Below are 57127 nucleotides of genomic sequence, written 5' to 3'. Positions count from 1 at the left end.
CCGTTGGATAAATGAACATCGACGTTCGTTAAGCCATTTTTTAGGCAGTTTCGCCGAGCATAATCGACCGCCACAAAGTCTTTATCAATCAAAGTATGCTTGCCGTTTGGGCACTCGCGCGCTGCCGTCATCCCAAGAACGCCATAGCCGCAGCCCAAGTCTATCGAGTCGTCATCGCTTTGAAAGTCCACATAATCGAGCAGCATGAGGCTGCCATCATCAAGCTTTTCAGGGGAAAAAATGCCCCAAGTGGTGGTAAAGTCAAACGGCGTGCCAAGAACGTCTTGGCGAAATTGGATGTCATCGCGCCAAAACTGCGCTTTTTTTAGCAAATCGGCGGGCGGGATATGGTTCATGGGGTTCTCGCTTGGAAATGGGGATTAACTGGCGGTTATTGTAGCGAGAAAAGGGGCGGATTGCAGCTAGGAATTGATTTAAGAATGATAACTACAACTAAAGTGAATCAAATTTGATAAACTTAAGTTTATTTAAGTGGGTTTTATAATTTTTATGGCAAATCTCGTATTTACTTCTAAAATTGATTTTTGGATTGCTGCGATACTTTTTGGGGCTATCCTATTAACAATTGCTGCTCCCTTTTGGCAATGGAAAAGGAATGGTGATGGCTCATTAGCGCAAAGCATTTTCTTAGCGTTTATGTTGCTTCCTTTTATAGCGTTGACGCTGTTACCACTCTTTAGAACAAAATATACGTTAACAGAAAGTCAGCTGCTTATAAATAATGGCTTTTTTACTCAGCGGATTGAGATTGCAAAAATTACTAAGATTACCCCAACAAGAAATATGAAATCCTCTCCCGCATTATCCTTAGATAGAATTAAAATAAGTTATCAAGGTAATTCAGTATTGATATCACCTAAAGATAAGCCGCTTTTTCTTCAAGAAATACAAGCTCGAAATCCTAATATTGCTGTAGAATATTAGATGAGCGCAAGCCTCAAAAGGCTACCCCCTCGGATGATTTTCCTGATGCAGCTTTTGCAGCCTCGCCGTTGCCACATGGGTATAAATTTGCGTCGTTGACAAATCGCTATGACCAAGCAAAAGCTGAACGCTGCGCAGATCCGCGCCATGATTGATAAGATGAGTAGCAAAGGCGTGACGCAAGGTATGCGGGGATAAGTCTTTATCGATTCCGGCGGCGCTGGCGTGTTTTTTGATAAGATACCAAAAGTTTTGCCGCGTCATATAGCCGCCTTGGGTGGTCAAAAACACCGCTTGGCAGTTGCCAGCTTTTAGATGGGCAATCAAGTGACCGCGACCAAAGGTCAGATAATTGCTCAGCGCCTCGCTTGCCAATTCCCCAAGCGGCACAAGGCGCATTTTGTTGCCTTTACCAACGATTTGCAGCCAGCCAGCGTTCAGGTTGACTTGGTCAAGGGATAAATTGACCAGCTCGCTTACTCGAAGCCCGCAAGCGTAAAGCACCTCGAGCATGGCTTTATCACGAAGTCCGATGGCGGAGCTGACATCTGGCGCGGACAATAGCCGCTCAACGTCGTCCTCGCTTAAATCTTTGGGCAGCGCGCGCCCTAGTTTTGGCGCTTTGATTTGCGAGCAGGGGTCATCCTCGCGGTAACATGAATCAATCAGCCAAGCAAAAAACTGCTTAAGGCTTGACAGCAATCTTGCTTGCGATCGCGCCGACTTTCCTGAGCGCTCAAAATCCGCAAGGCAAGCCAAAACGTCTTGCGCCGACCACTTGGGCAACGGCTTATCAATGACCGCCAAGCTTTGGGTCAAATCACGAAGATACGCGTTTCTTGACTGCGTTGCCAACCCACGAGCGAGCAGCGCTTGCCGAAACTCGGTTAAATATTCCGGTTCGTCTTTTTTTACCAAGGCTTTAGGCGCTCGCGGCAGTAGCGCGCGGTCAAGACTCATAAGGGTTCTACTATTAGCTTAAGCGCTTTTTTTCTTGACCAAATAGCGGTAAGTTGGCGCGTCATTTTCGCTTTGATTTAACGTTTCATGGCTTAACAGTTCATGCCCCAAATGACGGCAAAAATTAGGAATATCGCGGGTGGTCGCAGGGTCGGTTGCCAAAATCTCAATCACCTCGCCGCCTGAAGCATTGCGAATGGCACGGTGCAATAGCATCACAGGTTCAGGGCAAATCAGGCCTTGAGTGTCAAGCTGAAGGTCAAAAGTCGGGGTTGGGTTTTCAGTGGTCATAAGCTTAAAGTATCAAATTGGAGTGTTAACAGATTGGAAGGTTAATCGCTATATAAATAAATCGCTAAATTAATTGGTCGCCGCTAAATATTTAAAAAAGCGCTTAAAGTTGGCTTGAAATAAAAACGCCACCCCAAGCCAGCACGACAGCCCAAGCCAAATACTGTCTGAAAATAGCAAATTACCAAGCGTGACCACTATTGAAACGCCAATAGCCAGAAATACCATTGACGGCTGACTTAAGCGGTAGCGATAAATGATAAAGGCATCATAAAGGGTCACCGGAATGGTAAGAGCAATCAGCGCATACGGTAAATTAAAAAATAAGCGGTATAACAGTTGATTGTTATGAAAGGCAGTCAAGCTTGCCAGCGTTCCAAATATCAAAAACGCAGCAATGGCAGCATAAATGAGATAAATGGCGATTTTGTTGGCGCGGGCAGCCCCTTTAATCACGTGGATAACTTGCGGCGCAATGGGGCTTTTGGGGCTTGGGGTCGCAGCAGAATCTTGGCTCATAAGGGGCTCGGTGAACAATCTGAAAAACTAGAATTAAAAGTTAAAAATCAAAGTACTTTTAAAATCAATCGGCTTTAATCGCATCAATTGCCATCACGCTACTCGGGTCAGAAAAATAGCTGGATAATAAAATACACGCCGAAATGTCATCAATTTCCGCGCGAGCATCATCAATCCAGCCATTTTCCCAAGCCATTTCGCGAGCATCGACCGAGCTTAAGCGCTCATCGCAAAGGCTCACGCCAACTTTAATTCGCTGCTCCATCAATCGGTGCGCTAAGCGGCGGGCAAATTTATGAGCACGCTTGGACAGCATTGAGCTTGAGCCGTCCATGTTTAAAGGCAAGCCGACCACCACGTGATGGATGCCCCAAGTTTGGATAATGCCTAGCAAATTGTCCCAATCGGGCTGACCGTTATTCATCGCCAAAATATCAAAGCTTCGCGCCGTTTGGGTAATGGTATTGCCAAGCGCCATTCCCATTTTTTTGACGCCATAATCAAGCCCTAAAATCAGCTTATCCGTGGTAGTTTGTGTCATAAAAGCTGTTGCCCGTTTGCCCAATTACTTGTTGTGAGTTTATGCTAAAACGCTTTACGCGTGACCGATATCATCGCTTAGATAATCAAAATTCACCCCGATTTTATCTGCAGCTACTTGCCAACGCTTATCAAAGGGCGTATCAAAAAGCAAAGTCAAGTCGGCAGGGCAAACTAGCCAATCGCCAGTGTCAAGCTCACGCTCAAGCTGCTTTTTGCCCCAACTGGCGTGACCTAAACACAAGTAATAATGACCAACGCTTTGGCTTGTGGCAATGCGTTTAAGCACGTCTTGGCTTGTGGTAATGCAGACGTTTTCAGAGATGGCAAATGACGATGCCCACTCCGGCTGACCAGTATGCAGCACAAAGCCAATCTCAGGATACATAGGACCGCCGACAAGCGGAACGTCATTCATGACCTCAGGGCTATTGACTTCAATATTTAAGTCCTCAAGCAGTTTGCCAACGCGAGCGTTATCAATCGGGCGATTGACCATCAGCCCAAGCGCGCCGTGCTCATCATGGCGGCAAATATAAATGAGCGCCTTTTCAAACCTTGGATCACTAAGGCTTGGGGCGGCAATTAAAAAGTGGTGCGTCAAATTGGCTTTGGTCATAAGGTTTTGTTTTCAACGTAATGGATCAACGTAAAGTTACCAACATAGTATTTGGCAAAAGATAGTAATTGGCAAAAGGCATTTAAACAATATGGCGATCATGACACGAAAATCAACCAAACGCCAATTTACGTCAGTAAGCGTTGACCATTAAAAAATCCGCCATTATGACCCAATGGCATCAAGCAAGCTTTGAGCGTGGCGTCGGGTAACCTCAGTAATCACCACGCCGCCTGACATCCTTGCCAACTCATCAACTTTGGCGTCATCGGTTAAGACAATCAGTTCGCTTTTTGATTGCTCATCATGATGCTTTTTTACCAAAATGTGCTGATGGGCTTGCGCGGCAACTTGAGCTTGGTGAGTGATGGCAAGCAGCTGCTGAGTATTACCGAGCGATCGCAAAAGCTCACCGACCACCTGAGCGGTCGCCCCACTAATACCAACGTCAACCTCATCAAAAACCAGCATCGGTTTTGCTGCATGATAATCGGCATGAGTGACCTCAAGCACCTGCATGACCAGCGCCATTCGTGACAACTCGCCGCCTGAGGCAACTTTGTGCAAAGGCTGCATGGGCATTCCCACGTTGGCGCTAAACAGCAGCTCAATGTCATGCGTTCCTTGAGCGTTAAAAAGGCTATCGCTGGCTTTTTTGGCAAACACAAACTCGCAGCGCGCATTAGGCAGAGCAAGCGGTTTTAGTTTTTCGACCAGTTTTTTGGCAATTGCTGGTGCTGCCTTTTGCCGTTTTTCGGTTAAATCTTTGGCAGCAGTTAAATAGTCTTGCCAAGCTTCCTTAATTTGCGCGGCTAAGTCTTCCGACGTTGGCTCATTTTCAAGGGCTTCCAATTGCGCTTGCCAAACTTTCGCCTCGGCAATCAGCTCATTGGCAGGCAAGTGGTGCTTTCGCGATAATCTGTGACCCAAGGCAATCAGCTCATTTAAAGATTGCAAGCGCTCAGGGTCAGGCAATTGCTGATCAGCATAATCCGACAGCGCGTTGGTGACGTCCATCAGCTGCTGCTGCGCCAAATAAAGCTGCTCGGATGCTTGGCTAAAGGTGGCGCTGACCCCGACTTGTTGGTCGCAAATTTTGATCGCTTGACCAATGAGCGTCATCACATCAGGCGCGTCAGTGTCATTATCGAGTAAATGCAGAGCATGACTTGCCTCTTGCATGAGCGCTTCGATATTGGACAATTCCTCATGCTCAGCTTCAATCTCGCCATAATCAACGCTAAGCAAGGGCGCGACATCGCTCAGTTGATTTTGCAACAGTTGGATACGGTCAGCGCGTTGGGCTTCGCGCTCGGCAAGGCTTACAGCGGTACGCTTTAATGCTTGATAATGGGAAAACTTTTCGGCGACGGCTTTAGCAAGTGGGGTAAGCTTTGCCATGTCATCAAGCCACTCGACCACAAATTGCGGCTTTAACAGTGCTTGCTGAGCGTGCTGACTGTGAATGTTGATAAGCAGTGCGCCAAGCTCTTTGAGTTCGGCAATGCTGACAGGAGCGCCATTTACCCAAGCTTTAGAGCGACCGTTTTGGCTTAACTGGCGGCGGATTAACACCTCATCGTCCTCAAGATTGCGATCATGAGCGGCAAACCAATCTTTGACCAAGCGATTGTCCGTGACCTCAAACAGCGCAAAGATATCGGCAGATGCCGCGCCATGACGCACCATCGAGCTTGCCGCGCGCTCCCCTGAACAAAGCGAAAGGGCGTCCAGCAGCAAGGATTTTCCTGCGCCAGTTTCGCCAGTGATGACATTAAACCCAGAAGCAAGACTCAGCTCGTGCTCATCAACAAGCGCAAATTGGTGTAAGGTTAACGATATCAGCATCAACGCCTCTCATGGCTATTTAGTGACAGATAAAATGGGGATGACCACGCGCATTACAATAAATTAAGCGCGCTCATCAGCGGTGCTTCGGCGTAAAAATTGTGGTAAATTAGCCTTAATTTATTGCTTGAGTCGTCATAAGTTTTGTACCGCTAACCTCACCTAGAACCTAACGGCAAATTATCCCACCAAGATTGCCAACGATGGTAACAAACTTTGTAGAAATAATGTGGTAGCATAATCTCACCAAATCAAAACGAATGGCGACATCCTACTTATCTCTGTGCGATTTTAGCATAAAGAGGCGCACAATTAAGTCACGAATTAAACCAAAATTCAGTTGTTTAATCAGTCACTTATTTATCCTCTAAATCGTTATTTAATAAGGAAATCCTTATGTCAGTGACCCAATATAACAATGTGACCATCAATGTTGAGGCAAGCATCTCTTATGATGGTCGCTGCTCAAGTCATACGATTTTGTTTGAAGATGGTCGCCACAAAACCATTGGCGTCATTTTGCCTTGTGACAACACCGTTGAGAGCTACAAATTTATCACCAACACCTCTGAAAAAATCGAAATTATCAGCGGTGACTGTGAAGTTAAGGTCGAAGGCGAAGAAGACTTTACTTATTATGGCACCAACCACTCGTTTTTTGTTCAAGGCAACAGCAGCTTTCAAATCAAAACAGAAACCATCGTTCAGTATATTTGCCATTTAGAAGGTTAAGATCACAAGATCAATCGTTAAAACGTTGAATATCTAACATTGATCAACATCCAAAAGTGAAATCTTATTAAAGGCTAAAGCGTTGATAAAAACAGTTAGCCTATTTTTTTGTAAAATTAAGAGTTAGGATAAATATGGCAAAGCCTTGTTATTTTTATGGCAGTCACGCCATTGAGGCGCTGTTAAAAGCGCGACCGCTGGATGCGCTCAGCTTGTTTGTTCAGCCCAATCGCGAAAGTGATGCTCAAGTTGCCGCGATTATGGCAGCGGCAAAAGCGGGCGGCGTGAGCATCCAATCCGCGCAAAAGGACAAATTGACTCAGCTTTGCGGTAGCCCGCAGCACCAAGGCGTGGTACTTGCTGCGCGAGCGCTTAATTTTGCCAATGAAAGCGTTCTAGATGACCTCATTCAAAATCCGAGCTGTTTATTGCTCGTTCTTGATCAAATCACCGACGCTCACAATTTAGGCGCATGTTTGCGATCAGCAGTGGCAATGGGCGTTGATGCGGTGATTTGCCCAAAACACCACGCGGCAAGCCTAACCCCAACCGTTGCCAAAGTTGCGGTTGGCGCGGCAGAACTGATACCAGTTGTCAGCGTGACCAATTTGGCAAGAACGCTTTCGCAAATTAAGCAAGCCGGCGTGTTTGTCTTTGGGACGGCGCTTGATGACACCGCAAAGCCGATTTTTGAGGCGGACTTTAGCGGTAAAGTGGCGCTGGTCATGGGATCGGAGGGCGAGGGGATGCGCCAATTGACCATCAAAAGCTGTGATGAGCTGGTTTATATTCCAATGAGTGGCAATCAATTTGGCAATTTGCAAAGCCTAAACGTCAGCGTTGCCACCGGAATGGCGCTTTATGAAATTCATCGTCAGCGCTTACAGGATTAAGCTTGCCTTGATTAAGCTAACCTTGCTTTGATTGCTTCAAGTAAAGCTTGTGCAGCGGCGCAAGTTTTTCATAAAAGGCGTCTAAATTACCATCGTTAATGACCACATCGTCAGCGTGGCGGCAGCGCTCCTCACGGCTTAATTGATTTGCCATGATGGCTTTGATGCGGCTGATGCTTTGGGCATCGCGGCGGCTGGCGCGCTCAAGCTGAATGGCTTCACTGGCGTCAATGACTAAAATGCGCTGGCAAAGGTTGGCAAGTCCGGCTTCCGCGCCTTCAATCAACAGCGGCGCGGACAAGATCACATAATCTGAGGTACTTGCCGCAAGTTTGGTTTTTGCCGCTTCACGAATCGCCGGATGGGTGATGGCTTCAAGATCCATCAGCGCGTCCGGTGAGCTAAACACCAAATTGCGAACGGCAGCGCGATCCATCTCACCATTGTCTTGAATGACCCAATCGCCAAACTTTCGCTGCAATTTTTTAAGCGTTTTACTGCCTTTTGCCATCACTTCATGGGCGATCACGTCAGCATCAATAATATCAATGCCTTGCTTAGCAAACCACTGCGTTGCCGCTGATTTTCCGCTGCCGATCCCGCCCGTTAGTCCCACCACAAAGCGCTTTGGGGTCGACAGTTCAGGACTTGATTGAAAAAGTGAGGGCGTTGCAGCAAAATTGGACATAGCAATAACTTCATTAAATGAATAAATGACGGTTTTAAAACGTCGGATTGGGTATTACGCATACATTCCTAGATACCAAGACATAATGTCAGTGCCATATAATAAGGCAATGATACCAGCAATAGCAATATAAGGTCCAAAGGCAAACGGTCGGCTCGACCCTTCTTTTTTAAGCAGGATCACGCCAACGATCGCCCCTAAAAACGACGACAGCAAAATAATCAGCGGCAGCATTAAAGGTCCAAGCCAAGCGCCCAAAACGGCAAGCAGCTTAAAGTCGCCTTGACCCATGCCTTGTTTTTTGGTGATGAGGTAAAACACCTTGACCACCACCCAAAGCCATAAAAAGCCAAATAATAAGCCCCAAATGGCATCGGTTGGCGATACAAAAAGGTGCTTGGCGTTGACCAAAAGCCCAAGACCACCAAGCGGAAAAGTGATTTTATCAGGAAGCAGTTGGGTATCAAAATCAATGCCAGTCAGCGCAATCAGTCCCCAAACCAACACTAAGGCAGAAGCGCCCGACCAAGTCACGCCAAAATGATAAATGACCAAGACCGATAACAGCGCGGTGATGATCTCAACGATGGGGTAGCGAATGCTAATGGGCGCTTTACACGCCGAGCAGCGACCGCGAAGCATAAGCCAGCTTATCAGCGGAATATTTTCATAAAAACGGATGCCGTGATTGCAATTTGGGCAGCGAGAGGCAGGCGTGCTTAATGTCATCAGCGAATCGGTAGCAATAATTGCTGCAATCGCTTCTGAGTGCGCTTTTGGAAGGTCTGCCTCGTGGGTTAAAAACGTGCTGCATTCCGCCCGCCATTCACGAATCATCATGAGCGGTAAGCGGTGAATCACCACATTTAAAAAACTGCCCACACAAAGTCCTAAAATGCCAACTACTATCAAGGCGAGCGCCAAATTGTCTTGCAGTAACGCGATAACTTGCATCAATACTGTCCTGTTTTATTTTTAAAGCGCTTTAGCCGACCACCGATCCCATTTGGAAAATCGGCAAATACATGGCAATCACCAAGCCGCCCACAAGGACGCCCAAAATCGCCATAATCATCGGCTCCATGAGGCTGGTTAAGCCATCGACCGCGTTATCGACTTCATTTTCGTAATAGACCGCCACTTTATTGAGCATTTCTTCCAAGCTTCCGGCTTCCTCGCCGATGCCGACCATCTGAATCGCCATACTTGGAAATAAGTTGGTGGATCGCATCGAAAATTGCAGCTGCTGACCGGTGGCAATGTCATTTTTGATTTGCTGAGTGGCGTTATAAAACACCACGTTGTTGGTCGCCCCTGCCGTGGAGTCAAGCGCATCAATCAAAGGCACACCGGCGGCAAACGTCGTTGAAAGCGTCCGAGCAAAGCGCGCAATGACCGCTTGATAAGCAATATTGCCAAAAATTGGCGCTTTTAAGGTGGCGCGGTCTAAAAAATCGCGGAATTTTTTGCTGCGTTTTTTACCTTCAGAAAAGCCAATGACCGCGCCGCCAATGGCAATAATCAGCACAAACCACCACGACTGCATCCACTCGGACATGCCAACCACCATTTGGGTAAAGGCGGGCAATTCTGCGCCAAAGGACTCAAACAAATCGGCAAATACTGGAACAACTTTAACGAGCAAAATGATGGTCACGATAATCGCAACGACGATAACGGCAATCGGATATTTCAGCGCTTTTTTGATTTTGGCTTTTAATAGCTCACTTTTTTCTTTATAGGTCGCCACGCGCTCAAGCATCGTTTCAAGCGCTCCCGATTGCTCCCCTGAGTCCACCAGCGAGCAAAACAGGTCATCAAAATAGCGCGGATGCTTTCGAAGGGCTGCGGCAAACGTGCCGCCCGCTTCGATATCGGCTTTGATTTGTAGCACTAAATCTTTCATTGATGGATTGTCAAGGGAGTCGGCAACGATCTCAAACGACTGCGTTAACGGAACGCCAGCTTTCATCATCGTGGCAAGTTGCCGCGAAAAAATGGCAATATCAACGGGCTTAATGCCTTTTTTAAAGGTAAAAATCGCTTTGGGCTTTTTCTTAATGGTTTTAACCGTGATGCCTTGCTTTCGCAAAGTCGCTTTAGCAAGCTCCAAGCTGCGACCGGTGGTCTCGCCTTTGACCTTTTGACCGCGCTTATTGACCCCGTCATAGACAAAATCAAGAAGCATGTCCGTTTTTGCTTTTGCCATGTCCAACCCTTATCATCAATGACGATTAATTTATTAAAATAAAATCAAAGCTTAATCAGCAAAAAAGTTTAAGCTTTACATAACTGCTATAGTAGCGCAATATTTTATTAAAAAAAGGAAAATTTTGCCTATTAATTGGGCAATTTATTCCGAAGTCACGCGCATCATCTCTTGAATGCTGGTGACGCCCTCGAGCACCTTTAAAATCCCTGATCGGCGCAGATCACGAAAGCCGTTTTTAAGGGCAGCATCTTTAATATCAATGGCATTGCCATCTTCCATAATGATCCGTGAAATGTCTGGCGTTACCTTCATCACCTCATAAATGCCCACGCGACCTTTATAGCCTTCGCGGCACTCGCTACAGCCGACCGGCTCGTAAATGATGTTTTCCGGATTGTCCAAATCGCTATCGGTAAAGCCAAGCTCAAGCAAGCTTTTGCGCGGGATATTAACCGGTTTTTTACAAGCTTTGCAAAGTCTTCGGGCAAGGCGCTGAGCGATCACCAAGTTGACCGAGGTGGCAATGTTAAAAGAGGCAACCCCCATGTTGCGAAGACGGGTTAAAGTTTCAGGCGCTGAGTTGGTGTGCAAAGTCGATAACACCATATGCCCCGTTTGCGCCGCTTTAATGGCAATCTCAGCCGTTTCTAAATCGCGAATCTCACCGACCATGACAATATCAGGGTCTTGACGTAAAAAGGACTTCAGCGCATTAGCAAAGGTCAAGCCAACTTTAGGGTTCACGTTGACCTGATTGATGCCTTCAAGGTTAATTTCAACCGGATCTTCAGCCGTTGAAATGTTGGTCGCGCCAGTATTTAAAATATTAATTCCGGTATAAAGGGAGACCGTTTTACCAGAGCCGGTCGGACCGGTAATCAGCAGCATTCCTTGCGGTTTTTGCAGCGCTTCCATAAACATCTCTTTTTGATCCGGCTCATAGCCAAGCGCGTCAATCCCAAGCATGGCAGACGACGGATCAAGAATACGCAGCACGATTTTTTCACCAAACAGCGTCGGCAGTGAGTTTACCCGAAAATCAATCGCTTTATTTTTAGAAATTTTTAGCTTAATGCGACCATCTTGGGGAACTCGGCGCTCAGAGATGTCCATTTGCGACATCACCTTTAGCCGCGCGGCAATTTTACTGGCAAGCTGAACCGGCGGGCTTGCCATTTGCTGCATGACGCCATCAACGCGAAAGCGAACCCGAAACGTTTTTTCATAAGGCTCAAAGTGTAAATCCGATGCGCCCATGCGAATAGCATCGAGAAGCATTTTATTGACAAATTTAACCACCGGCGCTTCATCAACCCCATCGTTGAGGGTGGTTTCGCCGGTGTCAGCATTGTCATCAGTAAGCCCGACGTCCAAATCACTATCAGCAAAACTGCTAAAATTTTGCATCGTATCAGCAAAAGTGGTGTCGATTTTAGCGCGAAGCTTGTCCTCTTCAACGACCACAGTTTCAACGGACATTCTGGAGTTAAAAGCAATCGCATCAATGGCATCAATTCGAGTGGGATCACTTAATGCCAAAAACAGCCGCTGACCGCGCTTAAAAATGGGCAAGGCATTAAACTTGCGGACGATTTTTTCATCGACCAGCTCTTTTGGAATCACCTCAGTATTAATGGCGTTTAAATCAAATAACGGATCGCCAAAGGCTTTTGATAGCATGGTGGCAATCTCAAAAGCATTTGCCATTTTATTTTCTACCAAATACGGCACCAACCCCAATTGCTGCTGAACAGCTTCTCTTTGCGCCACCAGCATATTGCTTTCGGTCACAATGCCTTCATTGACCAGCTGTAATGCAAGTCCTCCAAGGGGGATTTTGGGGGTTGCCATGCTTATCTCCTTAAATTGGTGTCGTGACTGAAATGAATATATTGGCGCGCGATGATCGTTATCAATGGATCAATCGTTAGTTGCCGACAGCTTATTTTTTTAATAGTAAGGTTACGCGGATCGCTGTGATCAAGATTGAATTGCTTTAGTTGATCTCAATTGCGCTGCAAGAATCATGACAAATTGCTGATTTAATCCGCCGTCATGAGAAGTTAAGCCTATAAAAGTTAAGTGTATGAAACTAGAGTGAAAAAATAAAGCCCTTTTCCTGATCAGGAAATCTTTTATGGGACTATAGCGCCGCCCAAATCTTTGCTATACTGGCGCGCAAAATGACAATAAAGGTAATCACCATGCAGGCTGTAATTGGCAACTGGAAACAAAATCCGGCAACCGCAAATGATGTGACGTTGCTGCTTGAGGCATTGCTTGAGACGATAAATCGTGATGCCAGCCTTGATCCTAAAAACTCCGATTGCCAAATTATGGTGGCTCCAAGTTGCATCCATCTATACCAAGTTGCTGATAAGCTCAAACACAGCCCTATTTTATGTTCCGCTCAAGACATCAGCGCCCACAGCTCAACGACGGGCGCGTTTACAGGGGACTGCTCAGCAACTCAAATTAAAGATTCAGGCGCAAGCTTTTGTATTTTAGGTCACTCTGAGCGCCGACAATATCATCAAGAATCAAACGCCATGCTGCTGAATAAAATGCAGCACGCGATGAATAAAGCGTTGGGCGTCATTTTATGTATTGGTGAAAAAGAAGAGGATCACCAAGCTGGCAAAACGTTAGCGGTGCTAGATGAGCAGCTGAGCATTGTAAATGACTTTATTCAAAACAATCCAGAATTGACGGATGAGTTGTTAGATAAGCTTATCATTGCTTACGAGCCTGTTTGGGCGATTGGTACTGGAAAAGTGCCAACGGTGGATGACGTGACCCAAATTCATCGCCACATCAAACAAACGCTGGCAAGCTTTGATTCGCGACTTGCAAGCATTAGCGTGCTTTATGGCGGCAGTGTCAACGCTGACAACGCCGCTGATTTTGCCAAAAGCGAGATGATTGATGGCGCTTTGGTGGGCGGCGCCTCATTAAACGCTGACAGCTTTTTAGCGATTGCTCGCGCCTTTGGTCGCCACAACTAAGCCGTTAAAGCAAAAGTTACTTTTTTATAAGAGGCTTTAATTTTGTCATTGCAATCAGGTACAATGCGCCTAACTATTTTTATTGCTTAGCGGTACCGCTTTTTCGTAATCAAGCGCCAAGCTCGCAACGAGGTTACCATGTTTACATTTATATTGGCTTTGCACATCATCGTTGCCATTGCCATGATTGGGCTGATTTTAATTCAGCATGGCAAAGGCGCGGATGCTGGCGCGTCATTTGGTGCTGGCTCATCAGGAACAGTATTTGGGGCGGCAGGATCTGCTAACTTTTTGACGCGAGCCACCGCCGTTTTGACCGCCATCTTTTTTGTTACCAGTATGACTTTAGCGGTTCACGCAAGAAAGCAAGCTGAAGATCAGTTTCGCTTAGATGGTCCAAGTGCCCCTGTTTCCGCACCGCAAAACCCAAGACCGTTGACTCAAAATCCGCAGTAAGCGCCTTTGCAATCCGCTTTGGCAAAAAAGTTTAGCTTTTGCGCGGCAATTAGCGGCTTAGGGCTTGCTATTTTAGCAGTGACGTCTTACAATGCCTTCCTACTTTTTAGTAGTGATGCTAAAAGTACTGCGATTGTGGTGGAATTGGTAGACACGCTATCTTGAGGGGGTAGTGGCGCAAGCTGTGGGGGTTCAAGTCCCCCCAATCGCACCAACCGTTAACAATGATTATATGTGAAGTTGATTATATATTAAGTGACGGTCGTCAAAACGCATCTAATAGTTTTGATTTTAAGAGTTGGCAATAATTATTAAATTTAAACTATTTTATTTTAAATAATGATTGACAAGGTCATAAAAATTATCTATAGTATGCATTCTAAATTGTTGCGGGGTGGAGCAGTCTGGTAGCTCGTCGGGCTCATAACCCGAAGGTCGTTGGTTCAAATCCAGCCCCCGCTACCACTTTTTGAACTGATTGTTCACGATAGTATCAGTTGCGATTAGCCCACCATTATGTTTGTGGGTTTTTTTGTATCTGAAATCAGGGAAATCGTCGAAGCGGTTTGAATTATGCTAAGCTTGCTCAAGCAGCGTTTCATCAGGCAGATCATCACGCTGCCCTTTAAAGTTTTGCAATCCTACCGTTTATTTTAATATTGTTTATTTAATCATAACGACAAACGCTTAATCGTCGTGAAGAGGAACTGACTACGTCATCATGAAGCTTTCGACCAAAGTTGCTGAATTAACCCAAATTATTGCCCCAGCTGTGGCGGCTTGCGATGTGGCGCTGTGGGGAATTGAGTTTGCGCCGCAAGGTCGCAGATCACTTTTGCGCATTTTTATTGAGTGCTTGCCTGACGACAAAGCTGCGGACAAACATGTCACTATTGAAGATTGCGCGGCGGTCAATCATCAAGTCAGCGGTATCCTTGAGGTTCATGATCCGATTGCAGGCGAGTATGTTCTTGAAGTGTCATCGCCTGGGTTTGATCGCTCGTTTTTCTCTGATGATCAGCTTCATGATTATCTTGAACAAACCGTAAGTTTGCGTTTGATTCAAGCTATTGGTTCAGGCGATCAAAAGCGCCGTAAAGTCACGGGCGTGTTAAATAGCATTGATGAGTCAAAGCTGACTTTGACCACTCAAGACGGCGACACGTTTGATGTGTTATTGAGCAATATTGATAAAGCCAATTTGGTTTTTGAAGACAGTTAACTGACCACCTTTAGCTAACGCAAGCTTGAGGTTGATAATAAACCCTAATGCCCAAAGCTTTGGCTTAAATTAAGCGCTTTGGGAGTGATTGACAATAAACGCCCATTAAAAAGGTGAGGATAAGTAGAGCATGAGTCGTGAAATTTTAACGGTCGTTGAAACCGTCAGTAATGAAAAAGGCTTAAATCCTGAGGACATCTTTGAGGCAATAGAAGACGCTTTGGTGGTTTCGACCAAGAAAAAAGTCTATACCGATCAGCCTGAAGTGGCGATCCGCGTTGCCATTGACCGTGCGACCGGTGACTATGACACGTACCGCTATTGGACAGTGGTTGCCGATGAAGATCATGAGATGCCAGCTTGTCAGCTTGCCATCAGCGATCTTGACCCCGATGAGTGGGCAATTGGCGATGTTAAAGAAGAGCAAATCGAGTCGATCGAATTTGGTCGAATTGCGGCAACGCAAGCCAAGCAAGTCATCATCCAAAAGATCCGCGAAGCTGAGCGCGCTTTAGTGGCTGACGCTTTTGAGCCGCGCGTGGGCGAGATGATGTACGGCGAGGTCAAAAAACAAACTCGTGATGGTTATATCATTGATTTGGGTGACAATGCAGAAGGCTATTTGGCGCGCGATCAGATGTTACCTCGTGAGCAACTGCGCGTAAAATCGCGAATTAATGCCATTTTATATCATGTCAATCGTGACAATCGTGGCGCGCAATTATTGCTCTCAAGAACCCATCCTGAAATGCTCTCAGCCCTTATGCAAAAAGAAGTCCCTGAGATTGCTGAAGAAATTATTGAAATCCGTAACGTGGCTCGCCTTCCGGGAACACGCGCCAAAGTATCGGTGAAAACCAATGACAACCGAATCGATCCGGTTGGCGCTTGTATCGGCATGCGTGGCACGCGAATCCAAGCCGTTCAGCAAGAGCTTGATGGCGAGCGCATTGATGTGGTGGTTTGGTCAGATGATCCGGCGCAATATATCATCAGCGCCCTTGAGCCTGCGGATGTCAGCAGCATTATTCTTGATGAAGATGCGCAAACGGCGGATATTATTTTTAGCACCAATGATCAGTTGGCGCGAGCCATTGGTTCTCAAGGTCAAAACGTTCGCTTAGCCTCTGAGCTTACCGGTTACAAGCTCAACATGATGCTTGAGTCTGAATATCAAGAGCGTCAAGAAAGCGAAACCAAAGCCTTTATCGACTTATTTTATGAGCGCTTAGAGGTCGATCACGACTTAGCGCAAGCGTTAGTTGACATTGGTTTTACCAGCATTGAAGAGATTGCTTACGTTCCTGTGGATACCTTTTATGATATCGAAGGCTTGGACGATGACGCCATTGACATGATTCAAGAGCGCGCCAAAGAAGTGGTCATCGCAGACGAGCTGGTTAAACAACAAAATATGAAAGAGCCAAGTCAGGAGCTGCAAGAGTTAGAAGGCATGAGCGTAAGCCTTGCCTACAAACTTGCGCAAAAAGACATCATTACCGTTGATGATTTGGCAGAGCAAGCCGTCTTTGATTTAGAAGATATCGAAGGTTTGGATAGCGAAACAGCAGGGCAGCTCATTATGAAAGCTCGGGAATCATGGTTCGATGAATAGGCGATAGGCGCATATCACTGTCTTTTGGTGATATGTTGATTTGACCGCGCAATCATTTGTAGCCAACAATTGAATTGAACACATAGCAAACAATAGACAGTAGGTGATAATCAATGGCAGATAAAACCGTCAAAGAACTGGCAGAAATGGTCGGCAAAACCGCAAGCGCGCTCAAAAAGCAGCTGGTGGATGCCGGACTGCCTGCTCGCGGGGAGGATGACTTAGTCACCGAACTTGAGCAAGAGAAGTTAGTGACGTATCTTAAACAAAGTCATGGTCAGCAAGAAAAGCGCCGAATTAGCCTAAAAGCTAAAACGACCAGCACCGCGCGCGTGACCGGCTCCTCTGGCAAATCAAAAAGCGTTAACGTTGAAGTTCGCAAGAAAAAAGTTTTTGAAAAGCCAGATCCTGAAAAAATGGCGCAAGAGCTTGCTGCGCGTGAAAAAACCTTGGCAGAAGCCCAAGAGCGCGCTACCCGCGAAGCAGAAGAAAAAGCAGTTGCCAAAAAACAAGCCGAAGAGCGTCAAGCGGCAACGCTTGCTGCCATGCGAGCAAGCTTTGGTGGCGGTAAAGGCAGCAGCGGCAAAAGCGATGAGTCTTTAACCTCATCGGTGGTGGTCAAAAAAGGCAGCAAAGCAGCAATTGAAATTAAAGCCAAAGAAAAAGAGAAAGAAAAGAAAAAAGTCGCGGTCGTCAAATCTAAAGTTGAAACTGAAGCTGAGCGTAAAGCTCGCGCTGCGATTGAAGCTGAAGAAGAGCGTTTGCGTCAAATCGAAGCTGAAAACCGCCGCATTCAAGCAGAAGAGGCGCAAAAACGCACCCTTGAGCAAATGCGCAAAATGGCAGGAAAGTACACCGATCGTGAGCCTGTCACTGAAGTTCGCCGCGATGAGCCGTTGGCAGAAGGTTTGGTAGGGGCGGCTCTTGAAGAGTCGTTTGAAAAAGAGCGCCGCGAAATCAAACGCGGTGCCAGCACCACCCCTGCTCGCGGTCGCCGCCGTAAAAACCAAGAAGAGCGTGAAATGAAAAACCGTAAAAACGGTTTACGCTCGGCTCAAGCGGCTCAGCACAAGTTTGAAATGCCCGTTGAAAAAATCGTTCACGATGTTGAAATTGGCGAGCAAATCGTTGTTTCTGACTTGGCTCAAAAAATGGCGGTTAAAGTTCGCGAAGTGATCAAATTGCTTATGAAAATGGGCGAAATGGTTCGCGAATCAGACAGCATTGATCAAGCTACCGCAAGCTTAATCGTTGAAGAAATGGGTCACAACCCAATCTTGGTCAGCGATACTAAAGTTGAAGATGAGCTTCATGAAGACGTCGATGAGCGCAGCAGTAACGTTCAAGCAAGACCGCCTGTGGTCACTATTATGGGTCACGTTGACCATGGTAAAACCTCGCTTCTTGATAAAATTCGCACCACCAAAGTGGCAATTGGAGAAGCAGGCGGGATCACTCAGCATATCGGTGCGTACCATGTGACCACCGATCGCGGCGTGATTACCTTCCTTGACACCCCAGGTCACGCGGCATTTAGTGCCATGCGATCGCGCGGTGCTCAAGCAACCGACATTGTTGTACTGGTCGTTGCCGCTGACGATGGCATGATGCCACAAACTGAAGAAGCCATCGATCATGCTCGCGCTGCGGGAACGCCACTGATTGTTGCTATTAACAAAATGGATAAACCAGCAGCTGATCCTGATCGCGTTTTAAATGAGCTGACCACCAAAGGTGTTGTTACCGAAGAGTGGGGCGGCGATACCCCGGTTGCCAAAATTTCAGCAAAAACTGGCGAAGGGATCGACGAATTACTCGAATACATCAGCATCCAAGCTGAATTGATGGAGCTTGAAGCCCCATTAGATGGTGCCGCTCAAGGCGTGGTTATTGAGTCGAAGCTTGAAAAAGGTCGCGGCGCTGTCGTGAGTGTCTTGGTCAAAAAAGGCACGCTCAAACAAGGCGACTTGGTACTAGCAGGCGAGCATTACGGTAAAGTTCGTGCCATGACCGATGAAAATGGTCAGCGCATTAAGTCGGCAGGACCGTCCATTCCCGTTGAGATTTTAGGACTTCCTGAAACTCCAGCTGCCGGAAGCGAGTTCTTAGTTGTTACCGATGAGAAAAAAGCGCGCGAGGTTGCTGACTTTAGAACCAACCGTGAGCGTGAGCAGCAGCTTGAGCGCCAAAACAAAATGCGCCTTGAAAATATGTTTGAGCAAATGGGACAAGGCGAAGTGTCGTTCTTAAACATTGTGCTAAAAACAGACGTTCGCGGCTCATTAGAGGCGCTGCTTGCCGCCCTCAACGAGCTGTCAACCGATGAAGTTAAAGTTCGCGTGATCAGCTCAGGCGTCGGTCCTATTTCAGAGTCGGATGTGACCCTTGCGGAATCTAGTGAAGCGGTACTGTTAGGCTTTAACGTTCGTGCCGATGGCGCTGCCCGTAAAAAAGCAGATTCAGCCAACCTTGATATTCGCTACTATAGCGTGATCTATGGCTTGATTGATGATGTCAAAGCGGCGATGAGTGGTATGCTTGCGCCAGAGCACCGCGAAAAAATCTTGGGCATCGCTGACGTTCGTGACGTGTTCCGTTCAAGCAAATTTGGCGCAGCAGCGGGCTGTATGGTGGTTGAAGGTACGATTTATCGCAATAAGCCTATTCGCGTACTTCGTGATGACCAAGTGATCTTTACCGGTCAGTTGCAATCACTGCGCCGCTTTAAAGACGATGTCAATGAAGTTCGCACCGGCATGGAATGTGGTCTTGCCGTTCGCGGTTATGACGTTGAAGTCGGCGATAAAATCGAAGTCTTTGAAATCCAAGAAGTTGAACGCACCATTTAATTACCGTTCGGCTGAAAGTTTGGAATATATTTCTTAATTTGCCGAAAAAAAGGTCTATCAGGATAATTCTGTTAGACCTTTTTTAACTTATTACTACCGATTTTTAGCACTTTTTTAAATGTTATCATTGAGCTTTTTATCATAAATCCTTGATGATAATTACAGGACAATATTATGAACCAACGCTTACAGCGCTTAGCGGATCAAATTCAGCGCGATCTTGCCGTCTTAATCCGCGATGAAGTGAATGACCCAAGATTGACCGGATTTGTCACCATCTCAGGCGTCAAAGTCAGCCCAGATTTGGGCTATGCCGACATTTATGTGACCATCATGGAGCCTGAAATGAATGACGCCATGACCAAAAACAGCCATGAGCAAAGCTTACAAGTGCTTAATAAAGCCGCTGGATTTTTGCGAACTGCGCTGAGCCACAGCTTAAAAACACGAACGACACCAAGACTGCGCTTTCATTACGACGAAGTCACCGCTCGCGGCAATTATATGATGGCGCTGATCAACCAAGCCGTCAGCAAAACTGAGCAAAACGAAACCGATAGTGATGAGAGCGCTCAGTAATATGGGCAACTCTCATGCAAATCAGGCAACTGCCAAGTCAGCCAAAGCTTTCAAACAAAAAGTTTCGGGCGTCATTTTAATTGATAAGCCCATTGGCATGACCTCGCAGCAAGTGGTTTCCAAAGTTAAGTATTTACTTAAATCAGATCACTTTGATAGCAAAAAAGCCGGTCATACCGGAACGCTTGACCCCATGGCAACGGGGCTGTTGCCCATTTGCTTGGGCGAGGCAACCAAATTTAGCCATTATCAGCTTGATGCTGATAAGACGTACCAAGCAACCGTTTTGCTTGGTAGCCAAACGGATACTGGCGATGCCGATGGTCAAATTATTGCCACCCAAAGCCTCCCCAATATCACGGATGATCTGCTTGCACAAGTTTGCCAGCGCTTTTTAGGCGAGCAATTGCAAACGCCGCCCATGTATTCAGCGCTTAAAAAAGACGGCAAAAAGCTGTATGAGCTTGCCCGTCAAGGCATTGAAATTGATCGTCCGTCGCGCCCCATCACCATTAAAGCGCTTGAACTGTCCCTCATTGCTCCTGATAAATTGCAACTGATCGTCACTTGTAGTAAAGGTACTTATGTTCGCGTTTTGGGCGAAGATATTGCCAAAGCTTTGGGAACGCTTGGTCATTTGACCCAACTTCGCCGCCTACAAGTTGGTCAATTTGACATCACTCATGCCCTAACTTTGCCGCAGCTTGAAGCGTTAGAGCACAGCGCTCGGATAGCGCAGCTATTGCCTATAGACGCCTGCATTGAACTTGATGCTACTTTAGTGTTATCGCCTGAGCAATGCTCGCGGATCCAATTGGGGCAAAGGCTCAATGTCAAATCCCAAATCACGCCTGAGATTGCAAGCCTCATTCAAAACAGTCGCGACGAGCTGACCGATATTAAGCTGATTTCTGAAACTGGTCTATTTTTAGGGCTTGGCAGCATTGAAAGCTCGGGTCGACTGCAACCTAAGAAGCTTATTAATCTATCTTAGCTGACCGCTTTACGTTGTTATCACACAAATCACACTTCGCTACATTTTATTGCAGGTTTCACCTATAGTGACTCCTGATTTTTTTATACAATTTTTATTGCTGTCTGAAAATAACAATAAAAAATAATAAAAAAATTTAAAATTAACAAGAATAAAAAATTATTATAAAAATAAGATAACTATAAAATTAAACTATTAATAACTATAAAGATATTAGAATAATTACAGACTTAGAACTAAATTTAGAAATTTAAAATTAAGTTTGAAAATAAAAATTTATTTTTAATAATCGAAAATTTTAATAAATAAAAAGAGGTCTTATGAAAACTATTGCGTTTTTACTCGATAATAACTTTGAACAGGCTGAATATGAAGATGTTAATAATCAGCTTAAAAACAAAGGTTATAAAACCGTCTTAATTACTACAAATGATGATAAGCTAGTTCAAGCTCGCAAACATGATGTCGAAAAAGGTGATACTTTTACTGCCGATTTGTTTGCTAAAGATGCTGATCCAAGCGATTACGATGCCCTTGTTTTACCCGGTGGTACAGTGAATGCTGATAATCTTCGTGGAAATAACGACGCTCATCGAATCATTAAAGCCTTTAATGAGAGCAATAGACCATTAGCTGCGATTTGTCATGCGCCTTGGGCATTGATTAATACAGGAATTGCAAAAGGTAAAACGCTGACCGCCTATCAGACCTTGCAAACCGATTTAGAAAATGCGGGTGCGACCTTTGTTGATAAAACGGTTCAGGTTGATGGTCATCTGATCACTTCAAGAAATCCAGATGATATTAAAAACTTCGTCAATGCAATTGATGAGATGCTAAAAAAGAGCTAAAGAACAAGATAACCTATCAATATAGCTCATAACTATCATATCTTCTAAAGCTTATAATTAATAAGGAAAATAATAATGTCAAATCCTAATCCGAATAATACTGAGCTTGAGCAACAACAGTCAAAATCAGAAGTAGCTTCACTAGAAAACCAAGTTGAAGGCAATTACTCTGATAAGCTAAAATCAGAAGCTCAAGCGGCTGACGGCATTGCAAAAAATCTTGAGCAAGCTGAAGATAAAAAATAATTGGTCTTTATCAACTTAATATCTAAAAGCTAATATTTAAAAGAGACTTAAAAAATAGATAAAACATAATCATGAGGCTAATATGGATACTCAAAAAAGCGATCTAGATCAAGAAGAGCAAACCATTGATAAATTAGCAAATGACATTCAACCTGCTGAAGATGGCGAACCAAAAAGTCCCGCTGAGGCAACAACCGTACCTTTACAAGGTGATGAGCTTGGAAAAAATGCTAACGGAGATGGTTACTCAAAATCTTAAAATTTAGCTTATCAATCAATTGATAGATGATATTTTTAATAAAAACTGCTGTTTGTTCAGCAGTTTTTTGCTATAATTTAGCGCTTAAATCAGTCGCTCTGATTTATTCTATGATCTTATAGAGGCTACACTGGTTCGACTCTAGTAATGCAGGGTCGATCTGAATGTTGCCTTATTGATTGTTTTTAACAGATATCCATTTTGATATCTTTAGCATTGCCGGAGACTATTATGCTAACCAATACTGACCGCCAACAAATCATCGCTCAATACCAACGCGGCGAAAATGATACCGGATCTCCTGAAGTTCAAGTCGCTTTATTAAGCGCTCGCATCAACGATTTGCAAGACCATTTTAAAGAACACAAAGCGGACCATCATAGCCGCCGTGGTTTGATCAGAATGGTTAACCAACGCCGCAAATTGCTTGACTACTTAAAGCGTAAAGATTTGGGTCGTTATACCACGATCATCAGCCAGTTAGGACTACGCCGCTAATCTATCAGCTTGCTTTGCTTTTAAAGCAACTGGTTTGCTAATGCTGATATTAGGTGATGTGGTATTAACTTTTGGTAGTTGAAAAACGGTGTGAGGCTTCACGCCGTTTTTTTATGTCAGAAGGTTATTTGTAATTTATTGGTCATAGCCACGAAATCTCTGTAAAATAAACGCGCGAACCGTGGTTTTAATGAATATAGACGCTGATACGCCTTTAATAGTTGGGCAAAAGCGCCATTATAGCGCTTTGATTGTAATCAATAGGGCAAAATAAATTAAATCAGCCGATAAAAGCGCGCGTTATGATCGCAAAGTTAACTTGGATCAGCGTATTAAATTATAGAAAACTGAGAATCTGCAATTTACCAATTATGGTCAAGCGCTTGATTCACCCTTTTTATGAGTGAGATCGCCACAGGAGCGGCTCTGCTTATCGTCAATAATTATTAGGACATGTTTATGACAAATTCTTCAATGTTTCAAACCGTGACGCGTGAGTTTCAATACGGCGACCAAAAAGTCGTATTAGAGACCGGTCGCATTGCCCGCCAAGCTTACTCAGTTATGGTTCATATGGGCGGTATTTCAGTCCTTGTGGCAGCTGTCGTCAAAGCGGACGCCAAAGAAGATCAAAACTTTTTCCCATTGACCGTAAACTATCAAGAAAAAATGTACGCGGCAGGTAAAATTCCCGGTGCTTATGGCAAGCGCGAAGGTCGTGCCAGCGAGTTTGAAACGCTGACCTCACGCTTGATTGACCGTCCGATCCGCCCATTGTTCCCTGAAGGCTACGTGAATGAGATTCAAATTACGGCAACCGTAATGTCCTCTGACAAAACCCATCACGCCGATATCGCGGCAATGATTGGCGCGTCAGCAGCGCTTGCAATTTCTGATGCCCCATTTAATGGTCCTATTGGCGCGGCGCGAGTCGGCTTTATCAATGGCGAGTACGTCTTAAACCCAAGCCTTGAGCAGCTAAAAGTCAGCGATCTTGATTTGGTCGTTGCCGGAACCAAATCTGCGGTATTGATGGTCGAGTCTGAAGCCCGCGAATTGTCAGAAGACCAAATGCTTGGCGCGGTGCTTTATGGTCACGAGCAGCAGCAAATCGTCATTGACCAGATCGTCTCGTTTGCCGAAGAGGCAGGCGTTGCCAAGCAAAACTTTAGCGCCCCTGAACAAAATCAAGACTTGGTGACTCAAATGAAGTCGCAGTTTGGCGATCAAGTGGCTGATGCTTATACCATCACCAACAAGCAAGAGCGCTATGCCAAGCTTGACGACATCAAAGATGCGATGATTGCTGCGCTTGCTGGCGACAGTGAAGCCGAAGGCTACAGCGATAAAGTGAGTGAGTTAAAAGAGCTTTATGGTGAGTTAAAATACCGCACGGTTCGTGACAATATTTTATCTGGAAAGCCGCGAATTGACGGTCGCGATTTAGAAACTGTTCGTGCCCTTGATATCCAAGTTGGCGTCTTGCCGTATACCCATGGCTCAGCGCTATTTACTCGCGGTGAAACCCAAGCTTTAGTTACCACAACCTTGGGTAACAGCCGTGATGTCAACATGATTGACTCGCTTGCTGGCACCATCCGTGATCATTTCATGCTGCATTATAACTTCCCGCAGTTCTCTGTTGGTGAAACGGGCCGTGAAGGTGCACCAAAACGCCGCGAAATCGGTCATGGTCGCTTGGCTCGCCGCGGCGTTCAAGCTATGCTTCCTGACAGCGAGCGCTTCCCGTACGTTATCCGCGTGGTGTCTGAGATTACCGAATCAAACGGTTCTTCATCAATGGCATCAGTTTGTGGTGCAAGCCTTGCCTTGATGGATGCCGGCGTGCCTTTAAAAGCCCCTGTTGCTGGTATTGCCATGGGTCTCGTTAAAGAAGGTGAGCGCTTTGCCGTGTTATCGGACATTTTGGGCGATGAAGACCACTTAGGCGATATGGACTTTAAAGTTGCCGGAACCAAAGACGGCATCACCGCGCTGCAAATGGATATTAAAATCGAAGGCATTAACGCTGACATCATGGAGCAAGCCCTCAAGCAAGCCCATGCTGGTCGAATCCATATCCTAAATGCGATGAACGAAGTATTGCCAGCCAGCCGAACTGAAATCAACGCTCATGCGCCAAACTACGCGGTCATTGAAATCAATCCTGAAAAAATCCGTGACGTGATTGGTAAAGGCGGCGCCACCATCCGTCAATTGACTGAAGAAACTGGCGCGGTCATCGACATTGATGATGCTGGAACCATCCGTATTTTTGGTGAAAATAAAGCGGCAACCAAAGCGGCGATTGGTCAAATCGAAGCGCTAACAGCAGAAGTTGAAGTTGGCAAAACCTACGAAGGCACGGTCGCTCGTATCGTTGACTTTGGTGCGTTTGTCAACATCTTGCCAAATACCGATGGCTTGGTTCACATCTCGCAAATCGCCGAAGAGCGCGTTGAAAACGTCTCTGACTACCTAAAAGAAGGTCAATCGGTCAAAGTCTTAGTTCAAGACGTCGATAACCGTGGTCGCATTAAGCTGACCATGAAAGGTCTTGAGCAAAACTAAGCGTTAATTTTTGATCATCACTTTAATAATAAAAAAACCGTCTAACTTTAGGCGGTTTTTTTGTGATTCATTTTTTTATGATAAATAGTTGAAAGCTATTGCCTCGCTTCCATACTTTTTGGTAAATGCAGCATTGATTGCAATTTAGGGATTTGGCTTAACTCGTTTGTGAGTAGTGGCAAGGTGGTATGTTGCCAATCAAGCGGCAGCCTTGAGGTTTGTTTGGCATCTAGGCGTTTTTCATTAGTAAAAATTAGCGGTCGGGTGAGTAGGGCAAGCTTTCTTATACCTTGATAGCGAACGAGCGGTAACAGCTGCTGTTGCAAGTTTTTGATTGCCGCAAAAAGCCACTCTGATCGCGGCGGATGGTACGGATGATCGCTCACCACCAAATTAGCAATAAATCGCGGCTGATTGCCATTAGAGCTTGCAGTCAATCCCGATTGCTCAAGCTCGCGCTTGTAAAGCAGGCAGCTTCCCGCTTTGAGCTCGCCGCTTTGGCAAGCCCTGCGATAGCGCTTATAATTGTCCGGATAAAGCGCTTTTGATTTGACCAATACCGCATCTAATAGCAATCCGGCGCTGTTAACCGGCAATACCAAAACTTGCGCGTTGCTCATCAAAATCGGCTCGTGGGTCAGCTGAACTTGGCTCATGGCGGTGAATTATCCCATCATTGTTTTATAACTTATTATCAAATATTAAACTGCCAAGCTTTTATAGCGCTTAAACTACTAAACTATTAATCTATTAAACTATGGCTTAAATTTGACCACCCCTTGCGTTCCTAAGTCGTCAATCAGGCTTTGCAAATTTTCATCATCAGGCTCAGGGCGGTGCTCGCTGTGACCGCATTTCGTACATTCGATAAATTCATCGGGAGTAGGTTCAAAAATTTGCACTTGAACCACCGAATCCATCGATTGGCATTTCGGGCAGCGAACGCCGGCTAAAAATCGGCGTTTTGGGGAGGTTGATTGATAGCGCATCAGCTTGCCTTACTAGCATTTGCCGCGTTAATTTTGGCATCATTGTCAGCTTGATCTGCAAACCCGCTATGGCGAAGTAGTGCCTCAATGTTAGCACTTCTGCCGCGAAAGTTTTCAAAGTTGGTTTTAGCAGGATGGCTGCCGCCAACCGATAAAATACTTTCGCGAAAGGCGTTTCCGGTCGCTGGATTAAAAATCCCTTCTTCTTCAAACTTGCTAAACGCGTCCGCTGATAACAGTTCTGCCCATTTGTAAGAATAATAGCCTGCCGCATATCCCCCAGCGAAAATATGACTAAAACCATTGGCAAAGCGGTTATAATCGGGCGTTGGCAAAATGGCAATATCAGCGCGGACTTGGGTTAATGTCGCTAGAATACCGTCGTAGTCCAAGCCTTGAGCATCGGCATGAATCAGCAAATCAAATAAGGCAAACTCAATTTGGCGCAAGGTCTGCAATCCGCTTTGGAAGTTTTTGGCGGCAAGTAGCGCCTCTAGTTTGTCCTTTGGCAACGGCTCACCGGTGTCAACATGGGCGCTAATGAGCGCAATACCTTCAGCATCCCAAGCCCAGTTTTCCATAAACTGACTTGGCAATTCCACCGCATCCCACTCAACGCCATTGACGCCTGCAACATCACCAACGCTCACTTGCGTTAACAAATGATGCAAGCCGTGACCAAACTCATGGAACAAGGTGGTCACCTCATCATGGGTCAATAGGCTTGGTTTGCCATCAAGCGCGGGCGTAAAGTTAGCCACCATAAAGCAAACGGGAAGCTGATTGTAACTATCCGCCAACTCATATCGCGATTGAAAGCCGCTCATCCAAGCCCCGCCGCGCTTATTATTTCGAGCAAATAAGTCAAAATAAAAGCCGCCAATCAAGCTGTCGTCCGCATCATAAAGCTCATAAAACATCACCTCATCATGCCAACGCGAAACGTCAGATGCCGAATCGCATTGCTGAACGCGGATGCCATATAAGCGCTGAACGATGTTAAATAAGCCATCAATGACTTTTGGTAATGGAAAATAAGGTCGGATGGCTTCTTGCGATAGATTAAAGCTGTTCTGCTTTACTTTTTCTGCCAAATACGCCGTATCCCAAGGCTGAATGTTATCAATGCCAAATTGAGCCGCGCAATCTTGCAATTTTGCCAAATCGGCTTTTGCCGCAGGCGTTGCTTTTGCTGCTAAATCCCGCAAAAACGTTTCAACCTCGGCAACATTTTCCGCCATTTTGGTGGAAAGGGATAGCTCGGCATAATTATCAAAGCCCAAAAGCTGCGCCTTTTGCGAGCGTAATTTTAAAATATTACTCATGATAGGCGCATTATTCAGCGACTCACCTTTGGCATTTTTATGAGCATCAAACTCAGAAGCTCGGGTCACGTAAGCATAATACAGCGCCTCACGAAGCGCGCGATTGTCCGCGTGGGTCATCACTGCCAAATACACCGGAATATTAAGCGTTGCTACATAATAAGGTGTTGGCAAGGCATCGATATCAGCTTGGGTGAGTAATTTGGTGGCAAGGGCATTTTGTTTAAAATTTTCACCAGCATCAGCAAGCAGCGCAAGTCCGCTTTCAGGAATTCCGGTAAGTTCGTCACTACTTAATGGTCGCGAAAACGCTTGAGTCGCGTCCAAAATATGATCAGAAAATGTGGCGGATAGCTGTGATAATTGGCTTTGAATAGCGGCAAATTTTTCTTGATCGTCTTTGGCTAATCCCACGCCTGAGCGCTCAAAACTTTGGATAGCAAGGGTAATGGCGCGCGCCCGAGCCGGATCAAGATTTTCAAAAAATTCTTTATCGGCTGCTACTATTTGGTAGCGATAAAACAGCGGCTTTGACTGACCAACGCGCGTCCCAAACGCAGATAATAAGGGCAGCAGGTCATGATGAGCGCGGCGAATGTCCTCATCACTCATCACGCTATTTAAGTGCGATAAAATGCCCCAATGGCGATCTAAAGCTAAATTTAAATGATCAAAAGCAATGATGTCGGCAAGCGCTTGCTGAGCATCCATGTTGTGACAGGTTTCATCGTTTGATGCTGTGAGATGATCTAAAAATAGATTGGCTTGGTCAATGGCGTCCGTGATCGCTGAGGTTAATGCGCTTGGGGAAGTCGCCGCAAAATCTACCAAATGAAGATTGGGGTCAAATTGAGTCATAACGCTGATTACGTCCTAAAAATGGGTCATTAATGTAGATATATTGGCAGATGCCCTGATTATCAAGGTATCAAAAAGCTTTTGTCAGCGATTGGGATTTAATTAGACCTATTGCCCAACTAAAAACCAGTTACAAAGCGTCACCAATTGCTTGCAAAGCAACCATATAGAGCAGCAAACTATCTTGCTAGCATCAATAAGGATGTCGCAAAAAAGAATGTCGCAAAATCATAATTAAAATTATTCTTCATCCGTTGCGGCGAAAATCTAATGATGATAAGTGTCAGCATTCACTCATAATTTAAAAACGGATAAATTACGTTTAACAATAATAAAAGATAACCAAGGAGCTGAATCGATGAAAGCCACCCTAAAAAGCTTACAAGAATCCAAAGCCAATCCTGCCGTCAGCATTTTTGTGAAAACCCACCGCGAGCATCCCGACAACAGCAAGGATCCCATTGCCTTAAAAAACCAGCTCAAGCTTGCCGAGGAGCGCTTAGCCCAAGAATACGATAAAAAAACGGCATCGGCAGTGCTCGAGCAAATTCGCAAAAAAACGGATGACTTAAACCATAATTATAACTTGGACACTTTAGCGATTTTTGCCAGTCCCGATGATGCCACCCTTATTCGAATGCCGCTTGACACCCAAGAGCGCGTTATCATCTCCGATCGGTTTGCGACCCGCGATTTGATTCGTGACATGGCAAGCGCGGTTCATTATTACACCGTGGTACTGACCCGTGATAAAGCGCGATTGATTGAAGCGGCAAATGATCGCGTCGTTCAAGAGTTTAATGAGAATAGCCTGCGCCAAAACAATATGGAAAATATTAAATTTCCTATTGATAACAATGGCTTGTATACCACAGGGGACGCCGGTTCTGATCGCTCAACCAACAAAGAAAACAGCTACCTGCAAGAGTTTTTTAACCAAGTCGATAAAAGCGTTCAAGAGCTTTGGGGCGAGCAAAAAATGCCATTGGTCGTCGTGGGTGACACTAAAAATATCGGCTACTATAAAGAGGTTTGCGACCGTCCGGACAACATCATCGCCACCGTTTCAAACTTAACCGAGCTTGAAAATGGCAACGCCCAACGCATCATCGATGGCGTTCAAGAAGCAATTGAAGCTTATCGCAGCTCGCTTCACAAAGCGGCAATGGGGGAGATGGATAAAGCTCGCGGTGCCGGAATGCTGCTTACCGACTTGCAAGAAGTTTACCGCGCTGCCTATCAAGGCGCAGGCGAAACGCTTTATGTTCGCCGTGGTTATATTCAACCTGCGAAAGTTGATTCAGAAAAATTAACGCTTACGACCGTGGATGACAATGACCCTACTGATAAAAGCATCAGCGATGATGTGATCGGCGATATCATCGCTCAGGTGACCCAAAGCGGCGGCAAAGCGATCTTTATGCCGCAAGAGTTGATGGCAACGGATCAACCCATTGCACTGATTACCCGTTATTAAAAGTTAAGTTTTATAATAAATAATAAAATGTATTAAGCCGGTTTGTCAGCAAGCCGGCTTCCTTTCTCTTTAATAACGACCATCTTTAACAGTTTAAAAGTGAAAGTTTTTAACCATAAGTTTTTAACAATAAAATTAACCACTTGCTGAGGATGACAGCAATGATTATTCCAAATAACTCGATCGGATTTAAAATAAAAAGCGCTCAAGCCACCGCCACTACGTTACTTCGCGGCGGTCTTGGCAATATGGGAACGCCAACGCCGATTCAGCCTAAAAAAATGCTCGTGCTTTATGAACATGAAGCTTGTCCCTATTCGCGCCGCGTTCGCGAGGTAATGACCCATCTTAACCTTGATTTTGAAAGCCGACCAAGCCCGCATAAAGGTCACGTTTACCGCGATGAGTTAAAAGCGCTTGCTGGCAAGGCGCAAGTGCCTTTTTTGGTTGATGACAATAGCAATGATAAGATTTTGGACTCACAAAAAATTATCGATCATTTATTTAAGCACTATTCAAAAGACGGCAAAACCCCTGAAAAATACCAATCTCATGATGGCGATAATGCAAGCTTGATCAACAAGTCTGCAAGTGTTGCTTCAATGATGCGCGGCGTCAAAGCCGAGCACCCCAAAAAGAACCAAGATCGCGGTCGCCCTGAAAAGCTACTGCACCTTTATGGTTTTGAAGCCAGTCCGTTTTGCCGTTTAGTTCGCGAAAAGTTAAGCGAGCTTGAGGTCGGCTACATCAATCATAACGTTGCCCGCGAGCAGATTGAAGACATTGGCGCGTTTGGAGTTCGCTTAAATTTGGGCGAGTATCAACCAATTAAAGGCGGCAAGCGAGAACGAATTATGAACGAGGTGATGGAAGGCAAGTTGCAATTTCCCTATCTTGTTGACCCCAACACCAACACCAAAATGTTTGAATCCAAAGACATCATTAACTATTTAGATGACACTTATGGCTAACTCGTCTTTAGCAAAATTGCCGTAAAACAGGTAAACTGATTGACCGTACAACTTGATTTAACCCCACGAGATGTAATAGTGACTATGACGCCAGACGCTTTTATTTTGACCAGTTACAACATTCACAAAGGCATGTCGCCGCTCAATCGGCAGGTTAAAATGCAAGGGATTGCCGACGCGCTTCAAGACGTTGGCTCGGATATTTTATGTCTGCAAGAAGTTCAAGGGCAAAATTTGAAGCGCAATCTGCAATACAACGAATACCCAGATCAATCGCAGCACGAATGGTTTGGCGAATATTTAAGCTTTCAAAACAGCTACGGCAAAAACTGTGAGTATGAAAACGGTCATCATGGCAACGCCGTATTAAGCCGGTATCCCTTAGACCCCAAGCACAACGTCAACATCACGGTCAATAAGCTTGAGCAGCGCGGCGTCTTGCACTGCGAAGTTCAGCCGGAAGGTTGGGAGCTTCCTGTAGTCATTCTTTGCGCCCATTTAAACTTGCTTGAGCGCGACCGAATCAAGCAGTACCAAGCCATCAGCGATTATGTCAAGCACACCATTGCCCGTGATCAGCCGCTCGTTTTAGCAGGGGACTTTAACGACTGGAAAAAGCTGTCTTGCGACAAATTGGCGCAAAGCCTTGGCATGACCGAAGCCTTTAAATCGTGCCATGGCAAGCTGCTACCGACCTTTCCGGCAAAACTTCCGGTATTAAGCCTTGATCGGATTTACGTTCGTAATTTGGTCGTGAAAGATGCTTGGGTGCATTCGGGAAAACCGTGGTCAACGTTGTCTGACCATCTGCCCATCAGCGCGCGCTTGGCTCTCGCCTAATGGATCATTAATGTTTTAAAAATAATGGAGAATCTTATGACGATCAATCAAAAGTTGCCAACCGAACAGCACGCGGTAGTCATCACCAAATTTGGCGATCCTGACGTCATGAGCTATCAAGATAATGTGGCTATCCCAAGTTTAAAAGACGGTCAAGTTTTGGTAAAAATTGCTGCCGCTGGCGTGAATCCGGTCGACTATAAAACGCGTCAAGGTAAAGGTTGGGGCGCGGACAAGATTCAACAAGAAAAGTTTGACCAAGGCAGCGGGGCAATTTTAGGCTTTGATTTGGCAGGTGAAGTGGCTGCCAGTCGAAGTGACAAGTTTAACGTTGGGGACAAGGTGGCTGCGCTCAATTTTGATGGCGGCTGCTATAGCGAATTTGCGGCAGTCGCTGACAAATTATTAGCAAAAGTCCCCGAAAATGTTAGCTTAACTCAAGCCGGAGCGCTCCCTTGCGCGGGACAAACCGCGATGCAATTTTTGGACTTTGCCGATATTAAAAAGGGTAGCCACGTGGTCATGAACGCTCCTACTGGCGGCGTGGGTCATATTTTAATTCAACTGTTAACCCAAAAAGCAAAAGAAAATGATTTAAAAGTGACTGTCATTTGTTCCCCTGAAAAATACCAAAAGCTCGATAAGCTCATTGATAAAAATAATTTGGTAGGCTGGATTGATTACACTAAAGACAACGACTTTCCTGAATTAAACGCCGATGTGCTCCTTGATTTGGTTGGTGATGATGCCGGTGTTCAAGCGCTTACCACACTTAAATCCGGCGCTTATGTGTTCGTATTGCCAACCATTTGGGCAGATAAGCTGAAAAAAGCAGGCATGGATAAAAACTTAAGCGTTGAGGGGTTTGCCGTCACCCCAAGCGGCGACAGTATGGCGCAAATTTTACAACAGCTTTCCGATGGTAAAATTAAACTGCACATCGACAAGAAGTTTGCCTTATCGGACGTGATATCTGCTCATAAAACACTTGAACAAGGCGACAGCTTTGGCAAAATCGTCTTGCAGATCAGCGACCAATAATTTAATCCTCATTATCTTATAAAAAGGTGCAATATGACGCGGCTGCAAATGGTAACTTTAATAGCTTGGCTGCTGTTTGTGCCCTATTATTTTTTTATGAAACATTGGGAGCAAACGGTTATTGCACCCATTCGCATTGATTTGTTGCTGATTTATCCAGTGTTAGGACTGCTGACGCTTGCGATTGTCATTCAATGGCTTAAAAGACGTTATCAAAACGGCAACTCAAAGCGCTAATTTTTTAAGCCAAAATCTTGCGAAAAGTTAAGCTGATCCGCCCTGATTGCACTTTTTTAGTTTTTGGGATGCTGTGCTGCCAATAGCTTTGCGTTGCTCCCAGCATCAATAAAACGCTGGCAGGCGGCAATATCACATCGATTTTTTCTTTGGTAACTTTATGCTTAAAGGCTATTTTTCGCGTTGCACCAAAGCTGATACTGGCAATCATCGGTGCGTCGCCCAATTCTTTTTCATTATCAGCATGATAGCCCATGCCATCCTCGCCCGTGGGATAATAGTTAAGCAAGCAGGAATTAAAAAACGGGTCAGCGCTTGGAGTTAATTGTGAGCCAAGTATTTGGTTACTTTGAAGAAATGCCAAAATCTTAACTTCAATTTGCCGCTTAATCTCAAAAACCAAAGGCTGCCAAGCAATTGCCGTTCGCAGATGCCCTGAATAACGATAACCTATATTATCATCGCCCATCCAAACGACTTGTCGGCGGGTGATATGCGTTTTACCAAACATGGTCACCACATCGGATTGCCAAGGCAGCTCGTTGAGTAGGGTTTGATAAATTTCCTCATTACTAAAATCTGGCAAATCAAGCAGCGGCAATAAATAAACCTCGCCATCGTAAGGCAGTAGATTTTTTAAATTAAGCGCAGTCATAACAAGAAGCTTTGATCGTCTTTTAAAATAAGCTTCGCGCAAATTTCCGGCGCTTCCATCGGTAATAAATGCCCAAAGTCATTAAGGGTGATTATTTGTTCATTGCTAATAAAGTGCTGCCAGTTGTTCCGGACTTTTTGGCTCACAAATAAGGTCGGTTTGCCAAGGATTAGGGTAAAAGGGAGTTGTTGTTGCGATAACGCTTTTAGCGCGTCATCAATAAATGGCGTTCCAAAATAATTGGCAAGCTCTTGCTTTGGCTCAAAAATAAGTTGATAGCCGTTATCGGTTTTGGTAAGGCTATGTTCAGCAAAGATTTGCAAATGTTTATCATCAATTCGCCGAAATGCTTTTAATGCTCGTAAATGCGCCAAGTAATCTGCCACGCTTTGCCAATCATTTTGCTTAGCTTGGGTACTTTTAAACGGCTCTTGGGTCATTTTAAGCGCTCGCGGCAATAGGTTATAAACCCAAGTCTGCGCTTTGGTAAAGGTGACCGGCTCAATTAAATACAGCTTTGAAAACAACTCTGGACGTTTGGCGGCAGCAATGGCAGTGGCGGTTGCCCCTTGGGAATGACCCATACCAATGATGGGCTTGTCCTGAGTTTTCTCCAAAAATTCAATTAAAACGTCGGCGTCTTCTTCGCGGGTAAGTTTGTTAGCGGTCGGTTTGTCAAGCCAATAACCACGCAGGGCAAGGGCGGTCAAGTTAACATCAACTTGCAGTCGTTCAAGGAACGGCAGGTAGCAGCCGATTGCAAAACCATTGCCACCATAAAAATGAGAGCTAGGCTTTTTTTGAGCTGAAACATTAGCCGAAAAATCAAAATAACGGGCGTTTTTTCCCGAAATCATCAGGCTTTTTTCAGCATCAAATAACTTATTCATCATTATCGAACTCGTCGCTGTCGCCCAAAAAGCCGCCGCTTTGCCGCTGCCAAAGTCCGGCGTAAACGCCATTTTGGGCAAGCAGTTCATCATGGCTGCCTTGCTCGATGATTTGACCGCGATCCATGACCACCAATCTATCAAGGGCGGCGATGGTCGATAGGCGGTGGGCAATGGCAATCACCGTTTTGCCGGTCATGATGTCATTTAAGCTTTCAGTGATGGCAAATTCAATCTCGGAGTCAAGCGCACTGGTGGCTTCATCAAGCAGCAAAATCGGCGCGTTTTTGAGCATCACGCGGGCAATGGCAATGCGCTGACGCTGACCGCCGGACAGCTTGACGCCGCGCTCGCCAACTTGAGTATCAAGACCGCTGTTGCCTTTGTCATCAAACAAGTCTTTGATAAAGTCCCAAGCTTGGGCTTGTTTAGCGGCGTTGATGATGTCCTCATCAGTAGCATCGGGGCGACCGTAAGCAATATTTTCGCGGATGGTTCGATGAAGCAGGGAAGTATCTTGAGTGACCATGCCGATTTGTTGGCGCAAGGACTCTTGAGTGACGCTGTCGATGGCTTGACCGTCGATGCAAATTTTACCCGAATCAACATCATAAAAGCGCAAGAGTAAATTAACGAGCGTTGATTTTCCGGCGCCCGAGCGACCAACCAAGCCGATTTTTTCGCCGGATTTGATGTTAAGATAAAAATTATCTAACAGCTTTTTGGGGGCAATACCATTGGCTTCATCAATGGCAATACCTTCTAAATCTTTGGCGTCATTGTCGCGCTGATAGCCAAAATCGACATGGTCAAAAGTGATTTGACCGTTTGTGACGACTAACGGCTTGGCATCCGGTTTATCCACGATAGTTTGCGGCGCGGACAGCGTTTTCATGCCGTCTTGAACCGTGCCAATGCTTTCAAACAGGCTTGAGGTTTGCCACATAATCCAATGAGTTAAGCCATTAAGCCTGAGCGCCATTGCGGTTGCTGCGGCAATGGCGCCAACGCCAACCGCGCCTTTTTGCCAAAGATAAATGCCAATCCCAGCCGTCGTTCCCACCAAAATCACGCTAACGATATGGTTTGCCACTTCCAAATAGCTGACCCAGCGCATCTGTGCGTGAACCGTTCCCAAAAATTGTCCCATGGCGTGCTTGGCGTAGCTCAGCTCACGGCGCGAGTGGCTGAACAGTTTGACCGTCATGATGTTGGCGTAAGCGTCGGTCACCCGACCTACCATCAAGGCGCGAGCATCAGCTTGAACGATGGCGGAGCGTTTTAAGCGTGGAATAAAAAACCACATGGTTAAACCAAACAGCACCGTCCAAATGATAAATGGAATGAGTAAAAGACGGTCTAAATTAAATAAAATCACGCCGGTGGTAATAAAATAAACGGTCACATACATCAGCATATCGGTGACCGTCATCACCGTATCACGAACCGCAAGCGCCGTTTGCATCACCTTTGCCGACACCCGACCAGAAAATTCATCTTGATAAAACTGCATCGACTGACCAAGCATGCGCTTATGAAAGTGCCAGCGCATTTGCATCGGGAACACGCCTTGAATCACTTGAAAATGGATTAAGGAGGACAGCGCAATCCAAAATGGACTGACAATCAACACCGCAAGCATCAATAGCAGCATGTCGCCTTTTTCTGCCCAAAGCATGGCAGGCGAGTACGTGCCAAGCCAATCAACCAACTTGCCAATCCAAGCAAACAGCAGCGCCTCATAAATGCCAATGCCTGCCGACAAAATCATAAACAAGAGCAGCCAACCGCGAAGCTCTTTGGTACACGCCCATAAAAAATGCAACAGTCCATGCCGTGGTAGCGGCATCGGGCTGTCAGGAAAGGCGGGAAGGCGGGTCTCAAAAAATCGAAATAAAGCGTTCATAAGCAGTCAAAGCGGTAAGCAGTTTTCAGTTATTATTAACAAGTTAAGGCTATATTTTAGCAAAATATGACCCTCTATCTTGCACTGTAATTGTAATTTGAACGCTCTAGGCATTTTTAGAAAGCACTTTTTTTAGGGACTGGTTCAATATTGAGTCGTTCAATATTAATTAAAAAAATGATTTTAAAATTAAAAATTAAGCAAAAACGTATCTGTGTCACGATAGGCGTTTAAAATAGCAGCGATTTTAAGTGACAAAATAAGGATTGGGTCAATTTATGGGATATTTAGCCATTGCCGTGTGCTGTAGCGTTGCGGTTTCCCTATTATTAAAACTACTTCGCCGTCAACACTTGGACATTCGCCAAACCATTGCCGCAGGATATCCGGTGGCGGTGTTATTGACGCTGTTATTATTAAAACCGGACATTCAGGCAGCAGCCAATCTTGGTAGTGCTTGGGGATTGATTGCCGCACTTGGCATATTATTGCCGTTGGTGTTTGTGATTTTAGGTCGAGCAATTAGCACAGCTGGCATGATTAAAGCCGATGCGGCTCAGCGCTTATCCTTGATTATTCCAATTATTGCGGCAGCCGTGCTTTTTGGTGAGGTGATTTCGCCGATTCGGGCGCTTGGGCTAATTATTGGGTTGATGGCGCTTGCCGCGTTGGTAATAAAAGCGCCAACGGCTGATTTGAGTCATATTTCTAAGGCTCAATTGCAAGCGGCATTATCAAAATTTTCTGCAACGCTTTGGCTGATGGGCGTTTTTTTAGGTTACGGCGTGATTGATGTGCTGTTTAAACAAGTTGCCAAACAAGGGACGGCGTTTCCACTTACGCTTTTTGTCAGCTTTAGCTTAGCGGCGCTATTTTTAGGGGGGTATTTACTCCTACAAAAAACCCAGTGGCAGCCTAAAGCATTACTTTTTGGGCTGGTTTTAGGAGTGCTGAACGTGGGTAATATTTATGCTTATATTCGCGCCCATCAAGTATTATCCGAGTCGCCAAGTATTGTTTTTACCGGAATGAACGTCGGCGTGATTATGGTGGCAACAGGGGTTGGGGCGGTTGTTTTTCATGAAAAATTATCAAAGCTGAATATGTTGGGGCTTATTTTGGCGGTGGTGAGCGCGGCGATTTTATTTTTGTTGTAGCTTTTCTTATTCTTCGTTTTTTATTACTGATTTTGTACGGCAACGTTTGAAACAGGGCAATTTTCACCATTGGATTATAGGAAGGCGCGCCATCTTGTGCTATGGTGGGCGGTGGAAAATAAGTTGAGAAAAATAAGCAATTAAGACCAACCAACAACAAAGGATGACGATAAGATGACAAACGCCGTTTATGAAAAGCAGCTCGAACGTATCAAAACAGGCTCAGGATTTATCGCCGCGCTCGACCAAAGTGGCGGCAGCACGCCCAAAGCGCTTGAAAATTATGGCGTAAGCCAAAGCGACTATAACGATGATGAGGGGATGTTTGACCTTGTTCATGAGATGCGCGCCCGTATTATGACTTGTGATTGCTTTGACAATGAGCGCGTTTTGGGCGCGATTTTGTTTGAAGACACCATGGACCGTGAAGTGAACGGCAAGCCGACCGCCAATTATCTTTGGGAAGATAAAAATATCGTGCCATTTTTAAAGGTGGATAAGGGTCTGGCTGAGCGTATGAACGGCGTTCAAGTGATGCGACCGATTCCAAGCCTTGATTTGCTGCTCGATAAAGCAAAAAACTATCCGGTGTTTGGCACCAAAATGCGCTCGGTGATTTATGAGCCAAGCGTTGATGGTATTGAAATTTTGGTTCAGCAGCAGTTTGACGTGGCAAAGCAGATTTTATCGCAAGGCTTTATGCCAATTGTTGAGCCGGAAGTGGACATCAACAGCGAGAAAAAACACGACTGCGAAGTGATTTTAAAAACAGAAATCTTGCGCAACTTGGACAGCCTTGATGACGACCATCAAGTGATGCTCAAACTGACGTTGCCCGATGAAGCCGGATTTTATCAAGAGTTAATTGACCATCCAAAAGTGGTAAAAGTGGTCGCGCTATCCGGTGGTTATAGCCGAACGGACGCTTGCGAAAAGTTAAAGCAAAACCCTGGAATGATTGCCAGTTTCTCACGCGCCTTTACTGAAGGTTTGAGTAAACAGCAAAGCGACAAAGAATTTGCCGATACCATTAACGCCTCGATTGATGAGATTTATAGCGCATCAAAGGTTTAATTTTTCTAAAAGCTTTGTGATTAAAAAACCCTTACGATAAGAGTAAGGGTTTTTTTATGGTATTAACTATTAAAAAATCAAACTTTCCTTTTTAAACTTCTTTATACAACTGACGACCTTCTGCGTGGTATTTTTCGGTCATCTCTTTCATGCCCTCATCAATCGCCGCCGCGCTTAATCCTGAATTGGCGTCTGTTTCTTTATTATTCAGACCTTTGGCGTACTCACGGACGTTTTGAGTGATTTTCATAGAGCAAAATTTAGGACCGCACATCGAGCAAAAATGCGCCGATTTATGAGCATCTTTTGGCAGCGTTTCATCGTGAAATTCGCGAGCGGTATCAGGGTCAAGTGCCAAATTAAACTGATCGTCCCAACGGAACTCAAAGCGTGCTTTGGACAGCGCATTGTCACGAGCTTGCGCGCCAGGGTGACCTTTTGCCAAGTCCGCTGCATGAGCTGCGATTTTATAAGTGATGATGCCATCTTTCACGTCTTTTTTGTTCGGCAGTCCCAAGTGCTCTTTTGGCGTGACATAGCAAAGCATTGCCGTGCCAAACCAACCAATCATCGCCGCGCCAATGGCACTGGTGATATGGTCATAACCGGGGGCAATGTCGGTGGTTAACGGTCCAAGGGTATAAAACGGGGCATCGCTACAGGTTTCAAGCTGCAGGTCCATGTTTTCTTTAATTCGGTTCATTGCCACGTGACCGGGACCTTCAATCATCACCTGAACGTCATGCTTCCAAGCGATTTGGGTCAGCTCGCCAAGCGTTCGCAGCTCACCAAATTGCGCCTCATCGTTGGCATCTTGCAAGCAGCCTGGGCGCAGACCATCGCCAAGACTAAAGGCGACATCGTACTGCTTCATAATCTCGCAAATGTCTTCAAAATGGGTGTATAAAAAGTTTTCAGTATGGTGCGCCAAACACCACTGCGCCATAATTGAGCCGCCGCGCGAGACAATTCCGGTTAAGCGGTTGGCGGTCATCGGAACGTAGCGCAAAAGGACACCGGCGTGAATGGTGAAATAATCCACGCCTTGCTCGGCTTGCTCAATCAATGTGTCGCGGAAAATCTCCCACGTCAAATCTTCAGCAATCCCATCGACTTTTTCAAGCGCTTGATAAATGGGAACCGTACCAATTGGGACAGGGGAGTTGCGAATCAGCCACTCGCGCGTTTCGTGAATGTGGTTGCCGGTTGACAAGTCCATGATGGTGTCTGCGCCCCAACGCGTCGCCCAAGTCATTTTTGACACTTCCTCATCAATCGACGAGCCAAGCGCTGAGTTGCCGATATTGGCGTTAATTTTTACCAAAAAGTTGCGACCGATAATCATCGGCTCAGATTCTGGGTGGTTGATATTGTTTGGGATAATGGCGCGACCGGCGGCCACCTCATCGCGGACAAATTCAGGGGTGATGATTTTTGGGGTATTGGCGCCAAAGCTTTCGCCGTCGTGCTGACGGGTGTCGGTCAATTCGTGCTGCTTTTGGGTTTCGCGGATGGCAATATATTCCATCTCAGGGGTGATGATGCCTCGGCGAGCGTAGTGCATTTGGGTGACGTTGCCGGCTTTGCCATCGACCAGTTTGGCGCGGCGCGGCTTGTCGATATGAGCAAAGCGCAAATTAGCAGTGGTGATGTCGCGGGCGCGAGCTTGACCGTAATCACTTGATAAGGCATCTAAGCGTTCGGTGTCGCCGCGCTCCTCAATCCAACCTTCGCGAAGCTTTGGCAAGCCGCGGGTTAAGTCAATTTGCGCATTTGGGTCGGTATAAACGCCTGAGGTGTCATAAACGTAAAACGGCGGATTTTGTTCCCAATCGGACTCAGGGGTATCTTGAAGTGGCGTTGGCGATAAGGTGATTTCGCGCATCGGCACTTGAATGTCAGGTCGTGAGCCTTCGAGATATACCTTTTTTGAGGCAGGTAAAATGCGGTGCAAATCACGCGATTCTTCTTCAAAGCGCGCGTCCAAGCTTGATCGGTGAGCAGGGGTTTTGAGCGCGTCGGCTTTTGGGGTCTTTTGCTTGGCAATTGGTGCGTGAATGGTGGGGTTTGAGGTTGTCATAAGAAGCTGTCCTAGCTGATGTCCATAAAAGCAACACCGCCAATGACTGCGGAACGCGCGTTTTTTTGACATTTTTGATAACTTCTTTATAAACATAAAAATTTATAAATATAAAAAAATCAAAAACTGAATATTGCAGCAAATAAGTTAAAAAACTAAGTTTTAAAATCGAGTAGTAAAACTAAGCGTAATAACCTATCTGGCATTTCTGCAAGCCATATTCTGTCAAAAAACCATGCTTAAGACTTCCCTGCGTCGGTGCTAACCGCATCAGGTTCGGCGGGTGTGTCTCAGCGAACGCTCAAATCAATCGTTAAACTTCATGATTTAAACAACCGCACCCCGAGTCTGTCAGTGTTGAAACTTCCCCTATGCTAGCAAACTTCTGCCTTGAATTCTAATACTATTTTGACTTTATCAAGTCAATAGTGCGCTTGCTTATTTTTTAAAGGAGCTGATTTACATTGTCATCAAACTGTCATCAAACCCTCATCAAACTGTCATTAAAGCTTGGCAAAATACCCCGTATTAAAGGACAAGTTTGACCAATTGATGACTTTTAGGAGTAACCATGAGCAAAAATTTTCGCCAATTAACGATAGTTGCCATGATGAGCAGCGCAGTTTTACTCAGTGCTTGTAGTAAAAGTGGTGATAACAATACAGCAGCAAACAATTCGACCCCCGCAGCTACCGAAAATAGCGCGCCAGCTTCAGAAAATACCAGCGTTCCTACGACCAAAAATGACAACATTGCTATGACCATCACCGGTGCTGGAGCGTCGTTTCCGCAGCCGATTTATGCCAAATGGTCTGCCGATTATCACCAAAAAACGGGCGGTCAAATCAACTATCAATCGATTGGCTCTTCAGGTGGCATCAAGCAAATCATCGCAGGAACGGTTGATTTTGGGGCGTCAGATGCGCCAATGACCGTTGAAGAATTAAACACCAACAACTTAATCCAGTTCCCAACGGTGATTGGCGGTGTTGTTCCTGTGGTAAATATCAAAGGCATTGCCGCAGGGGCGCTCAAGCTTGATGGCAAAACGCTTGCGGATATTTATTTAGGCAACATTAAAAAGTGGAATGATCCTGCCATCACAAAATTAAACCCTGATTTAACTTTGCCAGATGCGGCCATCACCACCGTATTTCGCTCGGATGGCTCAGGGACGACCTTTAACTTTACCGATTATTTAGCAAAAGTTTCCCCCGATTGGCAAAGTAAAGTTGGCGTGGACAAGTCAGTGAATTGGCCAACTGCCGATCGCGGCGCGGCTGGAAAAGGCAATGAGGGCGTGGCAAGTTATGTCAGCCGAATGGACAACTCAATCGGTTATGTCGAATACGCCTTTGCCAAACAAAATAATATGGCACACGTGGCGCTTAAAAATGCGGCGGGAAATATCGTTCAGCCGTCAACCGAAAGCTTTGCGGCGGCAGGGGACATTGATTGGTCACAGCAAGCCGGATTTTATAAAGTTATTACCAACGCTGAAACCGCAAACGCTTGGCCAATTGCGGCGGCAACCTTTATTTTGGTGAACAAAACGCCCAAAGATGCCAAACAAGCCGCCGGTGTTCTTGCCTTTTTCAACTGGGCATTTGATGAGGGCGATAAAGAAGCCTTAGCGCTTGATTATGTACCGTTCTCAGACACCGCCGTGGCACTATTTAAAGACAGCTGGAAGCAAGTGGTTGATAAAGATGGCAAGCCCGTTTTTCAGCCAAAATAAGTCTTAAAGCAAATTGCTCCCATTTAAAAATTGCGCCCATTAAAAAATCGCCAAATAAGTGCCCAAAACAGATCAAGGTTAGGATAAAACGATGGCAAGCATGGATCAAGCAAGCTTAAAACTGCATCAAAAATTGCGTAAGCAGCAGCGATTAGATGCGCTGTTTGTTGGCATTACTAAGCTTGCCGCGCTGACCGTTTTGGCAAGTTTGGGGGCGATTTTGGTCTCGCTTGTGGTTGGGGCTTGGCCAAGCATTCAGACATTTGGGTTAACGTTTTATATCAGCAATCATTGGGATCCGGTGGCAGGGGAGTTTGGCGCGCTTGCGCCCATTTATGGGACGCTTGTGACCTCCATCATGGCGCTGGTGATCGCCGTTCCCATCAGCTTTGGTATTGCGATGTTTTTAACCGAGCTTTGCCCAAAGGCGCTTAAAAAGCCTTTGGGAATTGCCATTGAGCTGCTTGCTGGTATTCCTTCTATCATTTATGGCATGTGGGGCTTGTTTGTGTTTGCGCCGTTTTTTGGCAACCACATTCAGCCTTGGTTAACTGAACATTTAGGCGATTTGCCTATCCTTGGCAAGCTGTTTGTCGGTGCGCCGATGGGGATTGGGCTGTTTTGCGCGGCGCTTGTTTTGGCAATTATGATTATCCCCTTTATTGCTGCCACCATGCGCGATGTGTTTTTGGTGGTGCCAACGCTGCTTAAAGAGTCGGCGTATGGCATGGGGGCAACTACTTGGGAGGTGATGACCAAAGTGGTGTTGCCGTATACCAAATCAGGCGTCGCAGGTGGGGTGATTTTGGGACTTGGTCGCGCGCTTGGTGAGACGATGGCGGTCACCTTTTTGATTGGCAATACCTTTAATATCAGCCCAAGTTTGTTTGCCTCAGGCGTTTCCATTACCTCAGCTTTGGCGAACGAGTTTGCAGAAGCTGCAACGCCGCTGCATTTATCGGCGCTACTCAATTTGGGACTGGTACTGTTCTTAATTACCTTTTTGGTACTGGCGTGTTCGCGGTTATTAATTGGTCATTTGGACAAGCGGGCAGGACAGTAGTTGTCAAAATAATGAGCGTTAAAACGAAGCGTTTAAGGTTACCGCCATTTTATTATCAAGTAAGCTATTTGAGTTTTTAGGATTGACATTATGACCACCATGAGCGCCACCAATAAGCCCATGCAAGCCCCACGAGTGTTTAACCAAAGCCGCTATCGCAAGCGTCAATGGCGCAACCAAATCGGCTTGGGATTTGCCATTTTTGCGATGGCATTTGGCTTGTTTTGGCTCGGTTGGATTTTGTGGACGCTGGTCAGTCATGGCATCACCGGACTTATTGAGATGCCCATTTTTACCCAAGATACGCCGCCGCCGATGAGCGCCGGTGGTCTTAAAAACGCCATTGTCGGCTCAATCATGATTTCAGGGGCAGGGCTATTTATTGGTGCGCCGATTGGACTGCTTGCAGGGATTTATTTGGCAGAATTTTCAGCAAACAGCCGCCTTGCTCAAGTGATCCGCTTTTTAAATGACATTTTGCTGTCCGCGCCCTCCATCGTCATCGGTTTGTTTGTTTATGCGTTGATGGTCAAAAATGCCAGTTTTTCAGGTTGGGCAGGAGCGGTAGCTTTGGCGCTGATTGTGATTCCGGTGGTGGTTCGAACGACCGAAAATATGCTGCTGCTCATTCCAAACGCGCTTCGCGAGGCGGCATTTGCTCTAGGGACGCCCAAATGGAAGCTGGTGCTTCAAGTCACCATGAAAGCGGCGCGAGCAGGGCTGTTAACCGGAATTTTACTTGCCTTTGCTCGAATTACTGGCGAAACCGCGCCCTTGCTATTTACCGCACTAAACAATCAGTATTTTAGCCTAGATATGGGTCAAGCGATGGGCAACCTTCCTAATACCATTTATCAGTTTGCCATGAGCCCTTATGACAACTGGCACGCGCTGGCATGGTCGGCGGCATTGCTCATTACCTTAAGCGTTTTGGTGTTGAACCTTCTCGCGCGCTATATCGGTACCAAAGATTTGCATTAATAAATTCGCATCAATTTTAACAAGGCTATTGTCATGACCAAAACCCTTAAAAAACCGCGCCATAAGACGATGTTTAACCAATTTGAAAAAGCTGACCAAACCTCAGCAACAGCGCCTGTTATAGGTGCAGCCTCCAACCAACCGCTCAATATCGCGCAAATGCTCACCCGAGCGGATTCAGCGTCAATGCTTGATGCGGTCACAACAGCCAAAATCAAAGTCCGCGAACTAAATTTTTATTATGGCAAGTTTCATGCGCTAAAAAATATCGATTTGGACATCGCAGATAAAAAAGTCACCGCCTTTATTGGACCCTCAGGCTGCGGTAAATCAACGCTGTTGCGAAGCTTTAACCGAATGTTTGACTTGTACCCAAATATGAAAGCGGAAGGTCAGATTTATCTAGATGACTTAGACGTTTTGGCAAAATCAACGGACGTCAATTTGCTGCGATCGCGCGTTGGCATGGTATTTCAAAAGCCCACGCCATTTCCAATGTCGATTTTTGACAATGTGGCGTTTGGCGTTCGCCTTTATGAAGCGCTCAGCAAAGCCGAGCTTGCCGATCGCGTTGAATGGGCGCTTAAAAAAGCTGCGCTTTGGAACGAAGTTAAAGACAAATTAACCGCCTCAGGATTGTCCTTATCCGGCGGTCAGCAGCAGCGGCTTTGTATCGCGCGCGCGGTCGCCACCCGACCTGAAGTGCTGCTGCTTGATGAGCCAACCTCAGCCCTTGATCCGATTTCAACGGGCGCAATTGAAGACTTGATTGAGGATTTAAAGCAAGATTACACCATTGCCATCGTCACCCACAATATGCAGCAAGCCGCGCGAATCTCTGATGTCACCGCTTATATGTATTTAGGCGATTTAGTTGAAGTTGGCGCCACCGACCAGATTTTTACCAGTCCGCAGCAGCAGGCCACCGAAGATTATATTACCGGTCGCTATGGCTGATCAAAAACATAAGGGCAATTTTTTAAGTTAAAGCGCTTATTTTAAGATAGTTTTAGGCAGCTTTTTCAATAACATTTAGACCACTTTTTCGTTAGGTAACATCGCCATGCCGCAATCTTCACCGCACATTTCGCGCCGTTTTGACCAAGATTTAACCGAAGCCTCCAAGCTGTTTTTAAAAATGGGGCAATCGACAAGCGAGATGGTCACCTTTGCCATGCGCGCCTTGGTTGAGGGCGATTTTGCCTTAGCTGAACAAGTGATAGCAGAAGATAATGCCATCAATCAATTAGAGATGCTCATTGATGAGCGCATTTTGCTGCTGCTTGCCAAACGCCAGCCAGCAGCTCGCGATTTGCGCTTAGTGGTCGCGATTAGCAAAGGCGTCGTTGATATTGAGCGCATTGGGGATGAAGCCGTAAAAATTGCCCAAATGGCGCAAAAAGTCATCATGGAGGCGCATTCGTATTGCCATCAAGAAGTTTGGCAATTGAGCAATCAAGTTCGCCTCATGCTCAACTCCGCCCTGATTGCTTTTGAATCGCAAGACGCCAAAGCGGCGTTTTCAATCTTGCAAAGCGCTTGCGACGTTGATTTTGAATACCAATCGGCAACTCGCGCTTTGATGACCTATGTCATGGCGGACGCGCGAACCATCAGCCAAGTCATTCATTTGATGTGGGTGCTGCGAGCGCTTGAGCGCATCGGCGACCACGCCCGCAATATTGCTGAGCTGATCATCTATATCCGCTCTGGAACCGATGTTCGCCATAGCGATTTTGCGACCGTTCAAAGCGCGATTGAAAACAGCCTCACCGAATCGCAAGACGCCCCAGAAAATCAGCCGATCGTCAAGCAAGACTAACGCTAGCCTTTATTTTCAGGCGTCCAACCTTGAGGACGCTCATAATCTTCGTTGTCCAAAAATTTATTGCGCTGCTCAGTCAAAAACTTTTTGGCTTCAGGGTCCATCATGCTTAAATGGTTTTCGTTAATCAGCATGGTTTGGTGCTCAAGCCATTCTTTCCAAGCTTTATCCGAAACGGTATCTTGAATTTCACGACCAAGCTTATTGGGAAATGGCGGATGTGCCATTTTTGGCAAATCTTGATGATATTTTCGGCAAAATACTAAATTGGCTTTGGGATCAAAAGTTTCGGTCATGACCGTGTTCCTTATTATCACTTAGATCAAAATAAATTCTCAGTTATCATAGCAAATGGCACGGAACTTGGGCAAAAAAGAAGCCTTGAAAAAAAGGTTTAAAAAAACTGGTTTTAAAATTAAGGCAAAAAAATACCCACGATAGCGCAGGTACTTTTGTTTTAATTAAATGACCAAAATGAAATGACCAATTATGCAAATTGTTCTAAGCGTTTGCGACCGCGCTCAATAGCTTGCTTGACTTGGTTTGGTGCAGTTCCGCCCAAATGGTCACGAGCAGCAAGCGAGCCTTCTAGGGTTAAATAATCAAACACATCTTCGCCAATGGCATCACTAAACTGCTGCAACTGCTGAAGCGACAACTCACTTAAATCGACACCTTCACGGATTGCCAAAGCGACGGCATTGCCAACCACCTCATGAGCATCGCGGAACGCCACCCCACGGCGAACTAAATAATCTGCCAAATCGGTGGCGGTGGCATAGCCTTTCATGGTGGCAGCGCGCATGTTATCCGCGTTTGGGGTGATGTTTGGTAGCATATCAGCAAATGCCAAAAGCGATCCAGTTAAGGTATCCACGCAATCAAACAACGGCTCTTTGTCTTCTTGGTTGTCTTTATTATAAGCCAGCGGCTGATTTTTCATGAGCGTTAACAGCGTGGTCAATTGACCAAATACGCGCGCCGCTTTGCCGCGAACCAACTCTGGAACGTCAGGATTTTTCTTTTGCGGCATGATGGACGATCCGGTACAAAAGCGGTCAGGGATTTGTACAAAGCCAAATTGAGCGCTCATCCAAAGGATAATCTCCTCACTCATCCGCGATAAATGCATCATCAAAATGGATGCCGCTGAGGTAAATTCAATGGCAAAATCACGGTCAGATACCGCATCTAGCGAGTTTTGGCAAATGCCTTCAAAACCAAGTAATTCGGCAGTAATGGTGCGATCAATCGGGAAGGTCGTTCCGGCAAGCGCGGCGCTACCAAGCGGCATCTGATTGATCCGGCGGCGAGCATCAATCAAGCGCTCAGTATCGCGACCTAGCATTTCAAACCAAGCCATCACGTGATGACCAAAGCTGACCGGCTGCGCGGTTTGCAGGTGAGTAAATCCGGGCATAATGGTCTCGGTATGCTTTGCCGCCAAATCTAACAAGCCACTTTGCAATTTAATCAATAGCGCAATGATATTGTCCGTTTCTTCACGAAGCCAAAGTCGGATGTCGGTGGCGACTTGGTCGTTGCGGCTGCGACCGGTGTGCAGTTTTTTGCCAACCGCGCCGATAATGTCGGTTAATCGCGATTCAACGTTCATATGAACGTCCTCAAGCGCGATTGACCACTGAAATTGTCCCGCTTCAATTTCTGCCAACACTTGCTTTAAGCCATCAATGATGGTGGCAACCTCATCATGGGTTAAAATGCCGCACTCACCAAGCATGGTGGAATGAGCAATGGAGCCTTCAATATCATGACGGGCAAAGCGCTGATCAAAACCGACCGAGGCGGTGAACGCCGCCACAAAGCTGTCGGTTGCCTCACTAAATCTGCCGCCCCACATTTGCTGTCCGGCGCTACTTGTTTTATTGTGAGTTGTGCTAGAATTATTTTGAGAAGGATTATTATTTAAATGGTTATTTGAATCAGGATTCATGACGTTTGAAGAGTTGGCGTTCATATCGGTCTAAGGCAAGTCAGGTGAATGAGACCTCAAGTATAGCAAAGGATGAGGTAGCGTTACTAGTTGAGCGACTAGAGTTTTTTATCCCAAGGCTGATTGGGATGATGAAGACTTGGCAGTGGGTTTTATACATCATCACGTGGTCACTATTTGTAACGGTGATTGACCGCTACAGTTTATTGACGTTCAGCGATTTTATGATTAAATTTGCCAGCCGCGCGTTTCAAAATGTCATGACCATCATTCCGGCGTTTTATTTAATTGATTATTGGCGACCGATCTTTAAGCGCTTAAATCCCATCCAAGTTAGCGCTTATGTGGTGTTGCTGCTCGTGATTGGCTCAATTATTACCATTGTAACGACCATGCTGGTTCGGATCAATTTGGGTGTGATGGACTATGATCGGCAAGCTTTTATTTTAAATATCTTTTTTAATGCGGTCATTACTGGCGGCTTTACGATCGTTTTTTTATTGTATTTTATGCGCCGTTATCGTGAGCTTTTGGCGCTAAAACTGTCGTTTGAGCAAAAAATTCTCGCCCAAAATGATATTATGAAAGCGCGAATTGCGCCGCATTTTTTCTTTAATACCATTAATAGCTTAATCTCGTTGATTGAAACCAACCCGCCGCGAGCTGCTGACTTATTGCAAAACGTTTCTGCGCTATTTCGTGCAAGTTTTAGCGGGACGCGCGAAATCAGCTTTGAAGAAGAGATCGCCCTTTGTGAGCATTATTTAGCGATTGAATCGTGCCGATTGTCAGATAAATTGCTGGTCAACTGGCAGCTTCCGGACGATGATGTCATGTACGATATGGTCATCACCGCGCTTACCTTACAAGGCGTTCTTGAAAAAATGCTGTTAAATGTGGTTGAAAGTACCACCGAAACCATTCAAATTAATATCGAAGCGCGCTGGCAGCAGCACCGCGTGGTTATTATCGTCACCGTTGACTTGCCAAGCAAAACTTTGATGGTGGCGCAAAATCTACGTCAACAAATCGATTTTCGTTTACAAGTGGAGCGGCTGCGGCTATGCTTTGGTCAAAGCGCTCGCATTGACAGCACCATTAGCAATAAGCAGGTGGTGACCACCATTGATTATCCGCTGCAAGATGTGGTAATTTGAGGATTATATTTTGCGTTATCGCAAGGATTTTTTAAATATTTTCAACCATCTATTATGCGGCTTAAATTTTTATCACCTTAAAATAAAGCGGCATCACTCAATCGAATTTTGGCATGATTGTTGCAAAAACTGGGCAACAAACCAAGAGATGAGCCTGAAAATCAGCCTTTAGCCCTATCGTGCTTAAGAAAAAGCGCGGTAAGCTTTTGTCGTTTTCTATTATGAAAAATCAAAATTCATGATACTATGATTAAAATTGTGTTTAGTAAATTTTAATTAGTAGTTTACGGTTACAAAATTGAGTAAAAAACTATAAAAGTCTATGTGGTGAATGGGCAGAATTGGATAAAAGGCACAAAAGAGGGTGTTATGCGGATTGTAATTTGTGATGATGAGCCACTTGCCCGCGAGCGGTTGGTTCGAATAGTTCAAGAGTCAGGTCATGAGGTGGTCGCTCAGGCAACGACAGGGGCGGAGGCGATTACTGCTGTGAAAGCGGAGCAGCCCGATGTCATTTTGCTTGATATTCGAATGCCTGAAATGGATGGGGTTCGCTGCGCCCAAGCGCTCAATACCCTTGAGCATCCACCGGCGATTATTTTTGTGACCGCTTATGATCATTATGCCATTGCTGCTTTTAAAGCGCATGCGATTGGTTATTTGCTCAAGCCTGCCAATAAAGATGAGCTACTTGAGGCGCTCTCAAAAGCCAAAAACCTAAACGCGGCGCAATTAAATGCCATTCGTCAGCTTGAAGACCCAACGGCAAGACCACTTCGTGAGCACATTTCAGCAAGAACACATCGCGGCGTGGAATTGATTCCGCTCAAAGACGTTTACTATTTTACCGCCGACCAAAAATATGTCAAAGTCCGTCATAAAGATGGCATTGTGTTGATTGATGACACTTTAAAAGAGCTTGAGCAAGAGTTTGGCGAGCGCTTATTTCGCGTTCATCGCAATGCCATTATCAATTTGGGATTTTTAGATTATTTAGAATCAATCGATTCAGGGCAATACCAAGTGCGCTTTAAAGGCATTGATGAGACGCTTTCAGTCAGCCGCCGCCATCTTCCCGCGCTTCGTGATAAAATTCAAAGCATGTAATGACGCTTTTGGGTTAAGACTGCCAATATTAGCTTTGCTGTGATACCATCCTGCCCTTATTTATGTTTAAATAGGGGTATTTTTTTGCCCTGACAACTTGATTTAAAACAATAAAAAACGCTAATTTGCCAATTAGTTATCCCATTGCTTATTGAGACCATTATGACTTCTGCTACTGAGATCACCAAGTTAACCATTGCCACTCGTCAAAGCCCGCTGGCGCTTTGGCAAGCTGAGCACATCCGCGATCGCCTCATTGATCTGTATCCTAATCTTGAGGTGACCTTGCTCAAAATTGTCACTAAAGGTGACAAAATTTTGGACACGCCGCTGGCTAAAATCGGCGGTAAAGGCTTGTTTGTTAAAGAGCTTGAGCAAGCGATGTATGATAAAACAGCCGACATTGCCGTGCATTCGCTCAAAGATGTGCCAATGGTGCTGCCAGAAGGCTTGATGCTTGGGGCATACTGCAAACGCGCGGCGCCAACGGATGCTTTTGTATCCAATAATTATAACAGCTTGGATGAGCTACCAAATGGCGCAATCGTTGGCACTTCAAGCTTGCGCCGTCAATGCCAAATCAAGCATCATCGCCCTGATTTGCAAATCAAAACGCTGCGCGGCAACGTCGGAACACGGTTGTCTAAGCTTGATGCGGGCGATTATGACGCGATTATTTTGGCAACCAGTGGGCTTCAGCGCATTCATTTAGATGAGCGTATCAAAGGCGAGATCGATATTGAGGTGAGCTTGCCTGCGGTTGGTCAAGGGGCGCTTGCCATTGAATGCCGAGCGGATGATGAGGCGATTTTACAGCTTTTAGCCCCCTTGAATGATGATCAAGCGCGAATTTGCTTGATTGCTGAGCGCGCCCTCAACCGGCATTTAGAAGGCGGTTGCCAAGTGCCAATTGCAGCCTTTGCCGTTCTTGAAAATGGCGATCATGATGATAGCAACAGCAACAGCAACCAAACGCTTTGGCTTCGTGGTCGCGTGGGTCAAGCCGATGGCAGCGTGTTATTAAAAGCAGAAAAACGCATGACGCTTCAAGGATCACAAATCGATAAAGAAGCTCAAGCCAATCAGCTTGGTATTGAGGTTGCCGAGCAATTGCTTGCAGACGGCGCCGGCAAGATTTTAGCAGCAATTTATCATGACAATGAACAATGACAAGTGATACTGCCAATTCAATGACGATCCAAAATCAGCCATTACCGTTGGTGATCAATACGCGCCCCACCGAGCGCGCTGCGCCATTGACTGAGCATCTGATCAGCAATGGCTTTAGCGTTGTTGAGTTGCCCCTATTAAGCTTGGCAAATCGCGAAACGAGTGCTGATGATTTAGCCGTAATGAGGTCTTGGCTCAATGGCGACTTTCAAGCCCTTGTGATTGTCAGCCCAACGGCTGCTGAATCGGGGCTTCGAGCTTGGCAGCAGCTGGTTGATCAGGGATTAGCAACCGAACGTGATCAGCCGCCAAGCCATATCATTGCTGTTGGCGAGGCAACTGCCAAAGTTTTACAAACCTCAACGTTGACGCGTCATTTTAAAATTTTGCAGCCCAAAATTGCCAATAACGAAGGGATGCTTGCCATGCCTGAGATTGCAGCATTGCAACAAAGCGATAAGCTATTCGTTTGGCGTGGTCTTGGCGGCAGGCGGCTGTTGGTTGATACCCTAAGTGCTCGCGGTGTTGGCATTGCTAGCATTGCTTGGTATGAGCGCTTAATGCCGGATAATGCGTTAGCGAACTTTCAAAATTGGCAGCAAAATTATGCCCCAAGCGCCACTTTATCGCGACCTATCGTTATTATCAGCAGCGGCACAGCGTTTGAAAACTGGCAAGACATTTTGCAAAATTTAAAAGGCACTCCTAATCACAGCTTAAACGACTTTATCTATGTCGTTCTTGGTGAGCGCTTAGCCAATATGGTTACAGATTCTGGTCTTGATCTCATCCGCGTTGAGGATTTAAGCCCCCAAACCATTTTAGCGGCAATCTTAGCGCATTTACTAAAGCTTTAATAAGTCAGCATAAAGGAGGCAGGTTTGGGTCGCAATCACCACCAAAAAGACAATGATTTTGCGAATAAAGCGCCTTCGACGCCTTATCAGCGCAGGCAAGCTAGCGTTTGGCTTTGGCGGCTGCAATGGCTGATTATTTTGCTGCTGATTTTGGCGCTGATTTGGCTGATGGTAGCGCAAGCGCGCTTTGAGCAAAAAATTAATGAGCGCTTGCAAAACAGTGATCAGCTGAGCACACGCTTAAATGATATGGACGATCGCTTGTTTGCCATCAGTCAGCAAACCTTGCCAAAGCCCAAAGGCGAGCTGAGCAATCAAGCAAAAAACCAGCTCGATTTGTTAAAAATCCAGTTGCAAGCGGCAACAAGATTGCTTGATGATAACAATTTGACCGCCGCCATTGAGCTGCTGCGCGGACTGCAATGGCAACTGTCGCAAAGCCGCAATGAGATTGCGCCCGCGCTAACCATTGTCATCAAAAACAGTCTGAGCCAAGACATTGAGCGCTTACAAGCCCAAAGTCGCCAAAGTAACCCTTGGCAATTGCAAAATCTTGCCATTCAAAATATTCAGGCATTTTTACAGCAATCTGCCCAAAGCTCTTCGTCCCAAAACCCTCAAAATTTTCAGCGCCAGCTTATCATCCATGAAACCATCATGACGCTAAATTTAGCCCTTCAAGCCAGCCATTTGCACCAAAGTGATGAGTTAGCCCGCTATCTTCGCCAATCGCGATCGCAGTTAACGCAAATCCAAACGGCTCAAAGCTCAACAACAGCGACTTCTACAACTACTAATAACAATGCCAAATCATCATCTAAACCAAGCGTTAAAATCGATCCTGCCGCACCAACGACACTAGATGGCGCCATTCACCGCTTGGATGAATTGATTGAAAATAAACCATCTGCTACTTTGTTACTGACCAGTCAAATGTTAGCTGAGACCCAAGACCGCTGATATAATCAAGCTTTAGGATTGCAAGCGCTGCGATTTTGCGCCGTTTGGTCGCTATTTTTTCAAATTTAGGAAGTTGATGATGAGCCAACCTGCCACCGATGATATTTTGCAGCCCAGTTTTAAGCGCCCCAAAGACTTAGCGCATTTTCCGGTCATTCACCCGCAGCCGATTCATTGGGGCGAAATGGACGCCTTTAACCATTTAAACAATGTGGTGTTCTACCGCTATGCTGAAACGGCGCGGATTGCCTATTTGTTTGCCTTAAAGATGTTCGATGGCGATATGGTCACCGTTCTTGCGGAGTCAAGTTGCAAATATTTGCGACCAGTGACGTATCCGGACACGCTGCTTATAGGCATTCGTTGCCGCCATTTGGGAACGACCAGCATCGTGATGGAATACAGCTATTTTAGCACCGCCCAACAAGCCATCGTTGCCACCGCCGATGCCGTCATCGTTCGCCTTGATAGCAGCGCAACCAAAAAAGTGGCTTGGATAGAAGAAGAGCGCCGCGCATTATTTGCGCTTGAAGCCCAGTTTGGGCACACGCCATCGCATTAACTGTTTAATATTATAAAAGTCTTGAAATGGAATAAAAAAAGCAGAAGCCAAAGTTGCGTTCTGCTTTTTTAGTTTTTAATATTTAAGGATAACAACTATTTGGTTGGCTCAGTCGGCGCGCTCACAAAATCAACCACGTTTAAATCAAAGCCCGATAGCGCATGAAACTTCATTGGCGAGGACAACAGTCGCATATTGCGAACCCCTAAATGTCGCAAAATCTGAGCGCCAACGCCAATGCTGCGGTATGGCTGCTGAGCCAACGTCGATTGCGATTGGTTGCCCGCCGCTTTATCTAAAGCATCCCCCAAATCGACTGGCTGATTGTTACCGATCCAAACCAAAACGCCTTGCTCACTTTGGCTGATTTCTTTGAGCGCAGCTTGAATGCTCCAGCTGCTTCGGCTTCCCAAATCACTTTTTGCCGCAAACAAATCGCGCAAGGGATGAAAGCCATGAACACGAACGGTGCTCACCCCTGAGCTGACATCGCCTTTAACCAATGCCAAATGCGTCTCATCCGCGCCAAATTCACGAAAGCGGTGTAGGGTAAACGTGCCATATTCGGTGTCAAAAGCTCGAACTTCGGTTTCTTCCACCGTTTGCTCATTGGCGATTCGGTAATTGATTAAATCGGCAATCGTCCCGATTTTGAGCCCATGCGCTTTGGCAAATACTTCTAAATCATCGCGGCGCGCCATCGTACCATCAGGATTTATGACCTCAACGATAACGGCGGCAGGCTCAAGCCCTGCAAGGCGTGCCAAATCGCAGCCCGCTTCGGTGTGACCTGCGCGATGAAGCACGCCGCCATTTTGCGCCATAATCGGGAAAATATGCCCCGGTTGAACGATATCTTCAGGTTTTGCGGCGGCGGCTACTGCTGCTTGAACGGTTCGGGCGCGATCTGGCGCCGAAATTCCGGTAGAAACGCCTTCGGCAGCTTCAATGGATAAGGTAAAATTGGTGCTAAATTTAGCTTCGTTGCGCTCACTCATCAGCGGCAAATTGAGCTGCTGACAACGCGCTTGCGACAGCGTTAAACACACCAAGCCGCGAGCGTGAGTGATCATAAAATTGATGTCTTCAGCGCGAACGTGGGTCGCCGCCATAATGATATCGCCTTCGTTTTCGCGGTCTTCATCGTCCATCAAGATGACCATTTTGCCATCGCGGATGTCATCGATGATTTCAGGGATGCTATTTAAGCTCATAAAAGCCTCAGAATTTAAATGAAATTTGCTAAATCGTTGCCGGTAACAGTGTAACAAAATTGCGATGAGAACCAAATCTCGTCAGCGCAATTTAAAAAATTAGTCGATAAAAAACAATTGCAATGCTCGGTTATTCATTAGAATGAATCGTTTATAGTTTAAATTATTTTAACAATAAAAAGGCAGAAAGTTCTGACTTTTGCGTTTTAACTTTTTAGTGTTTTTACCTTTTAGCCTATAAAATAAAGATCAGTTATTTTGCATTTGATCATTCAGCCAAGCCAAATACTGCTTGCTATGCTGCTCGCGCTGATTGTCCGCAAATTCATAAAATTTAACGCCGCGAAGCGATTCTGGCAGATAAGATTGCTTGGCAAAATGATTGGGATAATCATGCGGATAAATATAGCCTTTACCAAAGCCTTGGTTTTTCATAAGTTTGGTGACGCCATTGCGCAAATGCAGCGGAACGGGAGCGGCATCTTGTTCAGCAAGTTTCATTGCCGCGTTAATGGCTTTATAGGTGCTGTTACTTTTGGCGCTGGTCGCCAGATAAACCACTACTTGACCTAAAATAATTCGCGCCTCTGGCATACCAATCGCTTGAACGCTTCGAAGCGCCGCATCGGCTAATAACAGCGCGTTTGGATTGGCATTACCAATATCTTCGCTGGCTAAAATCACCAATCTTCGGGCGATAAATTCCGGCGGCTCACCAGCAACCAGCATCCGCGCCATCCAATACAGCGCCGCATCGGGGTCTGAGCCGCGAACCGATTTGATCATGGCTGAGATGATATCATAATGCTGATCGCCGTTTTTATCATAGCGCCGCAGCGCCGATTGAGCAACGCGGCTGACAGCAGTATCATCAATAACGATTGGCGCGTTTGGGTTGGCAGCTTGAACTGCCATCTCAAGTAAATTGAGCGCTTTTCTAGCATCACCATTTGCCAAATTGCTGATCGCGTCGTCAGCGGAGATGGTGATATCAAGCGCTTTTAACTCCGAATCGGTCGTCAAAGCGCGCGCCAACACGGCGTTAATTTGTGCCTCGCTCAACGGCTCAAGCTTATAAACTTGGCAGCGTGATAAGAGCGCATTATTGACGCTAAACGACGGGTTTTCAGTGGTTGCACCAATTAAAGTAATGTCGCCGGCTTCCACCGCGCCAAGCAGGGCATCTTGCTGAGCTTTATTAAAGCGGTGAATTTCATCAATAAATACCACGGGCGCGGTAAAGTCTAAACCGTCATTTTCAAGGACTTCACGAAGCTGTTTAACACCAGTATTGAGCGCCGACAACGCATGAAATGGTCGCCCAACGGCGTCAGCCAGCAGCATGGCAATGGTGGTTTTGCCAATGCCCGCTTCCCCATACAAAATGAGCGAGGGCAGATACTGGCGCTCAACCAAAGCCCGAAGCGGCGCACCATGAGCAAGCAAGTGCTCTTGACCGATGATCTCATCAAGGCTTTTGGGACGTAGCCTTTGCGCCAGCGGTGCTTTTGTGGAATGTTGATTTGCCATGTTGTCTTGACCTTTTTGCGGATCCTGCCCAAATCTTGCCTGATGGTACGGCTTTGGTTGATAGCGCTTTTAATTTGACCGCCAAGCCTTATAAATGTGAGCAAGCGCTTGAGACTT

At 45.8% G+C, this 57127-nt stretch carries 55 protein-coding genes, 2 tRNA genes and 1 riboswitch (1 of these 58 only partly in view); of the genes, 35 read left to right on the top strand and 22 right to left on the bottom strand.

The features are described 5' to 3' along the window. Window positions 1-356 carry the 5' portion of a class I SAM-dependent methyltransferase gene (locus HF322_RS07095; RefSeq protein WP_169392709.1) on the bottom strand. It extends 253 nt beyond the left edge of the window, so 356 of the gene's 609 nt are visible here — the first part of the coding sequence; it begins with the start codon at window positions 354-356; its stop codon lies off the left edge, out of view. A 154-nt stretch (window positions 357-510) separates the two neighbouring features. Here HF322_RS07095 and HF322_RS07090 point away from each other — a divergent pair, with 154 nt between their 5' ends. Beyond that, complete coding sequence (locus HF322_RS07090; protein WP_169392708.1) at window positions 511-945, top strand: PH domain-containing protein; 435 nt, start codon at window positions 511-513, stop codon at window positions 943-945. Between the two features lie 21 nt (window positions 946-966). Here the strand turns inward: HF322_RS07090 and xerD are convergent, their stop codons facing one another. From xerD to recN, 6 genes are all read right to left on the bottom strand, one after another. Next, complete coding sequence (xerD, locus tag HF322_RS07085) at window positions 967-1905, bottom strand: site-specific tyrosine recombinase XerD (RefSeq protein WP_169392707.1); 939 nt, start codon at window positions 1903-1905, stop codon at window positions 967-969. 18 nt (window positions 1906-1923) lie between these two features. After that, window positions 1924-2196, bottom strand: coding sequence for a sulfurtransferase TusA (gene tusA / locus HF322_RS07080; RefSeq protein ID WP_169392706.1), 273 nt, complete (start codon window positions 2194-2196; stop codon window positions 1924-1926). 69 nt (window positions 2197-2265) lie between these two features. Next, entirely contained in the window at window positions 2266-2715 is a 450-nt protein-coding gene (locus HF322_RS07075; RefSeq protein WP_223193214.1) for a hypothetical protein, read from the bottom strand. A 64-nt stretch (window positions 2716-2779) separates the two neighbouring features. Next, complete coding sequence (ruvX, locus tag HF322_RS07070; protein WP_169392705.1) at window positions 2780-3256, bottom strand: Holliday junction resolvase RuvX; 477 nt, start codon at window positions 3254-3256, stop codon at window positions 2780-2782. 54 nt (window positions 3257-3310) lie between these two features. Continuing rightward, complete coding sequence (locus HF322_RS07065) at window positions 3311-3874, bottom strand: YqgE/AlgH family protein (protein ID WP_169392704.1); 564 nt, start codon at window positions 3872-3874, stop codon at window positions 3311-3313. A 165-nt stretch (window positions 3875-4039) separates the two neighbouring features. Further along, window positions 4040-5722 (bottom strand): DNA repair protein RecN, encoded by a 1683-nt coding sequence (recN, locus tag HF322_RS07060; protein WP_169392703.1) that lies wholly within the window; start codon window positions 5720-5722, stop codon window positions 4040-4042. 396 nt (window positions 5723-6118) lie between these two features. On the opposite strand from recN, the gene HF322_RS07055 reads away from it, so the two are divergent. Next, window positions 6119-6454 carry a pyrimidine/purine nucleoside phosphorylase gene (locus HF322_RS07055; RefSeq protein WP_169392702.1) on the top strand — a complete coding sequence of 112 codons (336 nt, stop codon included), beginning with the start codon at window positions 6119-6121 and terminating at the stop codon, window positions 6452-6454. Between the two features lie 134 nt (window positions 6455-6588). Next, window positions 6589-7347, top strand: coding sequence for a 23S rRNA (guanosine(2251)-2'-O)-methyltransferase RlmB (gene rlmB, locus HF322_RS07050; protein ID WP_169392701.1), 759 nt, complete (start codon window positions 6589-6591; stop codon window positions 7345-7347). 16 nt (window positions 7348-7363) lie between these two features. Here rlmB and coaE read toward each other — a convergent pair whose 3' ends face one another. The 4 genes from coaE to pilB all read right to left on the bottom strand — a co-directional run bounded on the left by coaE (window position 7364) and on the right by pilB (window position 12098). Further along, complete coding sequence (gene coaE / locus HF322_RS07045; RefSeq protein WP_169392700.1) at window positions 7364-8035, bottom strand: dephospho-CoA kinase; 672 nt, start codon at window positions 8033-8035, stop codon at window positions 7364-7366. Between the two features lie 54 nt (window positions 8036-8089). Then, the gene (locus HF322_RS07040; protein ID WP_169392699.1) at window positions 8090-8989 is read right to left on the bottom strand and encodes an A24 family peptidase; all 900 of its coding nucleotides are present in this window, start codon (window positions 8987-8989) and stop codon (window positions 8090-8092) included. Between the two features lie 31 nt (window positions 8990-9020). Further along, window positions 9021-10244, bottom strand: a complete 1224-nt coding sequence (locus HF322_RS07035) for a type II secretion system F family protein (protein ID WP_169392698.1) — start codon at window positions 10242-10244, stop codon at window positions 9021-9023. 144 nt (window positions 10245-10388) lie between these two features. Beyond that, window positions 10389-12098: a type IV-A pilus assembly ATPase PilB gene (gene pilB / locus HF322_RS07030; RefSeq protein ID WP_169392697.1), complete on the bottom strand. Its 1710-nt coding sequence runs from the start codon at window positions 12096-12098 to the stop codon at window positions 10389-10391. A 353-nt stretch (window positions 12099-12451) separates the two neighbouring features. On the opposite strand from pilB, the gene tpiA reads away from it, so the two are divergent. From tpiA to pnp, 14 genes are all read left to right on the top strand, one after another. Then, entirely contained in the window at window positions 12452-13252 is an 801-nt protein-coding gene (tpiA, locus tag HF322_RS07025; RefSeq protein WP_169392696.1) for a triose-phosphate isomerase, read from the top strand. 138 nt (window positions 13253-13390) lie between these two features. Then, the gene (secG, locus tag HF322_RS07020; RefSeq protein ID WP_169392695.1) at window positions 13391-13708 is read left to right on the top strand and encodes a preprotein translocase subunit SecG; all 318 of its coding nucleotides are present in this window, start codon (window positions 13391-13393) and stop codon (window positions 13706-13708) included. Window positions 13709-13837: 129 nt separating this feature from the next. After that, window positions 13838-13922: transfer RNA gene (locus HF322_RS07015), tRNA-Leu, on the top strand. A 174-nt stretch (window positions 13923-14096) separates the two neighbouring features. Then, window positions 14097-14173: transfer RNA gene (locus HF322_RS07010), tRNA-Met, on the top strand. A 256-nt stretch (window positions 14174-14429) separates the two neighbouring features. Then, window positions 14430-14930 carry a ribosome maturation factor RimP gene (gene rimP / locus HF322_RS07005; protein ID WP_169392694.1) on the top strand — a complete coding sequence of 167 codons (501 nt, stop codon included), beginning with the start codon at window positions 14430-14432 and terminating at the stop codon, window positions 14928-14930. Between the two features lie 130 nt (window positions 14931-15060). Further along, window positions 15061-16545 (top strand): transcription termination factor NusA, encoded by a 1485-nt coding sequence (gene nusA / locus HF322_RS07000; protein ID WP_169392693.1) that lies wholly within the window; start codon window positions 15061-15063, stop codon window positions 16543-16545. Window positions 16546-16658: 113 nt separating this feature from the next. Next, window positions 16659-19394 carry a translation initiation factor IF-2 gene (infB, locus tag HF322_RS06995; RefSeq protein ID WP_169392692.1) on the top strand — a complete coding sequence of 912 codons (2736 nt, stop codon included), beginning with the start codon at window positions 16659-16661 and terminating at the stop codon, window positions 19392-19394. A gap of 174 nt (window positions 19395-19568) precedes the next feature. After that, on the top strand, window positions 19569-19973 hold the full coding sequence (locus HF322_RS06990; protein ID WP_169392691.1) for a ribosome-binding factor A: 405 nt from the start codon (window positions 19569-19571) through the stop codon (window positions 19971-19973). A 1-nt stretch (window position 19974) separates the two neighbouring features. Then, window positions 19975-20967, top strand: a complete 993-nt coding sequence (gene truB / locus HF322_RS06985; protein ID WP_169392690.1) for a tRNA pseudouridine(55) synthase TruB — start codon at window positions 19975-19977, stop codon at window positions 20965-20967. Between the two features lie 320 nt (window positions 20968-21287). Beyond that, window positions 21288-21818, top strand: a complete 531-nt coding sequence (locus tag HF322_RS06980; RefSeq protein ID WP_169392689.1) for a type 1 glutamine amidotransferase domain-containing protein — start codon at window positions 21288-21290, stop codon at window positions 21816-21818. Window positions 21819-21893: 75 nt separating this feature from the next. Next, entirely contained in the window at window positions 21894-22064 is a 171-nt protein-coding gene (locus tag HF322_RS06975) for a hypothetical protein (RefSeq protein ID WP_169392688.1), read from the top strand. Window positions 22065-22146: 82 nt separating this feature from the next. After that, window positions 22147-22323: a hypothetical protein gene (locus tag HF322_RS06970; protein WP_169392687.1), complete on the top strand. Its 177-nt coding sequence runs from the start codon at window positions 22147-22149 to the stop codon at window positions 22321-22323. A gap of 228 nt (window positions 22324-22551) precedes the next feature. Beyond that, entirely contained in the window at window positions 22552-22821 is a 270-nt protein-coding gene (rpsO, locus tag HF322_RS06965; protein ID WP_201536966.1) for a 30S ribosomal protein S15, read from the top strand. A gap of 459 nt (window positions 22822-23280) precedes the next feature. Next, a complete protein-coding gene (gene pnp / locus HF322_RS06960; RefSeq protein WP_375138533.1) occupies window positions 23281-25392 on the top strand; it encodes a polyribonucleotide nucleotidyltransferase in 2112 nt (703 codons plus the stop codon). 95 nt (window positions 25393-25487) lie between these two features. Here the strand turns inward: pnp and HF322_RS06955 are convergent, their stop codons facing one another. From HF322_RS06955 to HF322_RS06945, 3 genes are all read right to left on the bottom strand, one after another. Continuing rightward, entirely contained in the window at window positions 25488-26048 is a 561-nt protein-coding gene (locus HF322_RS06955) for a hypothetical protein (RefSeq protein WP_169392685.1), read from the bottom strand. Window positions 26049-26147: 99 nt separating this feature from the next. After that, window positions 26148-26381 carry a YheV family putative metal-binding protein gene (locus HF322_RS06950; protein WP_169392684.1) on the bottom strand — a complete coding sequence of 78 codons (234 nt, stop codon included), beginning with the start codon at window positions 26379-26381 and terminating at the stop codon, window positions 26148-26150. Further along, complete coding sequence (locus tag HF322_RS06945) at window positions 26381-28564, bottom strand: M3 family metallopeptidase (protein ID WP_169392683.1); 2184 nt, start codon at window positions 28562-28564, stop codon at window positions 26381-26383. The genes HF322_RS06950 and HF322_RS06945 overlap by 1 nt, the downstream gene beginning before the upstream one ends. Before the next feature lie 358 nt (window positions 28565-28922). On the opposite strand from HF322_RS06945, the gene HF322_RS06940 reads away from it, so the two are divergent. The 5 genes from HF322_RS06940 to HF322_RS06920 all read left to right on the top strand — a co-directional run bounded on the left by HF322_RS06940 (window position 28923) and on the right by HF322_RS06920 (window position 33130). Then, a complete protein-coding gene (locus HF322_RS06940) occupies window positions 28923-30041 on the top strand; it encodes a hypothetical protein (protein WP_169392682.1) in 1119 nt (372 codons plus the stop codon). A 161-nt stretch (window positions 30042-30202) separates the two neighbouring features. After that, entirely contained in the window at window positions 30203-31012 is an 810-nt protein-coding gene (locus HF322_RS06935) for a glutathione S-transferase N-terminal domain-containing protein (RefSeq protein ID WP_169392681.1), read from the top strand. 84 nt (window positions 31013-31096) lie between these two features. Then, a complete protein-coding gene (locus tag HF322_RS06930) occupies window positions 31097-31852 on the top strand; it encodes an endonuclease/exonuclease/phosphatase family protein (protein ID WP_169392680.1) in 756 nt (251 codons plus the stop codon). 36 nt (window positions 31853-31888) lie between these two features. Then, a complete protein-coding gene (locus HF322_RS06925; RefSeq protein ID WP_169392679.1) occupies window positions 31889-32893 on the top strand; it encodes an NADP-dependent oxidoreductase in 1005 nt (334 codons plus the stop codon). 33 nt (window positions 32894-32926) lie between these two features. After that, window positions 32927-33130, top strand: coding sequence for a hypothetical protein (locus HF322_RS06920; protein ID WP_169392678.1), 204 nt, complete (start codon window positions 32927-32929; stop codon window positions 33128-33130). A 4-nt stretch (window positions 33131-33134) separates the two neighbouring features. Here HF322_RS06920 and HF322_RS06915 read toward each other — a convergent pair whose 3' ends face one another. From HF322_RS06915 to HF322_RS06905, 3 genes are read right to left on the bottom strand one after another with little or no spacing between them, the layout of a single operon-like run. Next, a complete protein-coding gene (locus HF322_RS06915; RefSeq protein WP_169392677.1) occupies window positions 33135-33785 on the bottom strand; it encodes an alpha-ketoglutarate-dependent dioxygenase AlkB in 651 nt (216 codons plus the stop codon). Continuing rightward, window positions 33782-34678 (bottom strand): alpha/beta fold hydrolase, encoded by an 897-nt coding sequence (locus HF322_RS06910; protein ID WP_223193213.1) that lies wholly within the window; start codon window positions 34676-34678, stop codon window positions 33782-33784. Before HF322_RS06910 ends, HF322_RS06915 begins: the two co-directional genes overlap by 4 nt. After that, window positions 34668-36581: an ABC transporter ATP-binding protein gene (locus HF322_RS06905; protein WP_169392676.1), complete on the bottom strand. Its 1914-nt coding sequence runs from the start codon at window positions 36579-36581 to the stop codon at window positions 34668-34670. Before HF322_RS06905 ends, HF322_RS06910 begins: the two co-directional genes overlap by 11 nt. Window positions 36582-36859: 278 nt before the next feature. On the opposite strand from HF322_RS06905, the gene HF322_RS06900 reads away from it, so the two are divergent. Both HF322_RS06900 and HF322_RS06895 read left to right on the top strand, forming a co-directional pair. Then, a complete protein-coding gene (locus HF322_RS06900) occupies window positions 36860-37738 on the top strand; it encodes an EamA/RhaT family transporter (protein ID WP_169392675.1) in 879 nt (292 codons plus the stop codon). Between the two features lie 174 nt (window positions 37739-37912). Further along, window positions 37913-38812, top strand: a complete 900-nt coding sequence (locus tag HF322_RS06895; protein WP_169392674.1) for a fructose bisphosphate aldolase — start codon at window positions 37913-37915, stop codon at window positions 38810-38812. Window positions 38813-38903: 91 nt separating this feature from the next. Here HF322_RS06895 and thiC read toward each other — a convergent pair whose 3' ends face one another. Next, window positions 38904-40892: a phosphomethylpyrimidine synthase ThiC gene (gene thiC / locus HF322_RS06890; RefSeq protein ID WP_223193212.1), complete on the bottom strand. Its 1989-nt coding sequence runs from the start codon at window positions 40890-40892 to the stop codon at window positions 38904-38906. A gap of 230 nt (window positions 40893-41122) precedes the next feature. Next, window positions 41123-41247: riboswitch (TPP riboswitch) on the bottom strand. A 216-nt stretch (window positions 41248-41463) separates the two neighbouring features. On the opposite strand from thiC, the gene pstS reads away from it, so the two are divergent. From pstS to phoU, 5 genes are all read left to right on the top strand, one after another. Beyond that, window positions 41464-42630 carry a phosphate ABC transporter substrate-binding protein PstS gene (pstS, locus tag HF322_RS06885; protein WP_223193211.1) on the top strand — a complete coding sequence of 389 codons (1167 nt, stop codon included), beginning with the start codon at window positions 41464-41466 and terminating at the stop codon, window positions 42628-42630. A 100-nt stretch (window positions 42631-42730) separates the two neighbouring features. Next, window positions 42731-43693, top strand: coding sequence for a phosphate ABC transporter permease subunit PstC (gene pstC, locus HF322_RS06880; protein WP_169392806.1), 963 nt, complete (start codon window positions 42731-42733; stop codon window positions 43691-43693). Between the two features lie 99 nt (window positions 43694-43792). After that, window positions 43793-44674, top strand: coding sequence for a phosphate ABC transporter permease PstA (gene pstA, locus HF322_RS06875; RefSeq protein WP_223193226.1), 882 nt, complete (start codon window positions 43793-43795; stop codon window positions 44672-44674). Between the two features lie 159 nt (window positions 44675-44833). Continuing rightward, window positions 44834-45631, top strand: coding sequence for a phosphate ABC transporter ATP-binding protein PstB (pstB, locus tag HF322_RS06870; RefSeq protein WP_223193225.1), 798 nt, complete (start codon window positions 44834-44836; stop codon window positions 45629-45631). 106 nt (window positions 45632-45737) lie between these two features. Further along, a complete protein-coding gene (gene phoU, locus HF322_RS06865) occupies window positions 45738-46496 on the top strand; it encodes a phosphate signaling complex protein PhoU (RefSeq protein WP_169392672.1) in 759 nt (252 codons plus the stop codon). A gap of 2 nt (window positions 46497-46498) precedes the next feature. On the opposite strand, the gene HF322_RS06860 is transcribed toward phoU, so the two are convergent. Continuing rightward, window positions 46499-46795, bottom strand: coding sequence for an oxidative damage protection protein (locus HF322_RS06860; protein ID WP_169392671.1), 297 nt, complete (start codon window positions 46793-46795; stop codon window positions 46499-46501). Between the two features lie 191 nt (window positions 46796-46986). Next, window positions 46987-48360, bottom strand: a complete 1374-nt coding sequence (gene argH, locus HF322_RS06855) for an argininosuccinate lyase (RefSeq protein WP_169392804.1) — start codon at window positions 48358-48360, stop codon at window positions 46987-46989. Window positions 48361-48581: 221 nt separating this feature from the next. Between argH and HF322_RS06850 the strand changes: the two genes are divergently transcribed. The 6 genes from HF322_RS06850 (at window position 48582) to HF322_RS06825 (ending at window position 54266) form a co-directional block, all read left to right on the top strand. Further along, entirely contained in the window at window positions 48582-49610 is a 1029-nt protein-coding gene (locus tag HF322_RS06850; protein WP_223193210.1) for a histidine kinase, read from the top strand. A 369-nt stretch (window positions 49611-49979) separates the two neighbouring features. Continuing rightward, the gene (locus tag HF322_RS06845) at window positions 49980-50717 is read left to right on the top strand and encodes a LytTR family DNA-binding domain-containing protein (RefSeq protein ID WP_169392669.1); all 738 of its coding nucleotides are present in this window, start codon (window positions 49980-49982) and stop codon (window positions 50715-50717) included. Between the two features lie 162 nt (window positions 50718-50879). Next, window positions 50880-51887, top strand: coding sequence for a hydroxymethylbilane synthase (gene hemC / locus HF322_RS06840; RefSeq protein ID WP_169392668.1), 1008 nt, complete (start codon window positions 50880-50882; stop codon window positions 51885-51887). Then, the gene (locus HF322_RS06835) at window positions 51884-52744 is read left to right on the top strand and encodes a uroporphyrinogen-III synthase (RefSeq protein WP_169392667.1); all 861 of its coding nucleotides are present in this window, start codon (window positions 51884-51886) and stop codon (window positions 52742-52744) included. Before hemC ends, HF322_RS06835 begins: the two co-directional genes overlap by 4 nt. Before the next feature lie 24 nt (window positions 52745-52768). Continuing rightward, window positions 52769-53704 carry a hypothetical protein gene (locus tag HF322_RS06830; RefSeq protein ID WP_169392666.1) on the top strand — a complete coding sequence of 312 codons (936 nt, stop codon included), beginning with the start codon at window positions 52769-52771 and terminating at the stop codon, window positions 53702-53704. A 79-nt stretch (window positions 53705-53783) separates the two neighbouring features. Beyond that, a complete protein-coding gene (locus HF322_RS06825) occupies window positions 53784-54266 on the top strand; it encodes a thioesterase family protein (RefSeq protein ID WP_223193209.1) in 483 nt (160 codons plus the stop codon). A gap of 95 nt (window positions 54267-54361) precedes the next feature. Here HF322_RS06825 and ribBA read toward each other — a convergent pair whose 3' ends face one another. Both ribBA and HF322_RS06815 read right to left on the bottom strand, forming a co-directional pair. Next, window positions 54362-55480: a bifunctional 3,4-dihydroxy-2-butanone-4-phosphate synthase/GTP cyclohydrolase II gene (gene ribBA / locus HF322_RS06820; protein ID WP_169392664.1), complete on the bottom strand. Its 1119-nt coding sequence runs from the start codon at window positions 55478-55480 to the stop codon at window positions 54362-54364. 249 nt (window positions 55481-55729) lie between these two features. Then, window positions 55730-57010, bottom strand: coding sequence for a replication-associated recombination protein A (locus HF322_RS06815; protein WP_169392663.1), 1281 nt, complete (start codon window positions 57008-57010; stop codon window positions 55730-55732). Window positions 57011-57127: the final 117 nt, after the last annotated feature.

This window comes from Psychrobacter sp. MF31, assembly GCF_012847335.1.
Taxonomy (GTDB): Bacteria; Pseudomonadota; Gammaproteobacteria; order Pseudomonadales; family Moraxellaceae; genus Psychrobacter.
Note: the sequence above shows the minus strand (reverse complement) of the source record. Positions and strands in the feature narration are given on the sequence as shown.

Excerpts from the sequence above, each read along its gene's own strand:
- xerD (WP_169392707.1), bottom strand. The coding sequence starts at position 1,905 with ATGAGTCTTGACCGCGCGCTACTGCCGCGAGCGCCTAAAGCCTTGGTA.
- HF322_RS07035 (WP_169392698.1), bottom strand. The coding sequence starts at position 10,244 with ATGGCAAAAGCAAAAACGGACATGCTTCTTGATTTTGTCTATGACGGG.
- HF322_RS06980 (WP_169392689.1), top strand. The coding sequence starts at position 21,288 with ATGAAAACTATTGCGTTTTTACTCGATAATAACTTTGAACAGGCTGAA.
- HF322_RS06920 (WP_169392678.1), top strand. The coding sequence starts at position 32,927 with ATGACGCGGCTGCAAATGGTAACTTTAATAGCTTGGCTGCTGTTTGTG.
- secG (WP_169392695.1), top strand. The coding sequence starts at position 13,391 with ATGTTTACATTTATATTGGCTTTGCACATCATCGTTGCCATTGCCATG.
- HF322_RS07040 (WP_169392699.1), bottom strand. The coding sequence starts at position 8,989 with ATGCAAGTTATCGCGTTACTGCAAGACAATTTGGCGCTCGCCTTGATA.
- HF322_RS06990 (WP_169392691.1), top strand. The coding sequence starts at position 19,569 with ATGAACCAACGCTTACAGCGCTTAGCGGATCAAATTCAGCGCGATCTT.
- nusA (WP_169392693.1), top strand. The coding sequence starts at position 15,061 with ATGAGTCGTGAAATTTTAACGGTCGTTGAAACCGTCAGTAATGAAAAA.
- HF322_RS06895 (WP_169392674.1), top strand. The coding sequence starts at position 37,913 with ATGACAAACGCCGTTTATGAAAAGCAGCTCGAACGTATCAAAACAGGC.
- HF322_RS06910 (WP_223193213.1), bottom strand. The coding sequence starts at position 34,678 with ATGATGAATAAGTTATTTGATGCTGAAAAAAGCCTGATGATTTCGGGA.
- HF322_RS06900 (WP_169392675.1), top strand. The coding sequence starts at position 36,860 with ATGGGATATTTAGCCATTGCCGTGTGCTGTAGCGTTGCGGTTTCCCTA.
- truB (WP_169392690.1), top strand. The coding sequence starts at position 19,975 with ATGGGCAACTCTCATGCAAATCAGGCAACTGCCAAGTCAGCCAAAGCT.
- HF322_RS06915 (WP_169392677.1), bottom strand. The coding sequence starts at position 33,785 with ATGACTGCGCTTAATTTAAAAAATCTACTGCCTTACGATGGCGAGGTT.
- ruvX (WP_169392705.1), bottom strand. The coding sequence starts at position 3,256 with ATGACACAAACTACCACGGATAAGCTGATTTTAGGGCTTGATTATGGC.
- HF322_RS06940 (WP_169392682.1), top strand. The coding sequence starts at position 28,923 with ATGAAAGCCACCCTAAAAAGCTTACAAGAATCCAAAGCCAATCCTGCC.
- HF322_RS06825 (WP_223193209.1), top strand. The coding sequence starts at position 53,784 with ATGAGCCAACCTGCCACCGATGATATTTTGCAGCCCAGTTTTAAGCGC.
- HF322_RS07065 (WP_169392704.1), bottom strand. The coding sequence starts at position 3,874 with ATGACCAAAGCCAATTTGACGCACCACTTTTTAATTGCCGCCCCAAGC.
- argH (WP_169392804.1), bottom strand. The coding sequence starts at position 48,360 with ATGTGGGGCGGCAGATTTAGTGAGGCAACCGACAGCTTTGTGGCGGCG.
- HF322_RS07075 (WP_223193214.1), bottom strand. The coding sequence starts at position 2,715 with ATGAGCCAAGATTCTGCTGCGACCCCAAGCCCCAAAAGCCCCATTGCG.
- HF322_RS06955 (WP_169392685.1), bottom strand. The coding sequence starts at position 26,048 with ATGAGCCAAGTTCAGCTGACCCACGAGCCGATTTTGATGAGCAACGCG.
- HF322_RS06945 (WP_169392683.1), bottom strand. The coding sequence starts at position 28,564 with ATGACTCAATTTGACCCCAATCTTCATTTGGTAGATTTTGCGGCGACT.
- pstS (WP_223193211.1), top strand. The coding sequence starts at position 41,464 with ATGAGCAAAAATTTTCGCCAATTAACGATAGTTGCCATGATGAGCAGC.
- HF322_RS06950 (WP_169392684.1), bottom strand. The coding sequence starts at position 26,381 with ATGCGCTATCAATCAACCTCCCCAAAACGCCGATTTTTAGCCGGCGTT.
- infB (WP_169392692.1), top strand. The coding sequence starts at position 16,659 with ATGGCAGATAAAACCGTCAAAGAACTGGCAGAAATGGTCGGCAAAACC.
- hemC (WP_169392668.1), top strand. The coding sequence starts at position 50,880 with ATGACTTCTGCTACTGAGATCACCAAGTTAACCATTGCCACTCGTCAA.
- thiC (WP_223193212.1), bottom strand. The coding sequence starts at position 40,892 with ATGACAACCTCAAACCCCACCATTCACGCACCAATTGCCAAGCAAAAG.
- rimP (WP_169392694.1), top strand. The coding sequence starts at position 14,430 with ATGAAGCTTTCGACCAAAGTTGCTGAATTAACCCAAATTATTGCCCCA.
- HF322_RS06930 (WP_169392680.1), top strand. The coding sequence starts at position 31,097 with ATGACGCCAGACGCTTTTATTTTGACCAGTTACAACATTCACAAAGGC.
- pstC (WP_169392806.1), top strand. The coding sequence starts at position 42,731 with ATGGATCAAGCAAGCTTAAAACTGCATCAAAAATTGCGTAAGCAGCAG.
- HF322_RS06845 (WP_169392669.1), top strand. The coding sequence starts at position 49,980 with ATGCGGATTGTAATTTGTGATGATGAGCCACTTGCCCGCGAGCGGTTG.
- pstB (WP_223193225.1), top strand. The coding sequence starts at position 44,834 with ATGCTCACCCGAGCGGATTCAGCGTCAATGCTTGATGCGGTCACAACA.
- HF322_RS06850 (WP_223193210.1), top strand. The coding sequence starts at position 48,582 with ATGATGAAGACTTGGCAGTGGGTTTTATACATCATCACGTGGTCACTA.
- HF322_RS06970 (WP_169392687.1), top strand. The coding sequence starts at position 22,147 with ATGGATACTCAAAAAAGCGATCTAGATCAAGAAGAGCAAACCATTGAT.
- pstA (WP_223193226.1), top strand. The coding sequence starts at position 43,793 with ATGAGCGCCACCAATAAGCCCATGCAAGCCCCACGAGTGTTTAACCAA.
- HF322_RS06835 (WP_169392667.1), top strand. The coding sequence starts at position 51,884 with ATGACAAGTGATACTGCCAATTCAATGACGATCCAAAATCAGCCATTA.
- phoU (WP_169392672.1), top strand. The coding sequence starts at position 45,738 with ATGCCGCAATCTTCACCGCACATTTCGCGCCGTTTTGACCAAGATTTA.
- HF322_RS06935 (WP_169392681.1), top strand. The coding sequence starts at position 30,203 with ATGATTATTCCAAATAACTCGATCGGATTTAAAATAAAAAGCGCTCAA.
- tusA (WP_169392706.1), bottom strand. The coding sequence starts at position 2,196 with ATGACCACTGAAAACCCAACCCCGACTTTTGACCTTCAGCTTGACACT.
- pnp (WP_375138533.1), top strand. The coding sequence starts at position 23,281 with ATGACAAATTCTTCAATGTTTCAAACCGTGACGCGTGAGTTTCAATAC.
- recN (WP_169392703.1), bottom strand. The coding sequence starts at position 5,722 with ATGCTGATATCGTTAACCTTACACCAATTTGCGCTTGTTGATGAGCAC.
- HF322_RS07090 (WP_169392708.1), top strand. The coding sequence starts at position 511 with ATGGCAAATCTCGTATTTACTTCTAAAATTGATTTTTGGATTGCTGCG.
- HF322_RS06975 (WP_169392688.1), top strand. The coding sequence starts at position 21,894 with ATGTCAAATCCTAATCCGAATAATACTGAGCTTGAGCAACAACAGTCA.
- ribBA (WP_169392664.1), bottom strand. The coding sequence starts at position 55,480 with ATGAGCTTAAATAGCATCCCTGAAATCATCGATGACATCCGCGATGGC.
- rlmB (WP_169392701.1), top strand. The coding sequence starts at position 6,589 with ATGGCAAAGCCTTGTTATTTTTATGGCAGTCACGCCATTGAGGCGCTG.
- HF322_RS07055 (WP_169392702.1), top strand. The coding sequence starts at position 6,119 with ATGTCAGTGACCCAATATAACAATGTGACCATCAATGTTGAGGCAAGC.
- HF322_RS06815 (WP_169392663.1), bottom strand. The coding sequence starts at position 57,010 with ATGGCAAATCAACATTCCACAAAAGCACCGCTGGCGCAAAGGCTACGT.
- pilB (WP_169392697.1), bottom strand. The coding sequence starts at position 12,098 with ATGGCAACCCCCAAAATCCCCCTTGGAGGACTTGCATTACAGCTGGTC.
- tpiA (WP_169392696.1), top strand. The coding sequence starts at position 12,452 with ATGCAGGCTGTAATTGGCAACTGGAAACAAAATCCGGCAACCGCAAAT.
- HF322_RS06860 (WP_169392671.1), bottom strand. The coding sequence starts at position 46,795 with ATGACCGAAACTTTTGATCCCAAAGCCAATTTAGTATTTTGCCGAAAA.
- HF322_RS06925 (WP_169392679.1), top strand. The coding sequence starts at position 31,889 with ATGACGATCAATCAAAAGTTGCCAACCGAACAGCACGCGGTAGTCATC.
- HF322_RS06905 (WP_169392676.1), bottom strand. The coding sequence starts at position 36,581 with ATGAACGCTTTATTTCGATTTTTTGAGACCCGCCTTCCCGCCTTTCCT.
- coaE (WP_169392700.1), bottom strand. The coding sequence starts at position 8,035 with ATGTCCAATTTTGCTGCAACGCCCTCACTTTTTCAATCAAGTCCTGAA.